General features: G+C 31.5%; 63 protein-coding genes, 6 tRNA genes and 1 pseudogene (1 of these 70 cut by a window edge). 22 read left to right on the forward strand and 48 right to left on the reverse strand.

The annotated features are described in order from the left end of the window. Nucleotides 1-423, forward strand: partial view of a tRNA (adenosine(37)-N6)-threonylcarbamoyltransferase complex transferase subunit TsaD gene (gene tsaD / locus DZ67_RS0105070; RefSeq protein ID WP_024791822.1) — the final stretch only. 558 nt of this gene lie to the left of the window's left edge; 423 of the gene's 981 nt are visible here — the last part of the coding sequence; its start codon lies beyond the left edge, outside the window; it ends in the stop codon at nt 421-423. Nucleotides 424-459: 36 nt separating this feature from the next. On the opposite strand, the gene rpsU is transcribed toward tsaD, so the two are convergent. Beyond that, the gene (gene rpsU, locus DZ67_RS0105075; RefSeq protein WP_024787592.1) at nt 460-672 is read right to left on the reverse strand and encodes a 30S ribosomal protein S21; all 213 of its coding nucleotides are present in this window, start codon (nt 670-672) and stop codon (nt 460-462) included. Nucleotides 673-713: 41 nt separating this feature from the next. Next, nucleotides 714-1,586, reverse strand: a complete 873-nt coding sequence (locus DZ67_RS0105080) for an AEC family transporter (protein ID WP_024791823.1) — start codon at nt 1,584-1,586, stop codon at nt 714-716. Nucleotides 1,587-1,866: 280 nt separating this feature from the next. Between DZ67_RS0105080 and pyrG the strand changes: the two genes are divergently transcribed. The 7 genes from pyrG to DZ67_RS10250 all read left to right on the forward strand — a co-directional run bounded on the left by pyrG (nt 1,867) and on the right by DZ67_RS10250 (nt 10,571). Continuing rightward, entirely contained in the window at nt 1,867-3,498 is a 1,632-nt protein-coding gene (pyrG, locus tag DZ67_RS0105085; protein WP_024791824.1) for a glutamine hydrolyzing CTP synthase, read from the forward strand. Nucleotides 3,499-3,621: 123 nt separating this feature from the next. Beyond that, entirely contained in the window at nt 3,622-5,115 is a 1,494-nt protein-coding gene (gene recJ / locus DZ67_RS09890) for a single-stranded-DNA-specific exonuclease RecJ (protein ID WP_236620021.1), read from the forward strand. After that, the gene (locus DZ67_RS0105095) at nt 5,112-5,576 is read left to right on the forward strand and encodes a cyclic nucleotide-binding domain-containing protein (protein ID WP_024791825.1); all 465 of its coding nucleotides are present in this window, start codon (nt 5,112-5,114) and stop codon (nt 5,574-5,576) included. The genes recJ and DZ67_RS0105095 overlap by 4 nt, the downstream gene beginning before the upstream one ends. Then, nucleotides 5,569-6,876, forward strand: a complete 1,308-nt coding sequence (locus DZ67_RS0105100; protein WP_024791826.1) for an APC family permease — start codon at nt 5,569-5,571, stop codon at nt 6,874-6,876. Before DZ67_RS0105095 ends, DZ67_RS0105100 begins: the two co-directional genes overlap by 8 nt. Further along, complete coding sequence (locus DZ67_RS0105105) at nt 6,854-7,558, forward strand: tRNA (5-methylaminomethyl-2-thiouridine)(34)-methyltransferase MnmD (protein ID WP_236620007.1); 705 nt, start codon at nt 6,854-6,856, stop codon at nt 7,556-7,558. Before DZ67_RS0105100 ends, DZ67_RS0105105 begins: the two co-directional genes overlap by 23 nt. Nucleotides 7,559-7,620: 62 nt before the next feature. Further along, a complete protein-coding gene (locus DZ67_RS0105110; RefSeq protein WP_024791828.1) occupies nt 7,621-8,541 on the forward strand; it encodes a cytochrome-c peroxidase in 921 nt (306 codons plus the stop codon). After that, entirely contained in the window at nt 8,538-10,571 is a 2,034-nt protein-coding gene (locus DZ67_RS10250) for an EAL domain-containing protein (protein WP_024791829.1), read from the forward strand. The genes DZ67_RS0105110 and DZ67_RS10250 overlap by 4 nt, the downstream gene beginning before the upstream one ends. A 131-nt stretch (nt 10,572-10,702) precedes the next feature. Here the strand turns inward: DZ67_RS10250 and DZ67_RS0105120 are convergent, their stop codons facing one another. Genes DZ67_RS0105120 through DZ67_RS0105160 form a run of 9 tightly spaced genes read right to left on the reverse strand, consistent with a single transcriptional unit; the run spans nt 10,703 to nt 16,057 of the window. After that, nucleotides 10,703-11,029 carry a YraN family protein gene (locus DZ67_RS0105120; protein ID WP_035003149.1) on the reverse strand — a complete coding sequence of 109 codons (327 nt, stop codon included), beginning with the start codon at nt 11,027-11,029 and terminating at the stop codon, nt 10,703-10,705. Then, nucleotides 11,013-11,390: an acyl-CoA thioesterase gene (locus DZ67_RS0105125; protein ID WP_024791310.1), complete on the reverse strand. Its 378-nt coding sequence runs from the start codon at nt 11,388-11,390 to the stop codon at nt 11,013-11,015. Before DZ67_RS0105125 ends, DZ67_RS0105120 begins: the two co-directional genes overlap by 17 nt. Further along, nucleotides 11,387-11,950, reverse strand: a complete 564-nt coding sequence (locus tag DZ67_RS0105130; RefSeq protein ID WP_024791830.1) for a hypothetical protein — start codon at nt 11,948-11,950, stop codon at nt 11,387-11,389. Before DZ67_RS0105130 ends, DZ67_RS0105125 begins: the two co-directional genes overlap by 4 nt. Then, entirely contained in the window at nt 11,947-12,453 is a 507-nt protein-coding gene (locus tag DZ67_RS0105135; RefSeq protein ID WP_024791831.1) for a hypothetical protein, read from the reverse strand. The genes DZ67_RS0105130 and DZ67_RS0105135 overlap by 4 nt, the downstream gene beginning before the upstream one ends. Further along, on the reverse strand, nt 12,446-13,300 hold the full coding sequence (locus DZ67_RS0105140) for a hypothetical protein (RefSeq protein WP_024791832.1): 855 nt from the start codon (nt 13,298-13,300) through the stop codon (nt 12,446-12,448). Before DZ67_RS0105140 ends, DZ67_RS0105135 begins: the two co-directional genes overlap by 8 nt. Beyond that, on the reverse strand, nt 13,291-14,100 hold the full coding sequence (locus DZ67_RS09900; protein WP_035907153.1) for a tyrosine-type recombinase/integrase: 810 nt from the start codon (nt 14,098-14,100) through the stop codon (nt 13,291-13,293). Before DZ67_RS09900 ends, DZ67_RS0105140 begins: the two co-directional genes overlap by 10 nt. Beyond that, entirely contained in the window at nt 14,069-14,470 is a 402-nt protein-coding gene (locus DZ67_RS0105150) for a hypothetical protein (protein WP_024791312.1), read from the reverse strand. Before DZ67_RS0105150 ends, DZ67_RS09900 begins: the two co-directional genes overlap by 32 nt. A gap of 53 nt (nt 14,471-14,523) precedes the next feature. Beyond that, nucleotides 14,524-15,792 (reverse strand): tRNA (N6-isopentenyl adenosine(37)-C2)-methylthiotransferase MiaB, encoded by a 1,269-nt coding sequence (miaB, locus tag DZ67_RS0105155; protein ID WP_024791833.1) that lies wholly within the window; start codon nt 15,790-15,792, stop codon nt 14,524-14,526. A gap of 34 nt (nt 15,793-15,826) precedes the next feature. Beyond that, a complete protein-coding gene (locus DZ67_RS0105160) occupies nt 15,827-16,057 on the reverse strand; it encodes an HP0268 family nuclease (RefSeq protein WP_024791834.1) in 231 nt (76 codons plus the stop codon). A gap of 107 nt (nt 16,058-16,164) precedes the next feature. Here DZ67_RS0105160 and nusA point away from each other — a divergent pair, with 107 nt between their 5' ends. Further along, the gene (nusA, locus tag DZ67_RS0105165; protein ID WP_024791835.1) at nt 16,165-17,235 is read left to right on the forward strand and encodes a transcription termination factor NusA; all 1,071 of its coding nucleotides are present in this window, start codon (nt 16,165-16,167) and stop codon (nt 17,233-17,235) included. A gap of 70 nt (nt 17,236-17,305) precedes the next feature. Continuing rightward, a complete protein-coding gene (locus DZ67_RS0105170; protein WP_024791836.1) occupies nt 17,306-18,274 on the forward strand; it encodes a DUF475 domain-containing protein in 969 nt (322 codons plus the stop codon). On the opposite strand, the gene DZ67_RS0105175 is transcribed toward DZ67_RS0105170, so the two are convergent. Genes DZ67_RS0105175 through DZ67_RS0105190 form a run of 4 tightly spaced genes read right to left on the reverse strand, consistent with a single transcriptional unit; the run spans nt 18,271 to nt 20,728 of the window. Beyond that, entirely contained in the window at nt 18,271-19,050 is a 780-nt protein-coding gene (locus tag DZ67_RS0105175; protein ID WP_051440286.1) for a UDP-N-acetylmuramate dehydrogenase, read from the reverse strand. The genes DZ67_RS0105170 and DZ67_RS0105175 overlap by 4 nt on opposite strands. A gap of 13 nt (nt 19,051-19,063) precedes the next feature. After that, the gene (fliQ, locus tag DZ67_RS0105180; protein WP_024787613.1) at nt 19,064-19,333 is read right to left on the reverse strand and encodes a flagellar biosynthesis protein FliQ; all 270 of its coding nucleotides are present in this window, start codon (nt 19,331-19,333) and stop codon (nt 19,064-19,066) included. Continuing rightward, nucleotides 19,320-19,802 (reverse strand): type II toxin-antitoxin system PemK/MazF family toxin, encoded by a 483-nt coding sequence (locus tag DZ67_RS0105185; protein WP_024791838.1) that lies wholly within the window; start codon nt 19,800-19,802, stop codon nt 19,320-19,322. Before DZ67_RS0105185 ends, fliQ begins: the two co-directional genes overlap by 14 nt. Then, entirely contained in the window at nt 19,799-20,728 is a 930-nt protein-coding gene (locus tag DZ67_RS0105190; protein ID WP_051440287.1) for an MqnA/MqnD/SBP family protein, read from the reverse strand. The genes DZ67_RS0105185 and DZ67_RS0105190 overlap by 4 nt, the downstream gene beginning before the upstream one ends. A 65-nt stretch (nt 20,729-20,793) precedes the next feature. Here DZ67_RS0105190 and recA point away from each other — a divergent pair, with 65 nt between their 5' ends. Genes recA through DZ67_RS0105225 form a run of 7 tightly spaced genes read left to right on the forward strand, consistent with a single transcriptional unit; the run spans nt 20,794 to nt 25,223 of the window. Then, nucleotides 20,794-21,837, forward strand: a complete 1,044-nt coding sequence (recA, locus tag DZ67_RS0105195) for a recombinase RecA (RefSeq protein ID WP_024791840.1) — start codon at nt 20,794-20,796, stop codon at nt 21,835-21,837. Nucleotide 21,838: 1 nt separating this feature from the next. Continuing rightward, nucleotides 21,839-23,110 (forward strand): phosphopyruvate hydratase, encoded by a 1,272-nt coding sequence (gene eno / locus DZ67_RS0105200; protein ID WP_024791841.1) that lies wholly within the window; start codon nt 21,839-21,841, stop codon nt 23,108-23,110. Further along, a complete protein-coding gene (locus DZ67_RS0105205) occupies nt 23,107-23,352 on the forward strand; it encodes an FtsB family cell division protein (RefSeq protein WP_024787618.1) in 246 nt (81 codons plus the stop codon). The genes eno and DZ67_RS0105205 overlap by 4 nt, the downstream gene beginning before the upstream one ends. A gap of 36 nt (nt 23,353-23,388) precedes the next feature. Continuing rightward, entirely contained in the window at nt 23,389-23,964 is a 576-nt protein-coding gene (locus DZ67_RS0105210; RefSeq protein WP_024791320.1) for an AMIN domain-containing protein, read from the forward strand. After that, entirely contained in the window at nt 23,951-24,463 is a 513-nt protein-coding gene (locus DZ67_RS0105215) for a shikimate kinase (RefSeq protein WP_024787620.1), read from the forward strand. Before DZ67_RS0105210 ends, DZ67_RS0105215 begins: the two co-directional genes overlap by 14 nt. Next, on the forward strand, nt 24,438-24,617 hold the full coding sequence (locus DZ67_RS0105220) for a hypothetical protein (protein ID WP_024787621.1): 180 nt from the start codon (nt 24,438-24,440) through the stop codon (nt 24,615-24,617). Before DZ67_RS0105215 ends, DZ67_RS0105220 begins: the two co-directional genes overlap by 26 nt. Nucleotides 24,618-24,635: 18 nt before the next feature. Then, on the forward strand, nt 24,636-25,223 hold the full coding sequence (locus DZ67_RS0105225; protein WP_024791321.1) for a uracil-DNA glycosylase family protein: 588 nt from the start codon (nt 24,636-24,638) through the stop codon (nt 25,221-25,223). Here DZ67_RS0105225 and DZ67_RS10715 read toward each other — a convergent pair. From DZ67_RS10715 to DZ67_RS0105255, 8 genes are all read right to left on the reverse strand, one after another. Further along, complete coding sequence (locus DZ67_RS10715) at nt 25,218-25,421, reverse strand: DUF1731 domain-containing protein (RefSeq protein WP_201767419.1); 204 nt, start codon at nt 25,419-25,421, stop codon at nt 25,218-25,220. The genes DZ67_RS0105225 and DZ67_RS10715 overlap by 6 nt on opposite strands. Beyond that, nucleotides 25,387-25,710 carry a hypothetical protein gene (locus DZ67_RS10720; RefSeq protein ID WP_201767420.1) on the reverse strand — a complete coding sequence of 108 codons (324 nt, stop codon included), beginning with the start codon at nt 25,708-25,710 and terminating at the stop codon, nt 25,387-25,389. Before DZ67_RS10720 ends, DZ67_RS10715 begins: the two co-directional genes overlap by 35 nt. A gap of 16 nt (nt 25,711-25,726) precedes the next feature. After that, on the reverse strand, nt 25,727-25,936 hold the full coding sequence (locus DZ67_RS10725; RefSeq protein ID WP_201767421.1) for a hypothetical protein: 210 nt from the start codon (nt 25,934-25,936) through the stop codon (nt 25,727-25,729). A 170-nt stretch (nt 25,937-26,106) separates the two neighbouring features. Further along, nucleotides 26,107-27,738 carry a chaperonin GroEL gene (gene groL, locus DZ67_RS0105235; protein WP_024791842.1) on the reverse strand — a complete coding sequence of 544 codons (1,632 nt, stop codon included), beginning with the start codon at nt 27,736-27,738 and terminating at the stop codon, nt 26,107-26,109. Nucleotides 27,739-27,748: 10 nt separating this feature from the next. Next, nucleotides 27,749-28,021 carry a co-chaperone GroES gene (gene groES / locus DZ67_RS0105240; protein ID WP_024787624.1) on the reverse strand — a complete coding sequence of 91 codons (273 nt, stop codon included), beginning with the start codon at nt 28,019-28,021 and terminating at the stop codon, nt 27,749-27,751. A 120-nt stretch (nt 28,022-28,141) separates the two neighbouring features. Beyond that, nucleotides 28,142-29,431 (reverse strand): TRAP transporter large permease, encoded by a 1,290-nt coding sequence (locus DZ67_RS0105245; protein WP_024791843.1) that lies wholly within the window; start codon nt 29,429-29,431, stop codon nt 28,142-28,144. Further along, nucleotides 29,428-29,994, reverse strand: a complete 567-nt coding sequence (locus tag DZ67_RS0105250; RefSeq protein ID WP_024787626.1) for a TRAP transporter small permease — start codon at nt 29,992-29,994, stop codon at nt 29,428-29,430. Before DZ67_RS0105250 ends, DZ67_RS0105245 begins: the two co-directional genes overlap by 4 nt. Then, nucleotides 29,991-30,980, reverse strand: coding sequence for a TRAP transporter substrate-binding protein (locus DZ67_RS0105255; protein WP_024791844.1), 990 nt, complete (start codon nt 30,978-30,980; stop codon nt 29,991-29,993). Before DZ67_RS0105255 ends, DZ67_RS0105250 begins: the two co-directional genes overlap by 4 nt. Before the next feature lie 149 nt (nt 30,981-31,129). On the opposite strand from DZ67_RS0105255, the gene DZ67_RS0105260 reads away from it, so the two are divergent. From DZ67_RS0105260 to DZ67_RS0105270, 3 genes are all read left to right on the forward strand, one after another. Continuing rightward, nucleotides 31,130-31,206, forward strand: a tRNA-Met gene (locus tag DZ67_RS0105260). Nucleotides 31,207-31,302: 96 nt separating this feature from the next. Further along, on the forward strand, nt 31,303-31,581 hold the full coding sequence (locus DZ67_RS0105265; RefSeq protein WP_024787628.1) for a hypothetical protein: 279 nt from the start codon (nt 31,303-31,305) through the stop codon (nt 31,579-31,581). Between the two features lie 24 nt (nt 31,582-31,605). After that, complete coding sequence (locus DZ67_RS0105270) at nt 31,606-33,069, forward strand: DNA polymerase III subunit gamma/tau (RefSeq protein ID WP_024791846.1); 1,464 nt, start codon at nt 31,606-31,608, stop codon at nt 33,067-33,069. Here DZ67_RS0105270 and rnz read toward each other — a convergent pair. The 11 genes and pseudogenes from rnz to yajC form a co-directional block, all read right to left on the reverse strand. Beyond that, entirely contained in the window at nt 33,056-33,994 is a 939-nt protein-coding gene (gene rnz / locus DZ67_RS0105275; protein WP_024791847.1) for a ribonuclease Z, read from the reverse strand. The genes DZ67_RS0105270 and rnz overlap by 14 nt on opposite strands. A 17-nt stretch (nt 33,995-34,011) precedes the next feature. Continuing rightward, a tRNA-Ser gene (locus DZ67_RS0105280) sits at nt 34,012-34,101 on the reverse strand. 28 nt (nt 34,102-34,129) lie between these two features. Then, nucleotides 34,130-37,078 (reverse strand): DEAD/DEAH box helicase, encoded by a 2,949-nt coding sequence (locus DZ67_RS0105285; protein WP_024791848.1) that lies wholly within the window; start codon nt 37,076-37,078, stop codon nt 34,130-34,132. Beyond that, entirely contained in the window at nt 37,059-38,228 is a 1,170-nt protein-coding gene (locus DZ67_RS0105290; protein ID WP_035907162.1) for a bifunctional folylpolyglutamate synthase/dihydrofolate synthase, read from the reverse strand. The genes DZ67_RS0105285 and DZ67_RS0105290 overlap by 20 nt, the downstream gene beginning before the upstream one ends. A 16-nt stretch (nt 38,229-38,244) precedes the next feature. Then, a complete protein-coding gene (locus tag DZ67_RS0105295; protein ID WP_024791850.1) occupies nt 38,245-39,783 on the reverse strand; it encodes a GGDEF domain-containing protein in 1,539 nt (512 codons plus the stop codon). Then, nucleotides 39,773-40,177, reverse strand: coding sequence for an LPS assembly lipoprotein LptE (gene lptE / locus DZ67_RS11175; RefSeq protein WP_330216782.1), 405 nt, complete (start codon nt 40,175-40,177; stop codon nt 39,773-39,775). Before lptE ends, DZ67_RS0105295 begins: the two co-directional genes overlap by 11 nt. Nucleotides 40,178-40,289: 112 nt before the next feature. Continuing rightward, nucleotides 40,290-42,743: pseudogene (gene leuS, locus DZ67_RS09910) on the reverse strand (leucine--tRNA ligase). 115 nt (nt 42,744-42,858) lie between these two features. Beyond that, nucleotides 42,859-43,185 carry a DUF6394 family protein gene (locus DZ67_RS0105305; protein ID WP_024791331.1) on the reverse strand — a complete coding sequence of 109 codons (327 nt, stop codon included), beginning with the start codon at nt 43,183-43,185 and terminating at the stop codon, nt 42,859-42,861. Nucleotides 43,186-43,296: 111 nt separating this feature from the next. Then, nucleotides 43,297-44,268 carry a protein translocase subunit SecF gene (gene secF / locus DZ67_RS0105310; protein WP_024791851.1) on the reverse strand — a complete coding sequence of 324 codons (972 nt, stop codon included), beginning with the start codon at nt 44,266-44,268 and terminating at the stop codon, nt 43,297-43,299. A gap of 1 nt (nt 44,269) precedes the next feature. Further along, nucleotides 44,270-45,826: a protein translocase subunit SecD gene (gene secD, locus DZ67_RS0105315; protein WP_024791852.1), complete on the reverse strand. Its 1,557-nt coding sequence runs from the start codon at nt 45,824-45,826 to the stop codon at nt 44,270-44,272. Further along, nucleotides 45,823-46,128, reverse strand: coding sequence for a preprotein translocase subunit YajC (yajC, locus tag DZ67_RS09915; RefSeq protein WP_024791853.1), 306 nt, complete (start codon nt 46,126-46,128; stop codon nt 45,823-45,825). Before yajC ends, secD begins: the two co-directional genes overlap by 4 nt. Between yajC and DZ67_RS0105325 the strand changes: the two genes are divergently transcribed. Then, nucleotides 46,074-47,372: an apolipoprotein N-acyltransferase gene (locus DZ67_RS0105325; protein WP_084021790.1), complete on the forward strand. Its 1,299-nt coding sequence runs from the start codon at nt 46,074-46,076 to the stop codon at nt 47,370-47,372. The two genes, yajC and DZ67_RS0105325, sit on opposite strands and share 55 nt — an antisense overlap. 237 nt (nt 47,373-47,609) lie before the next feature. Here DZ67_RS0105325 and DZ67_RS0105330 read toward each other — a convergent pair. From DZ67_RS0105330 to DZ67_RS0105380, 11 genes are all read right to left on the reverse strand, one after another. Continuing rightward, a tRNA-Asp gene (locus DZ67_RS0105330) sits at nt 47,610-47,686 on the reverse strand. A gap of 15 nt (nt 47,687-47,701) precedes the next feature. Next, nucleotides 47,702-47,777 (reverse strand) — tRNA-Val (locus DZ67_RS0105335). 18 nt (nt 47,778-47,795) lie between these two features. Beyond that, nucleotides 47,796-47,871: transfer RNA gene (locus tag DZ67_RS0105340), tRNA-Glu, on the reverse strand. A gap of 4 nt (nt 47,872-47,875) precedes the next feature. After that, nucleotides 47,876-47,951: transfer RNA gene (locus DZ67_RS0105345), tRNA-Lys, on the reverse strand. A gap of 260 nt (nt 47,952-48,211) precedes the next feature. After that, nucleotides 48,212-49,627 (reverse strand): BatD family protein, encoded by a 1,416-nt coding sequence (locus DZ67_RS0105350; protein WP_024787639.1) that lies wholly within the window; start codon nt 49,625-49,627, stop codon nt 48,212-48,214. Nucleotide 49,628: 1 nt separating this feature from the next. After that, nucleotides 49,629-50,351: a tetratricopeptide repeat protein gene (locus tag DZ67_RS0105355; protein WP_024790878.1), complete on the reverse strand. Its 723-nt coding sequence runs from the start codon at nt 50,349-50,351 to the stop codon at nt 49,629-49,631. After that, nucleotides 50,348-51,151 (reverse strand): VWA domain-containing protein, encoded by an 804-nt coding sequence (locus DZ67_RS0105360; RefSeq protein ID WP_024791854.1) that lies wholly within the window; start codon nt 51,149-51,151, stop codon nt 50,348-50,350. Before DZ67_RS0105360 ends, DZ67_RS0105355 begins: the two co-directional genes overlap by 4 nt. Next, complete coding sequence (locus DZ67_RS0105365; RefSeq protein ID WP_024791855.1) at nt 51,139-51,999, reverse strand: vWA domain-containing protein; 861 nt, start codon at nt 51,997-51,999, stop codon at nt 51,139-51,141. The genes DZ67_RS0105360 and DZ67_RS0105365 overlap by 13 nt, the downstream gene beginning before the upstream one ends. Next, on the reverse strand, nt 51,992-52,354 hold the full coding sequence (locus DZ67_RS0105370) for a hypothetical protein (RefSeq protein WP_024787643.1): 363 nt from the start codon (nt 52,352-52,354) through the stop codon (nt 51,992-51,994). The genes DZ67_RS0105365 and DZ67_RS0105370 overlap by 8 nt, the downstream gene beginning before the upstream one ends. Then, a complete protein-coding gene (locus tag DZ67_RS0105375; protein ID WP_024790879.1) occupies nt 52,351-53,136 on the reverse strand; it encodes a DUF58 domain-containing protein in 786 nt (261 codons plus the stop codon). Before DZ67_RS0105375 ends, DZ67_RS0105370 begins: the two co-directional genes overlap by 4 nt. Beyond that, nucleotides 53,133-54,068, reverse strand: a complete 936-nt coding sequence (locus DZ67_RS0105380) for an AAA family ATPase (RefSeq protein ID WP_024787645.1) — start codon at nt 54,066-54,068, stop codon at nt 53,133-53,135. Before DZ67_RS0105380 ends, DZ67_RS0105375 begins: the two co-directional genes overlap by 4 nt. A gap of 62 nt (nt 54,069-54,130) precedes the next feature. Here DZ67_RS0105380 and DZ67_RS0105385 point away from each other — a divergent pair, with 62 nt between their 5' ends. Then, a complete protein-coding gene (locus DZ67_RS0105385) occupies nt 54,131-54,565 on the forward strand; it encodes a glycine zipper 2TM domain-containing protein (RefSeq protein ID WP_024787646.1) in 435 nt (144 codons plus the stop codon). Between the two features lie 4 nt (nt 54,566-54,569). Here the strand turns inward: DZ67_RS0105385 and DZ67_RS0105390 are convergent, their stop codons facing one another. From DZ67_RS0105390 to DZ67_RS0105400, 3 genes are read right to left on the reverse strand one after another with little or no spacing between them, the layout of a single operon-like run. Beyond that, nucleotides 54,570-55,742 (reverse strand): methyl-accepting chemotaxis protein, encoded by a 1,173-nt coding sequence (locus tag DZ67_RS0105390; protein ID WP_024787647.1) that lies wholly within the window; start codon nt 55,740-55,742, stop codon nt 54,570-54,572. 1 nt (nt 55,743) lies between these two features. Beyond that, a complete protein-coding gene (locus tag DZ67_RS0105395) occupies nt 55,744-56,025 on the reverse strand; it encodes a hypothetical protein (protein ID WP_024787648.1) in 282 nt (93 codons plus the stop codon). Then, a complete protein-coding gene (locus DZ67_RS0105400; RefSeq protein WP_024790880.1) occupies nt 56,022-57,164 on the reverse strand; it encodes a SpoIIE family protein phosphatase in 1,143 nt (380 codons plus the stop codon). The genes DZ67_RS0105395 and DZ67_RS0105400 overlap by 4 nt, the downstream gene beginning before the upstream one ends. Nucleotides 57,165-57,310: the final 146 nt, after the last annotated feature.

Below are 57,310 nucleotides of genomic sequence, written 5' to 3' on the forward strand. Positions count from 1 at the left end.
GTTTGCATAGATTTACCGCTCCCACTTAAAAATTCTTCAAAAATAGAATTCAGTTATTCCGGTCTTAAAAATGCCGTAAGACTTGTAATTGAATCAAACAAATATAAAAAAGAAGATATTGCCGCCTCTTTTCAGGCAAAAGCAATAGAGCATCTGGTTTTTATGGCAAAAAGAGCAATTAAAAAACAGAGACCTAAAAATTTTGCAATTGTGGGAGGGGCTAGTGCCAATCAGTCTTTAAGGAAAGAATTTGAAAAACTCTCGCTTGTATATAATTTCAAACTTTTTTATCCGGATATGAAATATACTTCTGATAATGCGGCGATGATTGCAAGGGCTGCAGTTGAATTATATAAAAATAATAAATTCAGTGATTATAAAGATATTAAAATTTTGCCAAGGACAGGGTTTAAGGAATGCTAAATGCCGGATGTAAGAGATATAAAAAATGAATCAAGATTATAATCTTGATTCGTAACGTCTGAGCATCCATAGTTTTCTAAGAATTTTTTTACGAGTCGCAATTTTTTCTTTTTTGCGAGCTTCACTAGGAGGTTCGTAAAATCTTCTTTTTCTGAGCTCTACAACAATCAAGTTACGATCAACTTGTCTTTTGAATTTTCTGTAAGCAGATTCGAAATCTTCTCCTGGGTGTACTACGATTCCTGGCACTGCTCTCACCACCTTTCGTTTGTTTTTAGGACGCAATTATATCAAAATAATAAATATTTATAAAGAGGCAGTAAAACAAACGCCAGTAAAATTCCGAGCCCCACGGCGGAAATTGCCAAATCTTCCCTGAGTTTTGCCTCTATTGCCAAAACGGAAGCCATAACCATAGGAGGCATTGCACTTTCTGTAAAGGCTACCTGAAATGCGGGATTTTTGATATCAAAAAAGAAATAAACACTAAAATAGACACTGAGAGGAACCAAAAACATTTTTATAAAAAGAACCAATGAAGCCAGTTTTATATTTTTTTTAACATCCGAAAAGCTGAATCTCATTCCTATTGCCAATATTACCAAAAAGATTAAAGAATTTCCGACGGGTTTTAAAAATTCCAGATTTAAATGAAAGTTTCTTAAAAACAGAGCTGATAAAAGGGCCAAAAAAGGAGGAAATTTAAATGTGTCTATTACCATGCTTTTTATATCTATTTTTTTTTCGCTTCCATATGCCACAAACAGACTTCCAAAAACAATTAAACCGAAAAACATTATCTGATCAAAAAAAATAGCCCAGATTAGATTTTTTTCCCCAAACAGGCTTACCACCATCGGAAAGCCCAAAAAAGATGTGTTTCCGAGAGTCGTGGTTAAAAGGACGGCGGCAGATGTTTTTTGGTCAAATTTCATTATTTTTGAAATTATAAATCCGAATGTCATGCCAAATAAAAGACTGATAAATGAAATAAAAAAAATTTCTAAAATTTCATTCGAATATTTTAAATAATAAATTTTATAAATAACAAGTGCCGGAAAAGAGATAAAAATAACAATATCTATCAAAGGTTTGGAATAGTCGTTTTTAAATATTTTAAAAAGATATCCCGCAATAAATATAATTAATATTGATATTATCAATCATAACCTTTTTTAGTACTGATTAAATATGGATAATTAAAAAACTACAAAGATAAAAATATTACAGCTCAGTGCTTCATTTTACTAAAGTATCACTCAAATTTTGCTAAAAATTGCAAACAGCTACGCAGCCCTAACGGGTTAGATGCAATTTTTTAACGCAAAATTTTTGTTAAATTAAAGAGCGCTGTAATATTTTTACTTTTTCGTTATTTAGTCAGTATTTTTATGAAATTATATCTTATTTAAAAATGATATAATTTCATAAAAAAGGGACTTTATGGCTAAATTTATTTTTGTAACCGGAGGCGTGCTCAGTTCTCTCGGAAAAGGTATTACTTCAGCTTCCATTGCGACGCTTCTTCAACACAGCGGATTGAAAGTCACTATGGTAAAAATAGACCCTTATATTAATGTTGACCCGGGAACAATGAGCCCGTTTGAGCACGGAGAGGTTTTTGTAACCGAAGACGGAGCCGAAACGGATTTGGATGTGGGAAATTATGAAAGATTTTTAAATATAAATTTAGGCAAAAAAAACAATTTTACAACAGGGCAGGTTTATTTAGGCGTAATAAAAAAGGAAAGAAGAGGGGATTATCTGGGGAAAACTGTCCAGATTATTCCACATATTACGGATGAAATAAAAAAAAGAATAAAAGACGTCAGTAACGATGCCGACATTGTTGTGGTAGAACTCGGAGGGACAGTCGGGGATATTGAAGGGCTTCCTTTTTTAGAGGCGGTAAGGCAACTTAAACAGGAAGTCGGTAAAAATAATGCTATGTTTGTCCATGTTACTCTGATTCCCTATATGAAGGCTGCGGGCGAGCTTAAAACAAAACCGACCCAGCACAGTGTGCAGGAACTAAGACGTATAGGGATTACGCCTCATATGATAGTTTGCAGGACAGAAAAGCCTCTTCCTAAAAGTCTTAAAGACAAACTTGCCACTTCCACCGACATAGACAGGGAAGCCGTTATTGAAGCAGTGGATGCCCCTACCATTTATCAGGTTCCTCTGAATTTTTTTAATCAGGATATTTTAAAACCGATTTCAGAACAGCTTGATTTGGGAGAATTACATCCGGATATGAGTGAATGGAATTATTTGGTTAAAAAAATTATTTCTCCCCAAAAGTCGGTAAAAATAGCTTTTGTCGGAAAATACCTTAAATTAAAAGAGAGCTACAAATCGTTAATAGAAGCCTTGATTCACAGCGGCGCCCATCTTGATATGAGAGTTGAAATTGAATGGATAGACAGTGAAAATCTTGAAAAAATCAGTGATGAAGAACTTGGAAATATTTTTGCGGAAGTAAGTGGAATTTTAGTCCCGGGAGGTTTCGGGGAAAGAGGGGTTGAAGGCAAACTGATAGCCATAAAATACGCCAGGGTTAATAAAATTCCTTATCTCGGGATATGTTTAGGTATGCAGCTTGCTGTAATAGAATTTGCAAGAAATGTTTTAGGTTTAAAATACGCCAATTCTCAGGAATTCGAACCGGATACAAGCGAGCCGGTTGTGTATCTTATAGATGAATTTATAGATGCAAACGGACAAAAACAGATAAGAACACACAAATCCCCTTTGGGCGGCACTATGAGACTCGGGGGATATGAATGTCTTATAAAAAAAGATACAAAGCTTTATGAAGCCTACAAAGTGGATAAAGTGATTGAAAGACACCGTCACAGATATGAAGTAAACAATGCTTATGAAAAAGCATTGGAAGATAACGGAATGATTGTAAGCGGTAAAAGTAAAGAAGGGCTTATCGAAGCGGTTGAGCTTAAAAATCACCCCTGGTTTGTAGGAGTTCAGTTTCATCCGGAATTTACAAATAAATTAAAATCTCCGAATAAAGTAATTATGAGCTTTGTTGAGAATGCATACAAATGCAGGATATAAATGAAAAATTAAAAGTGAAAAATGAGTTTAGCCCATTTGGCTGCTTGAAAAGCGGCCATGATGAAAAATTATATAAACAAATTATAAAAGAAATTCTCTTCAAGAATTGAAGAGATAGAATCAATCAATATTCCCCATTTTTCCCTTTTATCAGATATCTATAAAGCAGCTGAAAGAATAGTAAAAGCAATTCAAACACAAGAAAAAATTGTAGTTGTAGGTGATTACGATGTTGACGGGACAAGCAGCTTGGCAATAATGAAACTTTTTTTTGAAAAAATTGGGGTTGATTTGGAAATCGTAATTCCAAACAGGTTTGTTCACGGATACGGTCTGAGCCCTAAAATTCTAAAAGAAATAAAAGCCGATTTGATAATTACAGTAGATAACGGAATAACCTCATTTGAAGCTGCCAAAATCTGTAAAGAAACAGGAGCTGATTTAATAATTACCGACCATCATACGCCAATTATTAATGGTGAAAGCGGTGATGGTGAAAGCGGTGAGTTTAAGATGCCGGATGCATATGTGATTATAAATCCGAAAATTTCACCCGAGTTTCCTTTTAAAGAAATTTGCGGGGCTGAGGTTGCATGGTATCTGTGTGCCTCTATAAAACAGAGAATGAATTTAAAAATAGATTTAAGGGAGTTTCTGGATATTTTGTCAATTGCCATTATTGCGGATGTTATGCCTCTTACGCATATGAACAGAACACTTGTGAATATGGGCTTAAAAAGGCTGAATATGGCATTAAGGCCGTTTAGCAGAATTTTGGTGCGTGAATTTAAAGAAATAAACTCTGAAACCATTGCCTTTCAGATAGCCCCGAGAATTAATGCGGCCGGCAGGATGGAGAGTGCATATGCGGCATATAATTTTTTGGTGAGTAAAAGCGAAGAGGAAGCTTTTAGATATTATCTTGAACTTGACAGGCTTAACAATTTAAGAAAAGAAACGGAAAAAGAAATTATTGAATCCATTGAAGTGGAAGATGAAGATTTTATCCTTTTCTACGGTGATTTTCATGAAGGTGTTGTGGGAATTATTGCAAGCAGGCTTGTTCAAAAGCATAAAAAACCGGCAATTGTTTTTTCAAAAAAAGGTGAATTTCTTAAAGGCAGCGGAAGAAGTCTTGGAAATATCGATATATTCGGGTTGGTAAGTGAATGTAAGGATTTGCTTGAGGGTTTTGGAGGTCATAAAATGGCCTGCGGGCTTACAATAAGAAAAGAAAATTTTGAAAAGTTAAAAAAAACCTTAAATGAAAAAATAAAAAAATACAGTGAAGATGATTTTTTTATAGAAGACTTTGTTTTGGGTGAACTTCCTTTTTGTGAAATAGATTTGGAACTGCTGGATATTATAAAAGGTTACGAGCCTTTCGGGGAAGCCAATCCAAAACCGAAATTTATAACCCATGCCAAAATAGAGCATATTCAAAATTTAAAAGACAACCATTATAAACTGATTTTAAATCAAAACGGTATTTATCTGCCTGCTGTTATTTTTAGGTTTGACGGAGAATTTGATGACAATATAACATTTAAATTCAATTTAAGTGAAAATAATTATTACGGCAGGGAAGTCCAGCTGATAATCGAGGAGATATTATGAAAAACCATCCGATATTTAAAACCCTGAATAACGAAGAATATGAAAAGATAAAAGATTTTTTTAAGGAAAAAAAATATAAAAAGGATGAAATTCTTGTAAAAGAGGGGGAATATTCGGGGAAAGCTTTTATTTTAAAAGAGGGCGAAGTCAGTGTAATAAAAGAGACAATATATAAAAATGATTATATTATTACGGATATAAAGGCAGGAGGGGAAGAATTTTTTGGAGAGGTTAATTTGATAGACAGAGGGCTTGTAACTTCAACTATAAAAGCAAAAACCGATATTCTGGTTTTTGAAATAGACCATAACGATTTTATAGAAATAATTGATACATATCCTACAATCGGGGTAAAAATGCTTTGGATAATTTCATATAATCTGACAAAACATTTAAGAAAGGCGGACAGGGACATTATAACGTTATACAACGCTTTTGTGGAAGTGGTGGAAAATGACTAAAAAAGCTCTGGGATTTAAAGAACTTTTAGCAATAGGTATAGGAGGAATGATAGGGGGCGGGATATTTACTATCCTTGGAATTTCTGTATCAATTGCAGGATTTTTAGCACCTTTTTCAATAGCTCTTGGAGGTGTTTTGGCTTTTTTTGCCGGATATGCATATGTAAAACTTGGAGTTTATTATAAGGACGAAGGTGCAACATACGCTTTTTTTAAAAGAACGTTTGCAAATTCGCATTTTGCGGCGGCAATAATAGGCTGGTATACGGTTTTTGGATATATTTCAACCATTGCTTTATATGCTTATACATTTTCATCTTATTCGATAAGTCTAATGAGTTTCGGAGAAAATGAAATAATCAGAAAAATAATTGCTATTTTAATAGTATGGACTTTTGCCGCAATTAATCTCTGGAGTGTCAGGGGAATGGGGGAGGTTGAAGATGTTATTGTGTATTTAAAGCTGTTTATTTTATTTATTATTTCATTAATTCTTTTTTATTTTTCAAAATATGATTTTCATTCGTTTATAAGAGTTTTAAGCAGTGATTTTAAAAACACCCCGTTTTTGAATATATTAATGGTCTCATCCGTAACATTTGTGGCATATGAAGGTTTTCAGCTTATAATCAACGGTGTAAAAGATATGGAAGAGCCGGACAAAAATATTCCAAGGGCAATATATTCGGCAATTTTTATAGTAAGTATGATTTATTTTATTATTGCACTTGCCAGTGTTTTATCAATTGATAAGAATGAATTGATAAGAAATAAAGAAGCGGCTCTGGCTGTGGGAATGAAATCGATTGTAGGTGAATGGGGAGGGGGTTTGGTTATTTTTAGCGCAATCTTGGCTACAACAAGTGCAATTAATTCCACTCTTTTCGGCTCTTCCCGTCAGCTTGCAAGAATTGCGGATGACGGATATATGCCAAAGATTTTAAGTTTCAGAAACGGCACAATTCCAAGTTATTCTATTGTTACTATGGCATTTGTTGCGAGTTTACTCATTGTTATAGGAAATTTAAGATTAATATTGGAATTTGGAAGTATTACATTTTTATTAGTCTCTTTTTTAATGTCTCTGGCTAATTTTAAAATAAAGGATAAGACAAATTCATCGCTCATTGTTACATTAATTTCGATGGCCGGTTTATTTATAGGCGGTGTTTTTATATTTTATTATGAATATAAAATAAATAAAATAGAGCTTGTTTTTGTATTTTCTTTATATGTAATTATAGGAATTTTGGCATTTTTTTATGCAAGGAAAAAAGTTGCAAAAGATAAAAACAGCTGACGGAACTTTTACATTAAAAAGCGATAAATTTAACGAATGCTATCATTCAAGCGAGGGGGCTGTTAAAGAAAGCCTTTATAAACATATATATCCGGCTTTTTCGGTAATTCAAAAAAAAGAAATTAATATATTAGATATCTGTTTCGGGCTTGGATATAACACATTTTTAAGTGTTTTAAACAGACCTCAAAATTCAAAATTAAATATTTTCTCTCCAGAAATGGATGAAAATTTAGTTAAAAGTTTAGTAAATTTCCCTTATCCAAAAGAATTTGAAAAAATAAAGCATATTATTGAAAAAATAAGTAAAGAATTTTTTTATGAAGACGAGTTTGTAAAAATTGAAGTGTTTATAGGAGATGCAAGGGAATATATTAAAAAATTAAGTAGTATTGATATTGTTTATCAGGATGCCTTTTCTCCAAAAGTAAATAAAGAGCTGTGGAGTATAGAATATTTTACACAGATTAAGAATATCTTAAATAAATTTGGTATAATAACTTCGTATAGCGTTGCAACACCTGTAAGATGTGCACTGTATAAACTCGGATTTAAACTATATACGCATAATACAGATGAAATAAGAAAAGGCACAATTGCATCATTTAAAGATTTGCCTTTTGAAAGAGTGGATTTTGAAGAGAAATTAAAAAGAGTAAATTGTTATTATTATACTGATTAAAAAAGCCTTGATTTTACAGGGGGGGGTGATATAATTGTATAAAAAACTCTTAAAGAGGATAAATGAGAAAAATTTTAGTATTTTTTATAATTGTTTTTGTTAATGCCCAGCTTCTAAAACCGATACCTGAGCATATTGAATATAATAAACAAAAAGCCTTGCTTGGTAAAAAACTTTTTTTTGATCCTCGCCTTTCAGCCGATAATAAAATTGCTTGTGTCAGCTGTCATAATGTTTTTAAAGGAGGGGATGATAACGAGCAGTTTAGCAAAGGTGTATTTGGACAGATAGATAAACCCATGAACTCTCCAACAGTTTTTAATGCAGTATTTAATATAGCATTTTTTTGGAATGGAAGAGCGCCTACTCTTAAAGACCAGGCCGAAGAGGCTAATCAAGATCTGTTAGAAATGGGAATGAACAGGGAACTTTTAGAAAAAAAATTAAATGCTGTGCCTGAATATAAAAAATTATTTAAACAAGTATACGGGGTTGATTATATAAAATATGATTTAGTTTTTGATGCAATAGCGGAATTTGAAAAAGCATTAATTACTCCTAACTCTAAATTTGATTTATATTTAAAAGGAAAAGCAAAACTTTCAAAAAAAGAAAAAGAAGGGTTTATGCTTTTTAAACGATACGGATGTATAACATGCCATAACGGAATTAATTTTGGAGGAAATTCTTATCAAAAAATAGGGGTGGTTGTGAAAGTTTATAAATTGTCAAGAGGTTTAGATAGATTTTATGTAACACATAATCCAGATGATAAATATGTTTATAAAGTCCCTACTCTTAGAAATATAGCCCTTACATATCCGTATTTTCACGACGGAAGCGTTAAAACCCTAAAAAAGGCGGTTAAATTGATGGCTTATTATAATTTGGGTATTAAACTTAATAATAATGAAACAGATAAAATTGTAGCTTTTTTAAAAACCCTAACAGGTAAAAAACCGGAAATACTGGATGAAAAATGAAATTTAAAAGATTTAAATTCACATCAGTGCAAGTATATGTGGGAATAATCGGTTTAGCTGTAATCTTAATAATATATGCTTTTAATAATTACGCAAAAAATTATTTATTAAAAATAAATAAAGTAAACAATATTTTGTTAAATATCGAGAAAGAAGAGTATAGATTAAATTATTATATACTTAAAAATTCTTTGTTTTTATATTCAAGTTTTGATGAAAATGTTTATTCTATAAAAAAAATAAAAAATAAAATAAATGTTTTAAAAGATAATTTAATAAAAATAAATGAACCTTTTGTATTAAAATATCTGTTTGATTATAAAAAAGCATTTAACGAAAAGGTATATTATATATATGAATTTCAAAAAGTTAACGCGCCTATTAAAAATTCAACTATTTTTTTGGCTACACTTCTTTCAAAGCTTCCCGAATTAAATGTTCCTGTAAATTATAGAAAAAAAGTGGTTTATGCTGTTTCATCTGTATATTTGGCTAAGTTTACAAATGATCTGTCTTTAATAAAAAATATTAATATAAATTATTTTAAAAAAATAAAATTTAACAATAAAGAAGCTAATCTTTTTAACCAATCTTTAATTTTACATATAAATGTAATTTTAAATAATTTGAGTAAATATAATATTTATTTAAATAAAATTCTGAATTCAGACAGCATTGAAAAACTGCATAAGTTAAAACAAAAGTTTTTAATAATTTCAAATATACAAATCAACAGTTTCACAATTATGGGATATTTTGGAATTTTTGTATTGTTTGCCTTATTTGTGGCATTGATAATCTTAATAGGAATGGTCGAAAAAGATAAAGACCTTTTATACGAACTTGCATATATTGATAATGTTACAAATATTTATAACAGAAACAAATATTTGGAAGACCAGAATAAATTTAATGCGATTCTTCTTTTAAATATAGACGGCTTTAAAAACATAAATGATTTATACGGAAGGGAGACAGGTGATAAAATATTAATGGAAGTTGCGGATTTTTTAAAAAATTTGGATAAAAATGTATATAGAATAGTTGCAGATAATTTTGCAATTCTCTCAAAAGATAAAAATTCAATTAAAACCTATGTTAAAACTATAATGGATACATTTGAGCATGTAAATTATTCTGTGGATGAAAAACTTGATTTTCAAATTTCACTCAGCGCTGCAATAAGTGAAAAAAAACCGCTTTTAAAAACAGCTGAAATTGCCCTTCATTATATTAAACAAAACAAAAGGTTAAAATTTATTGAATATAATGATAATTTAGATAATTCTGAAAAAATTAAAAGAAATATAAAAAAATCCACCATTTTGTCCAATGCCATTAACAATAACAGGATTATTCCGTATTTTCAGCCTATTGTGGATGTTAAAACTGGAGCTATATTAAAATACGAGGTATTGGCAAGAATAGATAATAACGGAAAAGTAGAATCAATTTTTCCTTATCTTGAAATAGCAAAAGAAAACAGAATGTACTGGGAAATAACCAAAATTATAATTTCCAAAGCCTTTGAAATGCTTTATAATAAAAATATATATTTTTCTGTCAATTTATCTATTGAGGATATTTTAGACGCCGAAATTATCTGGTTTTTAAGAAAAAAATTCAGAGAATTTAAAGGAATTGAAAAGTATCTGACTTTTGAAATTCTTGAAAGTGAGGCAGTCAAAGATTATAAACAAGTTGAGAAATTTATTAAATTAATGAAAATGAAAAACATCTCTTTTGCAATAGACGATTTTGGAAGCGGATACTCAAACTTTGCACATATTGTTAATTTAGATATAGACTTTATAAAAATAGACGGGAGTCTGATTAAAAATATCGATAAAGACAGTGTTTCTAAAACTGTGGTGGAATTGGTAGGTCTTTTTGCAAAGAGGGAAAACATAAAAACGATTGCGGAATTTGTTCATAATAAAGAAGTTTTTGAAATTGTCAAAAATTTGGGTATTGACTGTGTCCAGGGATTTTATTTGTATGAGCCGCTTTCAAAACCGACAGAAATTTGACATAAATTTTACAAATTTGACATAAATTTTACATATTTAACATTTTTTTAATCTTTTTTAATTATAATTCTAATCCCCCCTTTTTCATCCTTTCTCCTTTTTTAATTAAAAGGTTGCTCCCTTTCGGGAGCTTAAAATGTAATGTTTTGAATAAATTCAATATCGTTTTTTATAATAATTGCATCTATGCAAAAAGCGGAGTTTATATTGTGCTTTTTTAAATATACATATGCGGATTTTATAATTCTTTGAAGTTTGGCGGGCGTTATATTGTAAACAGGCTCAAAATTTTTACCGCTTTTTACTTCTATAAAATGAAAAACACTGTTTTTAAAAGCGATGATGTCTATTTCCCCGAATTTTGTATAAAAGTTTCTCTCAATTATTTTAAAATTGTTGTTTTTTAAAAATTGGGCGGCTTTTTGTTCGGCGATATTTCCTTTAGTTTTTGTATTCATACAGTATTTCCAGATGGTTTTGCGGAATGCGTGAGGGTTTTGAATTTTTAATATATGCGAGTGTAACGGACAGTTTAAAAATTTTTTTATTTTCTTTAAATATTGAATGCATAACTTTTAGTTTTACCTTTCCTATTTCTAAAATTTCAGTTTTAATTTCTATTATGTCTCCGAGTTTGGCGCTTGAGAGAAAAACGGCGTTTATATCCTTTACCACATAACCTTCTTCTTTTTCAAAGAAAATGCCTTTTTGGAAGAAAATTTCACTTCTTGCCTCTTCACAGAACGTTATATAATTTGTATGATATACAATTCCGCCTGCATCGGTATGGGAATAATAAATTCTTTTTTTATATTTCATTTTTGTTTTTTGATTTTATATTGCTCTATTTTAAAAGTAAGTGCAATACTTTCTTCTTTTTTTTCAAAATTTACAGGAAAATATGCCCTTATCACATATTTATAATCTTTCAGGGCGTCTAAAAAGTCATAAAAATTTTTGGGGCTTTTTATAACGGCGTCAACCATGTAAGATGTTTTCAAAAAAACGTTTTGGTAAGTGGAGGAGTTGATTTCTTTAATATTTAATATATTCATATATTTTGAAGCAAATGATTTAAAATTTTTTTTATTAAAATCTCTTTTCAGGGCTAAAATTACTTTTTTGTTTTCTTTTTGCAGTTTTTTAAGTGTCAATGATTTTTCTAAATACCGGTTTTTTAAATGTTCAAATTCGGTTTTTGTTTTATAATATTCGTTTTGGTTTTTTTTGAAAATTCTAATAGACGGGGCTATAATTATCCATATGCTAAAAAGTGTCAAAATTACAAAAAAAGTAAAAAAAAGAAAATTTTTTATAATATCTATTCCGTATATTTTTATTTTCGGTATTTTAAAAGAGTTTATTTTTGGTAATTTCATTGTTTACTCTTTAAATAATTTTCGGATTTGAATCTGTACCAGCCGTTTGGCATCTGGTAAAAGTAGGTTTTTGTTTCATTAAAAATAGATTCAAGAGGCGGAAGCATTAAAATATTATATATATCTTTACTCGGGGTTATTCCGTAAAGTACAAGCCTGTTTTTGTCAAATTCGCATGAACTAAGGGTAATCGGGTCGGGTATTAAATCAAGCAGGTTCTTAACGCTTTGTTTTAAAAGTGAGTTTTTAACCATAATGTCTTCATACAGTGTTTTTTCTTTTAAAATAAATGTTTTTTGTTTTTGAATATTTGTTAATTTAGCGTTTAAATTTATAATTTCTTTTTGAAATGTATCGGTGTCTTTTTTAAAAATATATGCTTTCAGGCTTAAAAACACTCCAAACAATATATAAAGACTCAGGGAAATAAAAATAAAAACAAGCCATAATTTTGTATCTTCCAACAAGAGCGGTTTTTGTTTCGGTTTTGTAAAACTATACATTTTTCCTGCTTATTTCGTTTATTGTTTTTAATATATCGAAATTTTCTTTTTTAGCTTCAATTAAAAGCATATCTTTTATTATTTGTGTAACATCATCGTTTAAAATACCGCTGTCTAATATAACAATGTTTTCAATAAAATCTTCAGAATAATTGTTATAATATTCTTCAAGCGATGATTTTATAAAATTGACAACATCCATTTCAATTCCTGTTTTAATTTCTTTTTCTTCAACTTCAGGAATGTCTTCTATTTTATCTAAATCTTCTACCATACCATCATCATCGTCTATTTCTTCTATTATTTCGTCGTCTGTATTTTCATTGTTTTCTTCGAACATCTCTTCTATTTTTTCGTAAATATCGGAATAAACAGGAATGTTTTTATAATAAATCAATACATAAAATTTTTCTTTTGTAATAATTACATATAAAGTGTTTGTTTTTTTTGCAGCTTTATAATCAATAAGTGAAAAAATTGAATAAATAAAATCGAGATTGAATCTTTTTAATTCCATTAAATCAAAAATAGAAGCATATACGGCAAATTTATTGTTTATACAGATATATTTAATGTTTTCGGTTTCTATTCCGAATTTGGAAAATTCTTTTTTTTCGCATGTGGGAATAACACCCTGGTTTATAGTCTGTATCACGGAAGAAAGATATGTTTGGGGAATATCCTGGGATAATTCTTTCATTTTATTTATTAAATCTTTTTTATTTTCGAATTCAAATCTGTTTTCTTCCAATAATTTATTGTTTTTATATATTTCATTTAACATTTTATAATTTTCATCAAAATAAAAAGAAATATACTGTTTTTTTATAAATCTTTTTAAGAACATAACGGATGCGCTTTTATGTAATTTTTTAATTTCAAATTTGAACTTAATTTTGTATAAATCTGGGTGGTTGAAATAAATTCATGCCCCAACAGTTCGCTTACATCGTTTATTCTGGCACCTTTATTTAGTAAATAAGTGGCAAATGAATGTCTTAGCTGATGAGGCGTTACATGAATACCTGTTTTTTTAAAAGCTTTTTGAACAATATATCGTAATTTGCTTTCTCCTAAGGGAATGGAATTTTTCTCAAAAAGATATTCTTTTTTCGGATTTATTTTTAAGAATTTATTGATAAAATCTTTAAGTTTTGGATGGAGCGGAAGTATTCTTGTTTTATTTCCCTTGCCTTTTATTTCTATCCATTCACCTTTTATATCGTTTAATTTTATATTCGCAGCTTCGCTTATCCTGAGCCCCAGGGAGAAAATTACGATAATTGCTAAATATTCTTCCATATCGGCTATTTTTAAAACCTCTTTTATTTTTTCGATGCTAACGGGTTTTGGAAGGGTTTTAGGTACTTTTATATGCTCATCCCCTATAAGTTTGTATTTAAACCCTTCACTTTGTAAAAATTCAAAAAAACTTCTGATGGCGGATATTTTTTTTGCTATGGTTTTTTTATTTAAAGAGGCAATATGCAATCTGTAAGGCGTTATATCGATTTCATTGTTAATTATTTCAATAAAATTAATTGCCTCTTTGAGTGTGCTTTCATAGGTTCTTAAAGTCTCTTTTGATTTTGTTTTTTCAATATATTTCAAATATTTACGGGATTCTTTTTGCAAAAACGTTTTCATACAGTTTTTTCCCCTTCCTATACATCTTTTGTGCCTTTTCTTTTAAACTTTCCGGTAAAAGAAGCGAGGGCGTCAATGTTTTATATTCGTCTATTATAATTTCAAGCATTATTTTTACTTTTTCCCTGTCCTGTTTTGTAATATTTTTTTTGTTTGCAATAATTTCAATTTTTTTAAAATATTTTTCTGCGTCATTTATATAATTTTGCCATTCGTTTGCAATTTTGGACTGTGTGTAAACTGTAAACGCCATTCTGTTATATGGCTCTAAAATATATGCTTTTTTTGCCAAAAGCTCGGCTTTTTTATAATCGCCTATTTCAAAAAAATATTTAGCTTCAAATGAAAGCCTGTATGAATCGTTTAACATATAATAAATAAAAACTCCTAAAATAATTATACCAAGAAAAACAAGAATTTTTTTTATATTACTTCTCCTATCAGATTATGATTAATTATTTCTTTTATTTTTACGTTTACAATTTTTCCCAGATTTTTGTTATCAGGGGCAATCTTAACGGTGAAATTATTATTGCTTCTGGCAAGTGTCTCTTCTTCAATCAAAGCTTTGTAAATTTTGCCGAGTTTATTTTGATATATTTCATCCTGGATGGCTTTGTGCATATTTTGAAGTTTATGCAGTCTTTTTTTTGCTGTCTGTTTGTCTATTTGATTGGCCATATTTGCAGCCTCTGTGAGAGGTCTTGGAGAATATACAAAACTGAACATCTGCTCGAATCTTACTTTTTCTACCACATCAAGCGTTTCATTAAAATCCTCTTCACTTTCTCCCGGAAAACCGACGATTATATCGGTGGTTATTGAAACCTCTGGGATTTGACGCAAAATTTCGCATCTGTTTAAAAACCATTCTTTAGAATATCCTCTTTTCATGGCTTTAAGTATTTTAGTGCTTCCGCTTTGAAGAGGAAAATGAATGTGTTTTGCTATTTTAGGATTGTTTGCAAATTCATCCAAAAATTTGTCGTCTGCATGAAGAGGGTGGGGGGAAGTGAATCTTATAATTTCAATTCCGTCAATTTTACTGACTTCTCTTAAAAGGTCTGTAAAATCTACTTTGGGATGGGCAACACTGAATCTTTTTCCGTAATTATTAACATTTTGTCCAAGAAGCGTTATTTCTTTTACGCCTTCATTTGCTAATTTTTCAACTTCTTTTAAAATTAAATCCATAGGAATGGATATTTCTTTTCCACGCGTTTTCGGCACTATGCAAAAAGTACATTTTTTGTCGCAGCCGACCATTATATTTACAAAATCTTTATATGGATTTTTTCTTGTGTTTTTAAACATATATGTTGTGTCATCATAATTTATATCGGTAAAAATATATTTTTCTTTGTTTACGGCCTCATTTATTTTACTTACATTTCTGGCTCCAAGCACAAAGCTGACAAAAGGAGCTTTTTTTATAATTTCCTCTCCCATATGGCTTGCAGTGCATCCGCAAACACCGAATTTTGCATTTGGATTTATTTTTTTCAGTTTCCCGAGTTCGGAGAAGAGTTTGTTAACCGGTTTTTCTCTTACTGAGCAGGTGTTGAGAATAATTAAATCCGCTTCATTCGGATTTTGTGTGGTTTGATATTCATTTGAAAGCTCTGCTACAATATGCTCGCTGTCTTTTACATTCATCTGACAGCCGAAAGTTTCAATATAGAGTTTTTTCATTTCACAACTCACCACTCACTATTTTCACCACTCACTATAATATATGCATTTCATACATATATGCCCCCTCGTCAAGCCCGTATTTTACATCTCTGAAATATACTGAAAATCCTATTTCGCTTAATTTATCTATCAAATCTTTAAGATTTTTATAACTTGTATCTTTGTGAAAATAATAAAATGAGTTGGATTTAACACTTTTAAGAAAATCTTCCATATTTACTTCTTTTGTTTTATGTTCATTTTCTATTAATTTTAATGTCATTTTTGTCCTTTTTACTATTATTTTATCAAAATTTTTTGTAAAATTATACCTAAGAAAACTCCCCGTTTCTTCTTAAATAAAAAAAATCATTGAAAAAAGGGTTATAAGTGGAAAAAATAGAAGATTTATTATCATTAGTGGCGCATGAAAAAGGACTTGATAAAGAAGAAGTAAAAGAAGCTTTTAAACGCTCAATTATTAAAATTGCCAAAAAATATATAGGTGACATTGATGTTGAAATTGATTTAGAAAATAAAATGGGAATTTATCAGATTTTTGAAGTTGTAAATGACGACAGAGCACTTGAAAACAGCGAAAAATATTTATACCTCGACGAAGCGAGGGATTTTGAGCCTGATATTCAGTTAGGGGATAAGTTAAAAGTGGAACTTGATTTGTCAAAACTCGGAAGAAGCGGCGCTAACAGCTTGCAAAGAGAATTTGAAAAGGAAGTTACAAGACTGCTTGAAAATGAAATTTACAGAAAACTTATTTCAAAATTAAATACTATTGTAACAGGTGAAGTTATAAAAGTTGACAGTGAAGAAAACACATGGGTTGATTTAAACGGCGTAAAAGGCGTTCTTCCTATGAGAAACAGAATAAAAGGTGAAAAATTTGAAGTGGGGGATGTGTTAAAAGCCCTTTTGAAGTTTGTCCATTTTGACGATAAAAGAGGAATTGTTATAGAACTTAGCCGGACAAGCCCGAAATTTTTGGAGAAATTAATTGAAAAAGCGGTTCCCGAGGTAAGAGATGGAATTATCAAAATTCATGCAAGTGCAAGAATACCAGGTATTAGAAGCAAGGTTGCCGTAAGCAGTATAAATCCGAGAATTGAGCCTATAGGAACAATAATAGGTAAAAACGGAGTCAGAATAAATGCCGTAAGCAATGAATTAAACGGTGAAAATATTGATGTAATCGAATATTCCAATAAACCTGAAATTTACATAGCAAGGGCTCTTTCGCCCGCAATTATAAAAAGCGTAAAAATAAATGAAAAAGACGGAGTTGCGATTGTGGAGGTGGACCCTGAGCAAAAAGCTAAAGCAATAGGAAAAAACGGAGTAAATATAACACTGGCCAGTATGCTTACAAAATATAAAATTGTGTTAGAAGATGCCAAAGAGAAAACAAAAGACACCTCAAAGCTTGAGAGTCTATTTAAGATATAGTGAAAATGGTGAAACTAGTGAGCAGTGAAAAGCGGTGAGTAGTGAAAATGGTTATAATAAGGAATAAATTGTGAAATATTTTTATTTTTCCTTTATTATTGCTGTTGTCGGTTTGGGGCTTGCTTTTTTTGTCGGGAGATTTGAAGCTGTTTATTTAACGGCAATTTTGGCTGTTTTGGAAATTTCCCTCTCCTTTGACAATGCAGTGGTAAATGCAAAAATTTTAAAAACAATGGATAAAATCTGGCAAAGAAGATTTTTAACCTGGGGACTTATAATAGCGGTTTTCGGAATGAGGCTTATAATCCCTATTTTGATAGTGGCTGTTGCCGCAGATATGGGAATAATGGAAACTGTTAATATTGCTTTGTTTGAGCCTGATAAATATGAAAGTATTTTATCAAACACCGAAAATCTCATATATGCGTTTGGAGGTGCTTTTTTATGGATGGTTTTTAGCGATTTTATGTTTGAAAAAAAAGAAATAAAATGGATAAAACCAATAGAAAAAACAGCCGAAAAATTTGGAAAGGTTAATAATATTTCTTTAATGATTGCGATTTTAATCGGAATTATAATTGTTTATGACGCCAAAAGTCATACAGTGGCAATAGCTTATTTTTTAGGTATTTTGTCTTATTCCCTTTTAAAAGCGCTGGATGAATATTTTTCCACCGAAAATGTAAAAAATGGACTTATGGGGCTTGTTTATCTTGAAATTTTAGATGCCTCTTTTTCTTTTGACGGGGTAATTGGTGCTTTTGCTATTACTCCTAATATTATTTTAATAATGCTTGGGCTTGGAATCGGCGCAATGTTTGTCAGAAGTCTTACCATTTGGATGGTTGAGAAGGAATTGCTTGATGAATACAAATATCTTGAACACGGTGCCCATTATGCAATTGGAATTTTAGCTTTTATTATGTTTTTAAAAATTTTTATAGAAATTCCGGAAACTGTTACAGGGACTCTTGGGCTTATTTTACTGATAGCGGCGTTTGTTCATTCAAAAATGGAACTTAAAAAAGTGAAAAATTAAATGATTTTTATTTCTTCAATTAGTTTTATTCCGAAATTTTCATAAACCCTTTTTTTTGCCAGATTGATTAAATAAATCATATCTTTAAATTTACCTTCTCCTAAATTTACAAAAAAATTGGCATGAATCCTTGAAATTTGAATATCCCCTTTTTTCATTCCTTTAAGGCCTGCTTTTTCAATCACTCTTCCGGCGAAATCACCTTTTGGGTTTTTAAACACACTTCCGAGGCTTGGTTTTTTTGGCTGGTTTTTTCGAAGATTTTTTAAATATTTATCTAAAAAAGGGTCATAATTTCTTTTTATTTCAAAAAGGGCTTCAAAAACCGGAGCATTTATGTTTGAATACCTGTAATTAAATAAAATATCTTTTTTTTCTATCCAGCCGTTAAGTGTTTTTATGGCAATTAAATTATTTGAAATTTCTTCATTTTTCACTCCGGCATTCATTTTAATGCTTCCGCCTATTGTGCCCGGCAGGTGGGAGAGAAATTCAAACCCTCCGATATTTTTTCTTTTGCAAAAATTATAAAGAACCCTGTTTTTAACTTTGCCTCCAACTTTCAGGTAACCGTTTTTATATTCGATAAATTTGTATTTATCAGATAGAATTCCCAAATTTTTAGCATTTGGAGAAATCAAGGTATTTGTGGCACGTCCTATTAAAAATTCATTATTGTAATTACTTTCGTCAATTATTTTAACTTTAATTTTTGGCCCTATTTTTATTGAAGAAAATTTACTAAAATCTATTATTTTAAATTTTTCACTACCCACAACTCACTACTCACTATCTTAAAAACGTTGGTATCAGTTTAAAAACATATGTTGTAAAATCTATCATTTCATTCATCATCCACGGCATTGTAAGAATTAAAATCACCGCAATAGCTATAATTTTCGGAACAAAACTCAGCGTCATTTCATTAATCTGGGTTGTTGCCTGAAAAATGGAAATTATAAGTCCCACCACCATACCTACTAACAGTGCTGGAAGTGAGAGTAAAAGAGCGAGTTTGAGTGTTTGTACCGCTAAAGCGATAACTTCAGACTGATTCATTTTCCATTCCTGTGGCTTTTTTTACGGCAATGTCAACTTTTTTCATTTCTTCATCGCTTAATTTTGTAACAATTCCTTTTGAAAATATTATTTTTCCTGTTGAAATTATTCCTATTGCGTTTGCAACTATTTCACTGTCCTTACTCATTAAATCTCTTTTTTTTATAAATATTCTGTAATCTCCCCCGAGAATCTGTCCGGAAAGGGGTAAGACTATTACCGTATGGTAAAGCCCCTTGAAGCAGGCTTCGTTTAAAAAATTATTTTGATAAATTAAAAATGGTCTAACTTTTGCAGAATCGGTCAGTTTTGCAAAATATATTTCACCTCTTTTAAAATTAACAGGGGGTTCACCTTTAAATTCCCCTTCCAAAAACTCTATAAAACTTGCCCTTTGAGTTCTCGGTTTACATTTTAGCGCTAATTCATTTCTTTCATACCACTTTTGAAATTCATTTTCACTACTCACCACCCCGCCTTTTGCAAGCGGCCGGGCAGGTTTTCACCGCTTTCACATCTTAAGTTTTTATACTCTTTTGGAATTAAATAATTTCTTACATCTTCCATATGCGGGATTAAATTGTTTTTATATCCAAGCTCAAAGAGTTTATTGAGTGCGTTTAACTGTTCTTCGTCCATTTCAACCGATTTATTGTTGGCGTAAAGGTCTAAATATTTATCCAGTGTTTTATTATCAACCCTTACCAAATTTCTTTCAAGAAGCATTTTTGAGAGTATGTTTTTATGCCTGTTTGCAATATCAACGGCTTTTGTCAATATATTTTCTATATTTATGGCATCAAGTAATGGAATTGAACGCCTCAAAGCCATTCCCCCGAGAGGCAGCGGAATATCTCCGGCAAGTTCTTTCCATATATCCCACAGTTCTTTTTCCACTTCGAGTTTTTCATTAAAATTTAAAATACTTTCATGTATTAAAACCCCGGCATCAACCTCACCTCTTAAAACAGCATCTTCAATTTCAAGGAAATTTTTATATACGATTCTTGCTTTTGGATAGTAAATTTTAAAAAGCAGGGCATTAGTTGTATATTTTCCGCTTAAAGCCGCTTTGAAATTCGGTTTTAACTTTTTGCCTTTTAATTTAACAAGTTTTGGCCCGTATCCGTATCCGAAACTAACCGCACATCTCAAAAGGGCGTATTCATTTTTTAAAAAAGGATAAGCACCGAAACTTATGGCACTTATGTCATAAATATTTTGCATTGTTTTTTGATTGAGAGTCTCAATATCTTCCGCTTCGCTGTCAAAAATATAACCGTTGTTTCCATTTCCCGTTTTCCATTTAGTAGAGATCCATCCAAATTTAATGGCGTAATACATAAAAATATCGTCTGCATCCGGAGAATGCGCCAAATTATATGTTTTCAAGATAGTCCTTTAAAAATTAAATTTTTAATAACCTTTTTTGTTATAATTGTAACAAAAAAAGGTCTTTAATGAATGATAAAAAACAAAAAGCTTTGGATCTTGCAATTAAACAGATTGACAAGCAGTTTGGAAAAGGAGCTTTGGTAAAGCTGAGCGATCGGGATATAGAACCTATTGAGGCGATTCCCACTGGAAGTTTCGGCCTTGATATGGCCCTTGGAATTGGCGGTATTCCAAAAGGAAGAATTACCGAAATATACGGACCTGAAAGCAGCGGTAAAACAACGTTAGCGCTTTCAATTATAGCCGAGGCTCAAAAACAGGGCGGTGTGGCCGCATTTATAGACGCGGAGCATGCCCTTGATGTAATTTATGCGAAACATATAGGCGTGGATGTGGATAATTTATTGGTGTCACAGCCCGATTACGGGGAGCAGGCTCTTGAAATAGTTGAAACACTCGCCAGAAGCGGTGCGGTTGACATTATTGTAATTGATTCAGTGGCCGCCCTCACCCCAAAAGCGGAGATAGAAGGAAATATGGGGGATACACAGGTGGGTGTGCAGGCAAGACTTATGTCTCAGGCCCTTAGAAAGCTGACCGCCGCAATTCACAAGATGAATACAACAGTTGTATTTATCAACCAAATCAGAATGAAAATAGGAATGATGGGATACGGTAACCCTGAAACAACAACCGGCGGTAACGCTTTAAAATTCTATTCTTCCGTAAGGCTTGATGTCAGAAGAATAGCAACGCTGAAACAGGCGGATAAAGAAGTAGGTAACAGAACAAAAGTAAAAGTAGTAAAAAACAAAGTGGCTCCCCCTTTCAGGATAGCGGAATTTGACATAATGTTTGGAAAAGGAATAAGCAGGGAAGGTGAAATTCTTGATTACGGTGTAAAACTGGATATTGTTGATAAAAGCGGAGCGTGGTTTAGCTACGGCGCCACAAGGCTCGGCCAGGGTAAGGAAAATGCAAAAGAATATTTAAAAACACATTCTGAAATAGCAGAGGAAATTGAGCAAAAAATTAAAGAAGCCATGGGTGTTGAACTTTCAAATATGATTGAGGCATTAGAAAAAGAAACTGAAGAAAAAGGAGAATAAAATGACTTACATTGAAAATATATTTGCAGATGAAATTTTGGATTCCAGAGGTAATCCGACTGTCAGAGTAACGGTTGAATTAAGCGACGGTGTTGTAGCAAGTGCGAATGTTCCAAGCGGTGCGAGCACAGGTGAAAGGGAAGCGCTTGAGCTTAGAGACGGAGATGAAAACAGATACGGCGGAAAAGGCGTGTTAAAAGCGTGTGAAAATATAAATTCAATCATTGCAAATGAATTAATCGGTATGAGTCCGTTTGATCAGGCTGAAATTGATAACACAATGATAGAACTTGACGGAACAGAAAATAAAAGCAGATTAGGTGCTAATGCAATTCTCGGTGTAAGTATGGCTGTGGCAAGGGCTGCTGCTTCATCTTTGTCTCTTCCGCTTTACAGATATTTGGGGGGAAGCAATGCACTTGTAATGCCTGCGCCTATGTTAAATGTTATCAACGGCGGTGTTCATGCTGACAATGATGTCGATTTTCAGGAATATATGATTATGCCAGTCGGTTTTAATTCTTTTGAAAGGGCGTTAAGGGCGGCAGCAGAAACATATCATACTCTTAAAAATCTTCTTAAAAAAGACGGACATCCTACTGCTCTTGGTGATGAAGGGGGATTTGCGCCTAATTTTAAAAATAATGAAGAGCCTTTAGAATATTTGGTAAAAGCGATAAAAGAAGCTGGTTATAAACCAGGAGAAGAAATTGCACTCGCAATGGACCCTGCAAGCAGTGAATTTTATAAAAACGGAAAATATGTTTTAGCCGGTGAAGGAAAAGAATTAAGTGCCGAAGAAATGGTAAATTATTATGCGGCTTTGGTTGAAAAATACCCTATTGTTTCCATAGAAGACGGTATGGCTGAAAACGATTATGAAGGATGGAAGCTGTTAACCCAAAAACTTGGAAATAAAATTCAGTTGGTGGGTGACGATGTTTTCGTAACAAACAAAAAACTGTTAAAAAAAGGAATTGAAGAAGGTATTGCAAATTCAATCCTTATTAAATTAAATCAAATAGGAACAGTTACAGAAACAATGCAGACTATGAGACTTGCATACAGAAACAATTATACCTGTGTGGTAAGTCACAGAAGCGGTGAAACCGAAGATGCGTTTATTGCGGATTTTGCTGTGGCGATGAACTGTGGCCAAATTAAAACAGGAGCGCCTGCAAGAGGTGAAAGAACCGCTAAATACAACAGACTTCTTGAAATTGAAAGAAGTGTGGAGGGAACTGAATTTATAGGGGCTGAAATTTTTAAATGATAGAATTTGACGACATAAGAGCTAAAAGAAAAGTGGATTTAAAAATAATTTTAGTTATTTTGCTTTCTTTTCTTTTTGGCATTTATATTTTTAATTTGCTTTTTGGTGAAAAATCTTTCAGCAGAATGTTGGATTTACAAAAAGAATATAAAATTTTAAATAAAAAAGTAAAAGATTTGAAAAAAGAAAATACAACGCTTCAAAAAGAGTATTTTGAACTTAAAGAGCTTGAAGGAAAATAATCTAATGAAAAATGTAAAATGTAAAATGGAAAATTAATGAGAATATTAATACTGATTATAATGAATGTTTTGTTATTTGCAAGGATAAATCCGTTTGAACCTGTAATTAACCCTCAAAATAAAATAATTATTAAACCCGAATTTTTTAAAGAAAAAAAAGTTTATTTTCCAAATGACGCAAGAATTTTAAAAAAAATTATTTTTGTTTATCAAAATTCCAGCGGAGATATTAAAAATAAAGAAATTTTAATAAACAAAAATATTGATTTTCACTCTCCCGTAGTTATTATCCATAAACCTAAAACTTTCGGAATTAAAGAATATAAATTTGATTCTCTTTTTACTCTTTTTATCAAAAATAAAAAACTTTTTATAAAAACAAAAGATAAACTGATAAGAAATATGTTTTTAATCAGACCGTTCAGGCTTGTTCTGGATTTTCAAAAAAACGCAGATTTTTTAACGATGAAAAGAATTATAAAACAATATTTTGTAAAAAAAATTGTTGTTGGAAACCACAAAGGTTTTTATCGGATTGTTATATATTTTGATACGAATTATTCATATAAACTCACAAAAACTGAAGAGGGGATTAAAATTGAGCTCAAATAACCTGCTTTTAACAGGTTTTATGGGCAGCGGGAAGTCTACAATAGGCAGAATTTTAGCTAAAGAGATGAAAACTTTTTTTCTTGACACGGATTTACTGATTGAAAATTTTGAAAATAAAACTATCAGTGAAATTTTTAAAACCCATGGAGAAAAAATATTTCGCCAAAAGGAGAAATACTGCTTCGAATGGATTAAAAAAAATGTTTTTAATACTGTTATTTCAGTAGGGGGAGGGTTTCCGGTATTTATTCCTGAGATTAAAGAAGCAGGGATTGTGGTTTATCTAAAAGTGGATTTCGAAGATATCTTAAAAAGAATGGATAAAAAAGAAATTGAAAAAAGGCCTCTTTTTAAAGAGAGATCAAAAGCTGAGGAACTTTATTATTCAAGGACTAAAATATATGAAAAACTGGCCGATTTAACTGTTGAAAACCAAGATTTACAAAACAGCGTGAATATAATAAAGGAATATTATGAAAATTTCAAATCAAAACATTAATGCCATTTTGCGAATTGATGCTCAGAAAAAAGCACAGGATGTTGTAAAAAATGTTTTGGGAAATTTGCTTGAGAAAACTTTTGAAAATACAAAGGCCATAGAAGAAGCTGCAAAAGCCACCGGAAAAGGAAATAACTTAAATATTAAAGTGTGAAAAAGTGAGATGTGAGTTGTGAGTTGCAAAAAAGAATTAATTGATTTTTATCAAAAAAGAAAAAAATATATTCAAAAATATTTAAATGAAAATATTGATTTTACAGAGGTAACTGACCCTTGTATTGATAAAAAAAGGGATAATCCCATAATGATTATAGGTGAGGCTCCTGGTAAAAAAGAGGTTGAAATGCATTCGCCTTTTGTAGGAAAGGCAGGGGAAAATCTGAATTATCTTATAAATTTAAGCGGACTTGATAGGTGCGGGGATTTTTTAATAACCAACGCCTTTCCGTTTAGAACATTTGAAGATAATAAAAACAGAACTCCAAAAGCAAATGAACTTAAAATTGGTGCTGATCTACTTGAAAAAGAAATAAATATTGTAAAACCTTCTATTATTTTGCTTCTTGGAAATTCTGCAATTAAAGCATTTTCTTATATAAATAAATTTAAAAAAGTTAAAAATTTAAAAAAATGCGGTGTTTATGAAATAAACGGATTTAAAATCGGGGTTTGTTTTCATCCTTCGCCTCTTGCATTTAACAGAATTGATATAAGAAACGATTTAGAAAAATTTTTTAAAAATTTAAAAAATTATTTATAATTTTAAAATATGTTTTAAAGATTTTTCAATTGTAGGATATTTGAATTTAAATCCATTTTCTAATAATCTTTTTGGATAGACTTCTTTAGAACTTGTTAAAACGCCGGCCCCTTCACCGTATTGTAAATGAAGAATAAATTTTGGAATTCTAAAAATTGTAGGTCTATGTAAAACTTTTCCAAAAATCCTCGATATCAATCCAGGACATTTTCATTTCGCCATTTCCAATAATTCCTCCAAGACCTATTTTAAACGGTAAAAGCATTTCTTTAAGAGCACCGCCTTTTCCTAAAACAACACTGAGTCTTATTGTAGTTGTAGGTTTGTTGCATTTATTTGCTTCGTTTTCCCATTCTTTTGCCAAATTTCCCAAAAAATCATCTGCAGTAATGTTACAGTATTCATCACACGGAGTATTTTCCGGATAGATTCCGATTGCAGAAGTTGAAATAAAGTGTTTTATATTGCTTTTATTAATAGACTTCACCAGTTTTTTTGTAGTTTCAATTCTGCTTGAATAAAGTATTTTTGTAATTTTCAGACCATCTTTTTAATATACTAGCCCCCGCTAAATTAAAAGCTATATCAACATCTTTTAATTTTTCAACAATTTCTTTTTCGTTGTCATTTCTATTTATTTCAATGAAATCAGGAAAATAATTTTTTAGATTTGAGCCAATAAATCCACCGGCTCCTGTAATTGCTATTTTCATATTTCTCCTTAAAATAATGAAGGAATAAATTATACTTTATTTTTTAAGAATTTTTTAACCCTAATTTAGAAATTTGTATATAATTTGATTAATAAAACCAATATGTTAAATATATAAATAAGTATAGTGACAGACACTTATAATTGTTATAAAAAAAGAAAAAAGAGGAATTACATCATTCCTCCCATTCCTCCCATATCCGGCATTGCCGGAGCTGCTTTTTCTTCTTTTGGTTCTTCAGTTACAGCAGCTTCAGTTGTTAATAAAAGTCCTCCAACACTTGTTGCGTTTTGAAGAGCTATTCTCTCAACTTTGGCCGGGTCGATAATTCCGGTTTCAAACATATTTACATATTCTCCACTGCTTGCATTAAATCCAGTTTCATCATCTGCCTCTTCAACTGTCAGAGCAACTACACCAGCTTCAAATCCGGCATTTAAAGCGATTTGTTTAATTGGAGCTTTTACCGCTTTTTTAATTATGTCTATTCCTATTTGTTCATCAGGGTCTACACTTTCAACTTCGGCTTTTTTGGCTGCTTTAAGTATGGCAGCGCCGCCACCGATTACCGTTCCTTCTTCTACAGCAGCTTTTGTTGCGCTTAATGCATCATCAACTCTGTCTTTTTTCTCTTTCATTTCAGTTTCAGTTGCGGCACCGACTTTAATTACTGCAACTCCGCCGCTGAGTTTTGCAAGTCTTTCTTGTAATTTTTCTCTGTCATAATCACTTGTTGTTTCTTCAATTTCTTTTTTAATTTGGTTAATTCTTGCTTCGATTGAAGCTTTATCGCCTTTTCCATCCACAATTGTGGTATTTTCTTTATCTACTACCACTCTTCCAGCCTGTCCTAAGTCTTGAAGGGTTGCACCTTCAAGTGTTCTACCAAGCTCTTCGCTGATTACCTGTCCGCCTGTTAGAATTGCAATATCTTGAAGCATAGCTTTTCTTCTATCACCAAATCCAGGAGCTTTGACAGCAACTACGTTTAACACTCCTCTTAATTTGTTAACAACGAGTGTTGCCAATGCTTCACCTTCAATATCTTCGGCAATAATTAATAATGGTTTATTTCCAGCCTGAACCATTTTTTCAAGTAATGGCAATAAATCTTTCATATTGGAAATTTTTTTGTCATATAATAAAATATACGCATCTTCATATTCAGCCACCATTTTATCGGCATTTGTTACAAAATAAGGGCTTAAATAACCTCTGTCAAACTGCATACCTTCAACCACTTCAAGTTCATCTTGAAGTGATTTTCCTTCTTCAACGGTGATAACACCGTCTTTTCCGACTTTATCCATTGCTTCTGCAATAAGTTCACCAATTTTTTTATCATTGTTTGCTGAAATTGTTGCGACTTGAGCGATTTGTTCTTTATTTTCTACAGGTTTGCTCATTTTTTTAAGTTCGGCGATAATAGCTTCAACAGCTTTATCCATACCTCTTTTAACTGCTATCGGGTTAGCGCCGGCAGTTATGTATTTTAAACCTTCTTTAAAGATTGCATGCGCTAAAACTGTTGCTGTTGTTGTTCCATCACCCGCTTCATCGGCAGTTTTGCTTGCAACTTCTTTTACAAGCTGAGCTCCCATGTTTTCCACTGGATCTTTTAGTTCTACTTCTTTAGCTACACTTACACCGTCTTTTGTGATATGAGGTGCTCCGAAACTTCTTTGAAGCAAAACATTTCTTCCTTTTGGACCCATTGTAACTCTAACTGCATCTGCAAGTTTTTCAACACCTTTTAATAATTCGTTTCTTGCCGCGTCTGAATATATTATATTTTTTGCCATGTTCCCCTCCTTATTCTATTTTTCCAAGAATATCGTCGGTATTTAATACCAAATATTCTTTTGAGTCAATTGTAATTTCTGTACCTGCATATTTTGCAAACACTACTGTATCACCTACGTTTATTGGCAGGTTTTCATCTTCTTCCACTTCTTTGGAAATAGCAACCACTTTTCCTTCAAGCGGTTTTTCTTTTGCATTGTCCGGAATAATAATTCCGCTTGCTGTTTTTGATTCTTCTTCAACTCTTTCAATTAGAACTCTTAAGCCTATAGGTCTAAACATTTCCGCCTCCTTTTAGCAGTTATTTTGTTTAACTGACGAAATTATATAAAAAAAGAAAGAAAAAGTCAAGAAAATTATTTAAATTTTTAAGAAATGTTTAGTTAATTAGACTAAGGTATTTTATGAAGAAATCATTAAATTAGGTAAAAACAGTGAAATTTGAGGAATATATGTAATTAATATCAGTCCAATTAATATAACTATAAACCAAGGAATTACAGACTTAACCACTTCTTTTATCGGAAGCCCAGTAATCCCGCTTGCTACAAACAGATTAAGCCCTACAGGAGGTGTCAGCATTCCAAGTTCCATATTTATGGTAATTATTACACCAAAATGAATAGGGTTTATTCCAAGCAGTTTTGCAACCGGTAAAAGCAGGGGAACCATTATCATAATAATAGAACTCGGTTCCATGAAATTGCCCGCTATAAGCAATAATATATTTACGGCAATTAAAAATCCTATTTTTCCAAGATGCATACTTACTACCCAGTTGCTTAACATTTGCGGAATATTCTCGAGAGTCAGAAAATATGCAAATACAGAGGCATTTGCAATAATAAACATTATCATAGCACTTGTTGCGGCGCTGTCTAAAAACACTGTTTTTAATTCTTTAATATTAATGTCTTTATAAATAAAAATCGCTATAAAAAGTGCCCAGACAGCCGAAACGGCAGCGGCTTCTGTAGGAGTAAATATTCCGCCGTAAATCCCTCCTATAATAATGACAATAGTCATTAAAGCCCAAAAAGCTTCTTTAAATTTAATCCATCTTTCCCGCCAGCTTGCAGGGGCGGTTTTTTTAAATCCAAGCCTTTTTGCTCCGAAATATGTAACGGCTATTAACATAAAACCTATTAAAAGACCCGGAATTATTCCGGCAATAAAGAGTTTTCCAATGCTTTGTTCCGCAGTTACCCCGTAAATAATCATAACGATACTCGGCGGTATTAAAATTCCAAGGGACCCGCTTGCCGTAATTGTCCCCACGGCGTAAGATTTGGGATAACCGGCGGCTGTTATCGCACCGAACATTATAGAACCGATTGCTGCGACAGTGGCAGGGGATGAGCCTGAAACAGCTGCAAAAATAATGCTTGAAAAAATTGCTGCAATAGGAAGTCCGCCCGGAAGATGGCCTACAAAAGCTTTTGCAAAATCCACTATTCTTTTTGCGCTCCCACCTTTACTTAATATATTCCCGGCCAAAATAAACATGGGAATAGCCATAAGGGCGTATTTATCCAGCTTTGAAAACAGTGCACTGGCAAGGTCTATTAAAGATTCTTTTCCTTCAAAAATATATGAAGTTATAAAAGTGGAGGCTCCGAGTGCCACTGCGACAGGGGTGCTTAAAATAAGAAATGTAAAAAATATTCCAAAAAGAGTCAACGCCACACTCATATATTTTCTCCAAGATTTAATTTTGTCTCTTCTATAATCATTTCATGCTCGCTAACCTGTTTAATATCATCAAAAGGGGTTTTAATAAGTTCAATTATTTTTTGTGAAACTCTTATTGATGCGCTTAAAAAAGCAAGAGGCAGGGCAATATAAGGTATCCACATAGGGATATTTAAATCAATGCTGATTTCGCCGCTGGCTTTTAATCCGAAGTCCGGGTCAAAAATAAACAAATAGCCAAAATAAGCCACAGCCAGTAAATAAATAAGAGTAATTAATTTTGCCAAAATAATTGTATATTTTGCTAAGATGGAAGGCAGAACGTCTACCAATAATGTAACTTTAATATGAATTTCTTTTCTAAAACCGTATGCCGCCCCAAAAAGGGCAGACCATATAAAAAGATAGTTGGTCAGTTCAAACGCCCAGTCTATTCCCTGATGAAACATAAACCTTGCAATTACATTTATAAAAGCTAAAAAAACACCTGCCGAAATTCCAAACGAAGCAATAAATTCATTTGTTAATCCTACAGTAATATCAATCCATTTTAAGAATTTCATTCACCCGCTTTAATCGCTTTTTCAATTAAATCTTTTCCGATAGTGCCGTAAAATTTTGGATAAATGGCTCTTAATTTTTCCTCCCAGAGTTTTCTCTGCCCAGGCGTTAATGTATCGATTTCAAGTTTTCCTGTTTTTTTTGCATATTCTTGAATCTTTGCAAGCTGTGAATCATTAAGCTGTTTTGCCCAGATTCTTTCTTTTGCAGTGGCTTCTTTGAAGGCTTCTTTTACAACAGCTTTTAAATTATCAGGCAGTTTTTTCCAGAATGCTTTGCTCATTACTACCATATATCCCAAATATCCGTGATTAGATAAAGTCATATATCTTTGAACCTCATAAAATTTTTTTGTATAAATATTTGAAATTGTATTTTCCTGTCCGTCAACAACTCCCTGTTGAAGAGCTGAATATACTTCACTGAAAGGAAGTACTACCGGAATCGCTCCAAGAGCCTTAAATTGTTCAATTAACACTTTTGAACTCATAACCCTGAATTTTAACCCTTTGCAATCATCAGGTTTTATTAAAGGCCTTTTTGAATCACTTATCTGTTTGAATCCGTTATCCCAGTAACCAAGGGCTACATATCCTTTTTTTGTGACCATATTCAAAAGTTTTTGCCCTACTTCTCCGTCAAGAACTTTATGTAAATGGTTGTCATTTTTAAACAGAAACGGTAAATCAAATAAAGCAAGCTGAGGAACAAGCCCTGTAAATTTTGAAAAGCTCGGAGCCGCCATTTGTACGGCATTAAATTTCATTTTTCTAAGAACAACTTTATCCCCACATAACTGAGCATTGGGATAAACTTCAACTTTTATTTTTCCGTGACTTAACGCTTCAACCCTTTTTGCAAAATAATTGGCCGCTTTTCCTTTAGGTGTATCCGGTGATACAACATGTGAAAACTTAATAACATAATCCGCCGCAAATGAAAAACTTGCTATTAACGCTGCACTTAATAATCCTTTTAGTAAGTTCATTTTTTCTCCTTTTTTTAGTATTATATCACTTATAAGTTTATTAAATGTTTTTATTAAAATAAAATTAATGTATTGTTACTATGTGTAACAAGATTTATTTTTATATTGACAAACTTTATTTATTTTTTTATAATTTCACTCCTGCAGAAGGTGAGGTAGCTCAGCTGGTCAGAGCGCCGGTCTCATAAGCCGGAGGTCGAGAGTTCAAGTCTCTCCCTCACTACCATTAAAATCCCCGAAAATACGATGTTTGATAAAAAATATAAAAAATCAATTGACATATGTTAAATTTAGTATTATAATTATTAAAAAAAGAGGTGTTGTGTTTAATATCAAAAAAATGCCTTTTATTAATAAAATAAAAAATAAAGAAACAAATTATACCCTGAAATTATTGGACAGGTATGATTATCCGGATGATATAAAAAAACTGGTTTATGATTTTATTAAAACTTCATCTCATTCCGAACTTCAAAGGTTTGTAAATTCCCAAAACACATTTAAATTTTCCCCCAATATCGATATAACCGAAGATTTTAATAAATTAAAAGAAAGATTAGCTTACGAATTAAACGAACAACTCATTAAACTTGCTTTTTGATATAATTTTAAAAAAAGGCGATTTGTGGTTTTAGCTTTAAAATACAGGCCCAAAAGATTTGAAGAAGTGGTGGGTCAGGATGCTATAATAAAAACTCTTGTAAATTCTCTCGATAAAAAAAGATTAGCCCACGCATATCTGTTTTCTGGACTGAGAGGAACAGGAAAAACATCAACCGCAAGAATATTTGCAAAAGCGCTTGAATGCGATAAAGGTCCTACGTCTAACCCTTGCGAAATATGCGAAAACTGTGTAATGGCCAATGAAAACAGACATATCGACATTATTGAAATGGATGCAGCAAGCAACAGAAAAATAGAAGATATCAGGGAACTTATTGAACATACAAAATATAAACCGACTTACGGAAAATATAAAATTTTTATAATTGATGAAATTCATATGCTTACAAACGAAGCTTTTAACGCACTTCTTAAAACCCTTGAGGAACCGCCTGAATATGTAAAATTTATTATGGCCACAACAGACCCTTTAAAACTTCCAGCTACAATTTTAAGCAGGGTTCAGCATTTCAGATTTAATAAAATAAACGAAAAACTTATAGAAAATTATTTGATTAAAATTTTGAGCATTGAAAATATAGAATTTGAAAATGAAGCTTTGAGGCTGCTTATTAAATCTGCAAAGGGTTCCATTAGGGATTCATTAACTCTTTTGGATCAGGCGATAGCATATTCAAGAGGTAATATAGATATCCAAAGCGTTGTGGAAATGCTTGGGGTTATAAATCCGGAAGTTATTTCAAAAATATTTGAAAGCGTATTAAAAGAAGACAAACAGGAAGTAAAAAAACTGGTTGATGTTGTAAAAGATTATGATATAGAAGCCATTTTAGATGAGGTTATTTTATATGTAAAAGATGCGGTGTTTAATTCAACACTTCCTCTTGTAACGGCAGGTAGATTTTTAAATATAATTTCCGATGCGAGGGAACTTATAAAATACAATATCGATAATGAATTTGTATTGCTTTTAATGTTTTTTAGAATGATAGAAGCAATTAAACCGCATAAAATAGATGATTTAATACAAAATTTAGAGCAAAAAATAGATGTTAACGCATATGAGCCGAAAATCGAGCAAAAAGAAGATTTATTTAAAACTTTAATTAAAAAAATAAAAGAAAGAGATATCGATTTAGGGGTCTGTTTTGAAACAAGCGTGAAATTTATCTCTTTTGAAAACGGTGTAATTACCTGGGAGAGCTGTCCAGATGAAAACTGTAAAAATATGTTTAAAAGATTTTTTTCACCTGTTATCAGGCCTTTGATTAACGAAATTTTTGGTATTGGGGTAAAAATAGAGCCTATCAGGTGTCAAAAAAAAAATGAAATAAAAAATGAAATAAATCATGTAAAAAAGCCAAAAGAAGTTAAAAATATTTTTTCAAAAACAGATGATGTTATAAATAAAGTCAGGGAAATTTTTGGAAGCGATGTCGAAATAACGAAAATCAATCATCAATAAGTTTTAATTTACCTTCTTTTAATTCAAATTCATTAAAATCGTTTGCTACAAAGGCGTTAACATTGTAATATTTTTTAAGTTCATTTAAAATCGGTTCATTTGTCTGATATCGTGGAGATATATGCGTAGCTATAAGGTTTTTTACATTATATTTTTGAGCTGTTTTGGCTAAATTTTCAGCGGTTGTGTGCATATATTGTGTTTGCATATTATCAAAAACTGCCTGTGTATATGTGCTTTCATGAATCAGTAAATCAAGATTTTCAAGATAAGGGCAGAGTATTTCGGGCTCGGCGTTATCTCCGGCTATAATTATTTTTTGTCCTAAAACAGGTTCAAGCAGATAATCTTTTGCTCTATATTTTTTACCTTCAAATTCTACATCTTTTCCTTTTTTTATTTCGCCGTATAATGCACACGGTTTAAGCCCCTCATTTATGAGTTTTTCTTGATTGATTTTATTTGATTTGTCATTTTCTTTTATGTAATAAGCAAAACATTCAACCGAATGCATTAAAGGTAAAACTTTTATCTTGAATTTATCAAAGTTTATTTCAGCTCCGGCATAAGTCTCATTAATTGTTAGTTCGTATCCTAAATGTTTATAACTTATATCGACCACTGATGAAATTAACTCTTTAAGTCCTTTAGGTCCGTAAATTATAAGCGGTTTAGTGATTTTATCAAGCATCCTTGATGTAATAAGCCCAAAAAGTCCGTAAACATGATCACCATGAAGATGTGTTATAAAAATCGTATCAAGCTTTGCACTGCTGAGCCTTGATTTTAAAATCTGATGCTGCGTGGCTTCTCCACAGTCAAACAGATACCATTTATTATCATTTTCAAATTCCATTGCAAGCCCTGAGACATTTCTTTGTTTTGTAGGCCTTCCAGCACTTGTACCAAAAAATAAAAATTTCAATTTTAACCTTTATTATATGGCGGAGAGTGTGGGATTCGAACCCACGGTGGGCGTTAACCCACACACGCGTTCCAGGCGTGCGCCTTCAACCACTCGGCCAACTCTCCAAGGAATAAAATTATATCAAATTTTTCATTATTCATTTTTTAATTTATTTAAAATGCTTTCCAAAATAATTTCATCATCTTTTGAAGGCGCTTTAATGATTTCTTTTTTTTCGTTATTATAAATAATTGATATATTTTCATTATAGTTAGAAATAGATTTTATGTTTTTTTCGCTGGCCATTATTTTTATTTTAATTTTTTCTAAAAAGTTTTGTGTTGGTTTGTCTGTTTTTCCGAATCTGTCGATTATTTCTTTTTCTATTTCATACACTTTTTTTGTTGTTTTTGCAAGAGAAAGTCTTCTGTATAATTCAAGTCTTAGTCTGTCTTCTTTAATAATTTCCGGGCTTAGATACGCATTGATACTCAGTTTTATTTCTGTTTCATTTTGTTCTTTTGTTTCCCCGCTTAATTCTTTTAAAGTATTTTCCAGCATTTTAATATACATAGCATATCCGATGCCTTTTATCTGTCCGGACTGTTCAGCTCCTAAAATATTTCCTCCTCCTCTTATTTCTAAGTCTCTCAAAGCTAAAATACTTCCGCTTCCGAGAAATGAATTCTCTTCAAGGGCAATGAGTCTTTTTTTGGCATCTTCACTTAATTCCTCTTTGTTTTTTACAAGAAAATATGCGTATCCTTCATGCTTTCCTCTGCCGACCCTTCCTCTTATCTGGTGCAAATCCGCTATTCCGAATCTGTCTGCATTTTCTACAATTACTGTATTTACATTGGGAATGTGAATTCCACTTTCTACTATTGTAGTAGTTAAGGCTAAATCATATTTTTTGTTTATAAAATCAATGAGTCCTTTTTCTATCTGGTTTGGGGTCAGTTTGGCATGTAGTGTTAAAATTCTTAAATTTGGCAGAATATTTTGAATTTCTTCTTTTTTGTGTTCAATATAGGCAATGTTATTATATATATAAAAAATCTGCCCTCCACGTCTTATTTCTCTTAGAATCGCTTCTTTTATAACATTTTCATCCCACTCTTTTACAAATGTTTTTGTGTTTTGTTTTCCCTTTGGGGCGGTTTCTAATGTGCTTAAATCTTTTACTTTACTCAGTGCCATATTAAGGCTTCTGGGAATTGGGGTTGCTGACATATAAAGCGTATGAATATTTTCGGCAAAAGTTTTTAATTTTTCTTTTTGTTTTACGCCGAATTTATGTTCTTCGTCAATAATTACAAGGCCCAGGTTTTTATATTCCACATTTAACCCTGCATGGGTTGAAATTAAAATATTAATTTTGCCTTTTTTGACACTCTCTAAAATTTCTTTTTTTTCTTTTGCTGAAGTAAATCTGTCGAGTTTTGCTATTTTTATTTCCGGATAGTCAACAAATCTTTCTTTAAAGCTTTGATAATGCTGGTTTGTAAGAATTGTGGTAGGGGATATTACAGCAACCTGATAATTATTTTTTGCAATAATAAAACTTGCAACCATTGCGACTTCCGTTTTACCAAATCCCACATCGCCGCTTAATAATCTATCCATTATTTTTGTTTTAAAATCATTAATAATTTCTTCAATAGCTTTTTTCTGGTCAGGTGTATGGATAAAAGGCGCTTTTTTTATAAATTCATAAACTCCTTTGAAATCAAGCGGCATAGGGCTTAAGAGATGCCTTTTGGCAGAAATTTTAATAATATCGGCAGCCATTGAAAATATTTTTTCTTTAATTTTCTCTCTTTTTTTAGAAAAAGAGCTTTTTCCAAGTTTATCGAGCTGAGGCATCACCCCTCCAGGGGCGATATATTTTTCTAATAAATTCAAGTTTTCCACAGGCAAAAGCAGTTTATCATCATTTGCATATAAAATTTCGGCAAATTCACTGACTTTTCCTAAAACTTCCATTTTTCTAAGTCCCATAAATTTGCCGATACCGTGGTTTTCGTGAACGACAAAATCGCCTTTTTTAAGTTCATCCAAAGCAAGGGTGATTCTTTTTTTCTTTTCAAATTCGGGCGGGTTTAAAGAGATTATGGTTTTATCAGGGCATTTTATATTGATTAGGCAATCGCTTTTTATCCATCTTACAACAGGCGCTTTTAATTTTACGAAATCATATAAATTGTATTCTTTTAAGAAAACTTCATTTTTAGCAATTATTTCCAATGGAGTTTTTTCATTATATAACTGTATTCTTAATTTTCTATTTTTCACTTTTAATTTTTCATTTATATCAATGCATTTTCCGTTTGGGATAATTTTTGCATTAAAGAAAGCCTGGTTAAATTCTTTGTAAAACTCTTTATATTCTTCAATCTCCTGGGTCAAATCTTTTAATAAAACAAAATCATCTAAAAATTCTCTATCTAAATACCAAAATCCGAGGGAGGAAAAATCTTTATAAAATGTTGAAAACTCGCTATTTTGACACTTTTGCAAAATTTCATTATATTCTTTTTCATCAAGTGCGGCGATTGCTGGGATAATTGAAAACTTTTCAATCTCTTCAATGCTTTTTTGGGTAATTTCATCAAATGTTCGTATACTTTCTATTTGGGTGTCAAAAAGGGAAATTCTTACCGGCTTTTCACTGTTTATCGGCCAAATGTCAAAAATATCACCCCTAAAACTGGCTTCTCCTTTTTCGCTTACTATATCGACCCTCTCATAACCCCAATAAATGATTTTTTCTTTTAACTTTTCAAATTCTATTTCATCCCCAAATTCAAGGGTTATTGACTTATAATATTTTTTTAGAGGGAGTTTTTTTAAAATAGTGGAATAGGGTGAGATAAAATAGGCCTTTTCATTATAATATTTAAACAATGCATTATTAAGTTCAAATATTTCATTTCTGAAACTTCTTAAATCGTCCCCAAAACCGGCTCTGAAATCCGGAAAAACAGAATAGGGGATATTCAAATATTTAAAAACTTCACCTATTAAGAGCGCTTCTTTTAAATTTCCTGTGATTATATTTTTTTTATTTTTTTGTAAAAATTCATAAACTTTTGCCTGCAAAATATCTCCTTAAAAACTCTTCCACTACCGAAAAACTCCCGAATACCAGCATGGGTTTTTGTATCTGTTTAAAATCTTCTATTTCAATGCCCAGATTATTTGCAACTTTTTTTATTTTCTCTTTATCCTCAATTCTTTCGTTTTTTACATCAATTAAATAAAGTTTATTTATTTTGGGTTTTAAAATTGTTAAAATCTTTTTATAATCTTTGTCTTTATATGTGTTATAAACCAAATTTACTTTTTTAGGCAGAGTATTTACAATAGCTTTTGCTGCAAGAGGATTGTGACCTACATCAATAAAAAGGTCTTTTTCAATTTCCTGCATTCTGCCAGGAAGTATTAAATCATTTATATCATTGATGCTAAAAGGTAAGTTTTCTTTTTTTAAAAAACTCATAGCAAGCAGATAATTATCAAAAAGAAATTCAGCAAATTTAAAATCTTTTTTTATTTTCTCTATTTCATTTTTTTCAAAAAACTCCAGATAATCATATATTTTGACATTTGGTTTTAACTCTTTTGCAAACTCCAAAATACTTTTCACTTTACACTTTCCATTTTCAATTTTATTAATTTGTTTCCCGATTATCGCCTCTTTTTCAATCGCATTCAGTTTTGTGGTTGCTATTTCTTTAATTGAATTTCCCAAAAAATTTTGATGGTCATAATCAATAGGAGTTACAAGGGTTGTCTTTTTATCAAATACATTGGTGGCGTCAAATTCCCCCCCAAGTCCTGCTTCCATTATTACAAAATCAAGTCTTTCAAAGGCTATGGCTGCAAGCAGGGTAGTATATTCAAAATAACTTAGAGATTCGCTGATCTCAGGCAACAGTTTTTGAAGGCGTGAGTGGGCGGTTTCGAGATCTTCATCAGTTATATTTTTTCCGTTTATCCATATTCTTTCGTTAAATTTAAGAATATGCGGGGATGTATAATGTCCTACATTGTAACCTTTTTTTAAAAGGGTATGGGCCAAAAATCTGCCAGTGGAGCCTTTTCCGTTTGTCCCTATTATATGAATAATCGTGTTTATATTGATTTTGTCCTTTATTAAATTAAAAGCTTTTGGCATTCTTTTTATATCTATTTCTTTATAAAAAAGAGGTTTTTTATTTAAGAATTCATTTAACTTTTCTTTGCTCACCACTCACCACTCACTATTATTTGCATTTATCCTCTGCACAAACTCTGTTTCTTCCGCTGTTTTTTGCCAAGTAAAGTCTTTCATCTGCTTTTTTTAACACTTCTTCTTTTGAATTAACCTCTTTTCTTTCGGCAACTCCTCCTGATATTGTTACAGGAATTCTTGTGTTTTTATACATAAATTTTGTTTTTTGTACAATTTCTCTTAACTTTTGGGCAAATTTATAAGCCCCGTTTTTATCCGTGTTAGGCAGTATTGCAACAAATTCTTCCCCTCCGAATCTTCCTATCATATCTATATCTCTCGCATATCTTTTAAACAGCAGTCCGAGCGATTTTAAAATAACATCTCCGGCATCATGGCCGTATGTATCGTTTACATTTTTAAAATGGTCTATATCAAAAAAAACAACAGAATAATTGGTGTTATATCTGTTGTAGGCCGATTCATTTTTTTTAAGCTCGTCTTCTATGGCTTTTTTGTTGGCGATGTTTGTCAGATAATCGGTTTTTACTTCGGTGGCGAGTTTTTTAAGTTTTCCTTCAAGAAAGTGAATTTTTTCTTTTAATTTTTTAATTTCTTCATCCTCTTTTTTAATTTCACAGTGAAAATTATTAAGTTCACCGTCAATGGATTTTGCTATATTTATCAGTTTTTGTTTAATGCTCTCAAAATTTTCTGCATCATGTCTCCAGTTTTGAATTTCCACTGTAATATTTTTTATTTCATTTGAAGAATCATCTGTTTTTTTAAGTATTTTTAATATTTTAATGGACAGTCTTTCAGCAATTTTATCCAAATCTTTAATTTTTCTTTTTAACTCTTCTTTGTCAAGTTTTATTCTTTTATTCGTAAGAATTTTTAAATCTTCGGCAAACGCTTTTGTATAAATAAAAGACGAATCGTTTTTTAACTGTCTTTTAATCATTGCAATTTCATCATTCATGAAAGGGGCATAACTTGGTGAGAGTGTATAAATTATGGAATCAACCAAAAAATCAAGTTTTGGCATTTCTTCAAGCTTTTCTAACAGAGCCTCTGTAATTTCTATACAGTCTTCACTTTCAACGCCTGTTATATGTTTGGCTTTTTGAATAACCCTGTTATCAAATTTATCCAAAAAATCAATCCATTCTTCCCGTAGTTTTGAAAACTCTTTTTTTGTTAAGTTAGGATTTAAAAAATCGAGATGTTTTATGGCAATATGTCTGCTTTTGGCAAACGGTAAAACAACAATAACATCAAGAACCCTTTTGGTATATAAAAAAAGCTCTTCAAGGCTCTTTTTTTCTTTTTGGGGATTTATTCTGTTGAGATAATTTATTAAAAATAAAATAAGTTCATCCAAATTTCTGATATTGTAATTTTTGGCTATAACCTGATATTTTTTATCCAGTTTTGCTATATATTTTGAAATTTTATTACAATCTTCAATAATAACCTTGTGCTTTTTGGCCGCTTTGCAGAACTCATCTTCATATTCGTTTGGGGTAAAAACATAACCTTTTGATTTAAATTTTAAAAGGGCTTCTTTTGCTATTTCGTTAATGTTCATTGATTGCGTCCTTTGTTATCAGGGCAATCAGTTTATTTAATGCATTAATAGAGGCTTTTTTAAAAGCGTTTAATTTAATCTGGTCGTTTATAACGCTGTTGGGCGATGTGGCAAAGTCATAAGTCCCGTTTACGCTGTAAGTTCTTTTTTTATTTTTTTTGTCGATTATATTTGCCTGAAGCGTTACCGAACTTCTGTAAAGAATCGGATAACCGTTTTTGTCATAATCCAGAGGGTCAAGAGAAGACGAAACAATTGAAAGAGTAATTGTCGTATTTGAATTTTGATTGGTTATGTTTGAGCCAAAAAGTGTATAAACGGCTTCATTCAGGGCGTCTTTTAAAAATACATTTTCCTGCGGCTGCTTAACGTCAATATCTACAACAGCATTAATGTTTTTTTCCTATAATATTTTTTTGATAAACGCTGCTCGGTTTGTATCCGCAACCTATTAAAAAAATGAAAAATGTAAAATAAAAAATGTAAAATAAATGTTTTTTGATTGCCTATCCTTTTATTACAAAATTTATCATTCTTTTTGGCACAAAAATTTCTTTAATAATTTCTTTTCTTTCAATATATTTTTTAACCGCATTTTTGGTCTGTGTTTAGAATTTCTTCTTTGTTTGCATCTGTATTTACGGTAATTTCGGCTCTTTTCTTACCGTTTACACTTATCGGATAATGTATTTCATCTTTAATTAAAGCATTTTCGTCAATTTTAATTTCTTTAAAATTGTTTCTGTTGAATAAATTTTGGCTGATTTCACTGGCTATGTGAGGGACAATAGGTTCCAATACATTCATTAAAATCCAGTAACCTTCTGTATAGATATCTTTGTTTTCTATTTTATTTAATGCGTTTAAACTTTCCATACAGTTTGCGATTAATGTATTAAAAGCAAAAGTTTTTTCATAAGTTTCTTTTGCTTTTTTTAATGTTTCATAAACTTTTCTTCTTGCCTCTTTTTCCTCTTTGTTAATTTAGAAGTGTCAATTTTAGGGATTGTGTCGGTTTTTTTGCATTTTGTAGAATTTAAATAAACCCTGTTTAAAAATCTGTATGCGCCCTCAACCCCGCTGTCGCTCCATTCCAGCTCCTGCTCAGGCGGAGCGGCAAAAAGAATAAAAAGCCTTGCAGTGTCGGCTCCGTATTTTTTAATAATATCATCAGGGTCTACCACATTGCCTTTTGATTTAGACATTTTAGAACCGTCTTTTAATACCATTCCCTGAGTTAATAGTCTTGCAAAAGGCTCGTCTACACTTACGTATCCTAAATCCCTGAGAGCTTTTGTAAAAAACCTTGCATAAAGTAAGTGTAAAATGGCATGTTCTATTCCCCCGATATACTGGTCTACCGGCATCCAGTAGTTTTCGTCTTCTTTCCTGAAAGGAACATCTTTGAATTTTCTAAAATCACTTACATATCTAAACTGATACCAGCTGCTCTCAACAAATGTATCCATTGTGTCTGTTTCACGTATTGCCTCGCCTCCGCATTTAGGACACTTTGTATATTTCCAGGTAGGATGTGTTTCAAGAGGATTGCCGCTTCCTGTGATTTCCACATCCTCAGGAAGTGTAATCGGAAGGTTTTCTATTTTTTCAGGAACTATCCCGCATTTTGGACATTTTACAAACGGAAGAGGGGCACCCCAGTATCTTTGACGGCTTATTCCCCAGTCTCTAAGACGGTAATTTGTAACTTTTTTACCGATTCCAAGCTCTTCGAATTTTTTAATAATAGCTTCTTTTGCCTCAGTGTTTAACACTCCGCTAAATTCGCCGCTGTTTATTAAAATTCCCTCACCTGTATAGGCTTTGCTTTTATCAAGTTCCCCGTTTAGAGGTTTAATAACCCATTTAATCGGAAGGTTAAATTTTGTGGCAAATTCAAAATCTCTTTCATCATGGGCAGGAACCGCCATTACAGCACCGCTTCCGTATTCAACCAAAACAAAATTCGCCACCCATACCGGTATTTTTTCGCCGGTTAGCGGATGAAGTACATCAATTCCGAGATAACATCCGTCTTTTTGCATAGACTGTCTCTCTTTAGGTAGAATGCTTCTTATTTCCCTTACCTTTTTTTCTGTTTTTTCATCCAACAATCCGTTTTCGAGCATATAATCAATTATAGGATGTTCAGGGGCTAGGGCAGAGTAGGTTATTCCGTAAATTGTATCGGGTCTTGTTGTAAAAACTTCGTATCCGTCAAATTTATTGTTAAGTTTTTCTTTGCTGTTTTGCGTCAGGTTAAATTTAAATTCAAGCCCTGTGGATTTTCCAATCCAGTTTTTCTGCATGGTGAGAACTCTTTCAGGCCAGCCGTCTTTTATTTTTTCCATATCGTTTAGCAGTTCTTCGGCATATTTTGTAATTTTGATATACCATCCCGGAAGTTCTTTTATTTCTATTGGGTTGTCGCATCTCCAGCAGCATCCGTCAATCACCTGCTCATTTGCCAATACTGTATGGCACGTTTCGCACCAGTTTACCTTTTGTGTACGTCTTTCAAGCAGGCCGTTTTCATAAAATTTAATAATAAATTCCTGCTCCCACCTTGTATATTCCGGGTCACTTGTGGCAAATTCCCTTGTTTTTGAAAAAGAAAGACCTAAAGAAGCTAATTCTTTTCTCATATAATCAATATTTTCATATGTCCATTTTTTAGGATGGACTTTATGTTTAATGGCCGCATTTTCAGCCGGCATTCCAAAACTGTCCCATCCTATCGGATGAAGTACGTTAAATCCGGATTTTCTGTAGTATCTGGCCAGTGCGTCGCCTATGGTGTAGTTTCTTACATGTCCCATATGTATTCTTCCGCTCGGGTACGGGAACATACTTAAAATATATTTTTTTGGCAGATTTTTATTTTCTTTCGGCTCGAATGCTTTTTCATCATCCCAGATTTTTTGCCATTTTTTTTCTATAACAGCTGGATTATATTGCATCAATTCTCCTTTTAATACTTTTTTACTATTCACAATTTACCACTCACTATCCACAACTCACAACTCACTATATATAACTCATAACTCACAACTCACCATATATTACTCCAATCTATTATGTTTTGGCTATTTCTATAAAACTTAGAATTATCGTTACAATATTGGCTATTAATGCACCTATCGCCATTGCGTAAGCGGCATCCAAATCATTTTTTATTTCAAGATAAATAAAAGCCGGAATCAAATGTAAATCCGCTACTAAACTTGCCGCAAACAGTTCTGCTGCAACTATGTTTTTTACACCTATTTTCAAAATAGTCGATATCAGGTTTAAACTCAGAGCTATAAAAAGGGCCACTTTATTATGGTCATATAAAAAACCGGCAACACTTGTAAGACTCATTAATTGAAAAAACACATATATTACTTTTCCCCAGTCCATTATTGCCCTTTATATTAATTATCAATTATCAATCATGGCCGTTTTTTAAACAGCCAGATGAGTAAGCTCATTTTATATTTCTCACTACTCACCATTCACCACTCACTTTTTTTATACAACTCCGCCCTGATACATCTGGCGCATTTTTTCTTTTTCTCTTTTTCTTTTTTCAATTTCGGCAAGTCTTTTTCTGTAATCGTCAATTTTAAATCCGAGCCAGATAAGAAGCGGAGAGGCTATAAAAATAGAACTGTATGTACCTACTATAATTCCCACTAAAAGAGTGAAACTAAAAGGTCTTATAATTTCTCCTCCGAATAAGAAGAGTGTAAGTACAACAAAGAAAGTTGTTAGTGAAGTTAAAACAGTTCTTGAGAGCGTTTTAGATACCGCTTCATTAATAAGCGCCGCCAAATCATTTACTTTTGAATCTCTGACCTGCTCTCTGATTCTGTCGAATACCACTATCGTATCGTTAAGAGAATATCCCATAAGCGTTAAAATGGCCGCCAATACGTCAAGATTTGTTTCTATATGAAAAAAACTTACAGCCCCGAGTGAAATTATTGTGTCATGAAAAAGTGCCAATACACTGGCCAGGGCAAAACGCCATTCAAACCTGAACGCTACATATATTAATATTCCTATTATGGAAAAAATAAATGCACTTATTCCCTTTTCTTTTAATTCATTTCCGACCTTGGCACCTACTATATCCACTCTTCTTATATCAACATTGCCAAGAGGTTTTAAAAGAGTTTTTATTTCTTTTCCCAGGGATTTTCTAACATCTCCCGAAACATCGTTAACACTGAGTCTTATTAAAATTTCTTTATTGCTTCCAAATGTTGTAATGCTAGGAGAAGGGAATTTTTTAGAGACTATTTTTCTAATTTCTCCTAAATCGGCAGGTTTATCAAATTTTACCTGAATTTCAATTCCGCCTTTAAAGTCTATCCCCCAGTTAAACCCTTTTGTAAAAATAGAAAACAGACTAAGTACAATCAATATAAGAGAAATGGAAACAAACAGGTTTCTTTTGCTCATAAAATTATATGTTTTATCACTTTTAAAAAGTTCCATTTTAAGCCTTCATTCCAAAGTGTTTTGGAGTAATTTTTTTACCGCCGGCAAGTATGTATCCCCAAATGCCGTGTGTTCCGAGAATAGCTGTGAGCATACTGGCCATTATCCCTAAAGCCATGGTAATTGCAAAACCTTTAATTGTTCCGGTTCCGTATGCAAAAAGGGCAATCGCCGCAATCAAAGTTGTGATATTTGCATCAATAATGGCGCTCATTGCATTTTTATATCCTCCTTCAACTGCAGTTTTTTTGTTTTTACCTTCGCGAATTAGCTCTCTTATTCTCTCATTTATAATTACATTTGCATCCACCGACATACCGACGGTTAATACAATACCGGCCATTCCAGGAAGTGTAAGCGTTGCGCCAAAAAGCGCCATTACGGCAATAATTAAAAACAGATTTACAATAAGCGCGATGTCTGCAATAATACCTGCAAGGTTATAATACCACGCCATAAATATAACAACTATTACAAATCCGCTTATCAGTGCAATCATCGATTTTTTAATACTGTCAGCCCCAAGACTTGCACCTACGCTTCTTTGCTCAAGCAGTACCACCGGTGCCGGAAGAGAGCCGCTTCTTAAAGCTATGGCAAGAACATGGGCTTCTTCAGGAGTACCTACGGTTATCTGACCGCTTCCTCCTCCTATTCTTTCCTGTATGACAGGTGCTGAATAGACTTTGTTATCCACTACAATTGCAAGCCTTTTTCCTACATTTTTGCCTGTAAAATCTCCAAAAATCTGGGCGCCCTGTGAATTTAGGGTAAAGAAAATGGCGGGCTGGTTTGTTTTTTGTGTAAATCCAACGGTTGCGTCCGTAATCATACTTCCGTCAAGTACCGGTGGGGTTTTTAAAAGATATTTTCTATCAGGGTTATCTTTGCTTGGAAGCAGTATATCTCCGTATTTTGCAGCGTCTTTTTTAGTTATGGCTTTATGCTCGTCATCAACGGCATACAGCTCCAAATGGGCCGAAGTGGAAATCAGTTTTCTGACAGAATCTTTTTCTTTTTCAGTTTTTATTCCCGGAAGTTCCACCACAATTTTATCAATTCCCTGTTTTGTAACACTCGGTTCGGTTAAACCGAATGCATCAAGTCTGCTTCTTATTGTCTGAATTGCTTGATTTACGGCATCTTCTTTTGTTTTTTGAATTTCAGCCGGAGTTAGTTTAATAGTATATAAAACACTCTCTTTTTGAGGCTTTTTAATTATTTGAACACCTTTTAACTTTTTTAAAATTTTATCCATTTTAGCTTCGTCATCTTTGTCTATAAGTTCAAAACTTAAAGTGTCTTTTTTAACTTTCAAACTGTCTATAAATATTTCTTTTTTATTTGTTATATATTTGATTGTGGATGCAAATGTTTTAATTTTGTTTTTAACAGCTTCATCACCCTTTACACCCAAAACCAAATACATTCCTCCTTGTAAATCGAGTCCCAGATTGACTTTAGGATTTTTCCCTATAAATGAGGGAATGGTAAATGCCACTCCAAAAAAGGCGGCTAATATAAATATAACCAGTCTGTAATTAAGTTTTTTCATTTTTCAACTTCTAGTTTTCTAGCAACTGCTGCTTTATCTATTTTTACTTCAACACCATCGGCTATTTTGGCTTTGATAAAGCCTTCTTCGTTTTTTACCACTTCTGCGATAATACCGCCTGTTGTGACAATTTTGTCACCTTTTTTCAGTTCCGCCACCATTGCCTTATGCTTTTTTGCCTGTCTTTGTTGTGGTAAAATTACAAGCAAATAAAAAATTGCAAATAATATAATAAGGGGTAATAGCGATGCGACTAAACTCGGTTGGCCTGCTGCCGGTGCTGCTGCGTATAGAAAATTCATGTGTATCCTTTTTTAAGCGATATTTTAACACAAATTCTTTGATTGTGGCAACTCTAATATCTTTACCTGTTTATTTAAACTTTTTTATGCTTAAATTTGGAATTAATGATAATTTTTTTACAAAATTTATTTTTACATTTATTTTGCTTTTGGCTTTTATTTCTTTTTTTTATATCAAACATTCTTTTTTCCAAACAGGATTTTTTATAGGAATTTTTTGGTTTTATTGGATTAGTCTTAGTTTCAGGTATTATAATTTAAGTTTTTTAATCCCTTTGGTAATTTTTGCAATAGGTGTTTTTTACGGGGTTGTTTTTTGGATTATAAAAAAAACAGAAAATTTTATAAAAAACAGTTATATGAAAAAAATTTACTATATTTTAGTATTTACTTTTGCCTTTGATTATTTAGCACCTTTTACATTTGACTGGCTGAAACCAGAAATATTATTTGTTAATTCTTTTTTCGGGATAGATAAAATTACGCTTTTAATTTTTTTTGGCGCAATTTTGTTTTATGAAATAGATAAAAAATTTTTACTTTTACTTATTATTCCGCTTTTTTTTATAAATTATGATGTTCCGAAAATGCCAAAAATTAAAATTTATCTGGCCAGTACTTATGTACCCCAGAATTTAAAATGGAAAAAGTTTTATATTCCTGTTGAAATAAAAAATAACTTTAATTTAATTAATAAAGCCATTACAAATAATTATGAAGCGGTTGTTTTACCAGAGAGCGCATTCCCTCTGTTTTTGAATCTACATCAGGATTTAATGCAGAAATTAAAAAATTTGTCTCAAAAAATTGTAATCATTACAGGGGCGCTTCATTATGAAAACCGTAAGTTTTTCAATTCAACATATATTTTTGAAAACGGTAAAGTTACTATTCTTGATAAGCATCTTCTGGTCCCTTTTGGAGAATATATCCCTCTTCCTTTTTTTCAAAAAGAAATCAACCATCTGTTTTTTGCTGACAGCAGCGATTTTTCCGTAAGTAAGAAATTTGGAGAATTTAAAATAAAAAAATTTAAATTTATTAATGCCATATGTTATGAGTTAACAAGCGAAAATTTATACAAATTAAAACCGAATTATGTGATTGGTATGAGCAATTTGGCATGGTTTAACCCTTCAATTATGCCGAGTATCCAGGAAATGCTTATAAAAATTTATGCAAAAAAATATAAAAAGGTGGTTTTTCATTCCATAAACGGGTTTAGAAGTCAAATAATTCAATGAATGGAAAATGAAGTGAATAGTAGCTAAGAAAGCAAGTTATATACCAATTGAAAATGGAAAATAATTAAAATGTTGAAATAATGAAAGTTTTATATTTTTTAAAGTAACTAATTGAGAATTGATATAACTAATTGAAAAGAAATATTAAGATAATAGACTAATATATAGTGACAGACACTCATAATAAAATTAATTATTAAAAATTTTACATTTTTCATTGTCCATTTTCAATTGTTATGGCGGAGCCGACGGGACTCGAACCCGCGACCTCCGGCGTGACAGGCCGGCATTCTAACCAGCTAAACTACGGCTCCGTATGATAAAATATATGGTGGTCGCTGCAGGGCTCGAACCTGCGACCCCCAGCTTGTAAGGCTGGTGCTCTCCCAACTGAGCTAAGCGACCGTAAAGTTTTTTGGAGATTGGCGTCCCCAACGAGATTTGAACTCGTGTCGCCGCCGTGAAAGGGCGGTGTCCTAGACCTCTAGACGATGGGGACCAAGTGGTGACCCGTGTTGGATTCGAACCAACGGCCCTCTGCTTAAAAGGCAGATGCTCTACCGACTGAGCTAACGGGTCAGTCATTTGTGGAGTGAAATTATAAGAAAAAAATATTTGCTTGTCAAGAAAAAAGGAAATAGGCACTGACTAAATAATGGAAAAGTAAAAATATGACAGCGTAGCGGAATTTAGCGAAAATTTTGCGTTTAAAAAATTGCACCGAGCCCTTAGGGCTGCTGTTTGCAATTTTTAGCAAAATTTGAGCGGTGCATTAGCAAAATGAAGCTCTGAAGCTGCCATATTTTTATCTTTGTAGTTATTTTTGGGGTAAAATAAAATTAAAGAGATTTGATTATTTCTATAATCTCTTTTTTGTCTATTTTATTTTTTTCACCTTTATAAATATTGGCTTCAAGTTTTTTTAATATTTCATCTATTTTTTTGTTCCCGGCAAAAGGAAGCAATAATTGAAAAAGCTCTTTATTGTCTGCTTTTTTGATTTGTTCATAAATATCTTTTTTTGGAAATTTTATTTTATATAAACTTAAACTTAACAGCAGTGTAATTAAAACCCCTAAAACAAAAGCGATTAATATTAAAATATAATTTGTTTTATATACAATTTTTGTTTTAATTTTTACCGGATGGGTGAAATTTTCTGTTTTTGGCAGATTTATCATAGAATTTTCTATTTTTATATATAAAGGGTTGCTTTTTACTTCTTTGAATTTTCGGTTAAATTCCAATAATGAAACGGGTGAGAGATTAATATCTTTTGGGCTTAACACGGTAAATTCTTTTTGATAAACGCCGCAAAGTCTGTTATTTATAATTTTTGTTTTCAATACAGGTTTTTTTTCATATATTGTGGCGTTTTTTATATTTAATTTGAAATTTTTCATATCATAAAAATCTCCGCATCCGCTTATTTTCAATGTTATATGAACGGGCGTGTTTGCAAGCGCTTCTTTTTTGTCAGCACTTAATGTTATGTTAAAATCGCCCCAGATACTGTTTTGGGGAATCGGTTTTACTTTTAATTTTACTTCATTTGATACTATTCTTTTATATCTGATAAAAGCGGCTGAAAAGAAAGGGTCATCAAACGGGTTTTCTTTTTGCAAAATTCCGATATTGGCCAGAATAGGCCCTATTTCAAAAATTCCGCTTTTTTGAGGTATTATCAAAAATTTATATTCGGTTATTTTATAATTGTTTTTAATAAAAGTTTTGCTGGAAATTTGATTTATTAAAAAATCCTGAAGTGTAGGCCTTTGAATCTGAATACTCTGCGGATTTGCATCAATATTTTGGGAAAATTTAATGGTTAATATCCTTCCTTCCCCTAAGAAACTTTCATTTTTGTCTAAACTGAGAGTCAAATCATAGTTTTTATCATTTGTTTTTTCCAATTTATGAACGGTAATTTTTATCGGCTTTGTATAAAAGGTTTTGCCGTCTACAATAACTTTAAAAGAAGGTATTGTTATATTTTTTAAAGGATAAAAAATATAACTTCTGGAAATTTGTGTGTTCATTTTTCCGTTTATAATAGTCACATTTTCACTCTTTGCGCTTCCCTGCACTTTATATGGTCCTATTTGCGCAATATCTGGCATTTTTACATTTTTACCTTCCGCCGTGATTGTGAAAATTACTTCATCGCCTTCGGATATGTCAGTTTTGTTTACGTTTACGTTTACGTTTACATTTGCAAAAAGTAAAACCGCTATTAATAAAATAAATTTTTTCATTTTAATCCTTTAGAGGTATTATTAAAGAATTGAAATTTAAATTTTTTAATGTTTTTTCATAAAATTTCATTCTTAAATCTGTTGTATTGTTTTCTTTTTTTTGTGTTTTCATTTTAGCATTTTTTAATGAATTTTTTTCTAAATCAGATTTTTGCTGCTTTTTTTGCAACGGATTTTTGTTTTTTGATTTATTTGATTTATTTTTTGTTTGTTTATGTTCGGGTTTGTTTTGTTTTTTACCGGTAGCGTTTTTTTTGTTTTTATTAAGGTCTTTATTTTGGGAACTGTGTTTTTTTTGAGAATTTTTATTGTTTGAATTATTGTTTTTTGATTTATTTTTTCTTTTTTTAAGCAGTTTTTCAATCAGTTTCAGATTATATTCGGCATCTTTGTCTTTTTTTAAATTAATGGCTTTTTTATACATTTCAACAGCTTTATTAAATTCTTTTAATCTGACATATGCGTTTCCTGAATTGTAATATTTCTCAAAAAGTAAATTTTTATCTTTTATTTTTGAATAGAGTGTCAATGCTTTTTTATAATTTTTCGCTTTGTAATAACTGTTTGCCGCATCTAAAAGGGCTTTATCGGAATGGATTTTTTCATATTCTTTAGCCGCTTTTATATATTCTTTGTTTTTAAAATAATTATTTGCCTTAAGAATATGAAAAAAATCAAATGCAAATAAAAATTTAAACATAATTAAAAATATAATTATTCTCATCTTCTGCCTTTAAAAAGAGCTAAAAATATGAATAAAATCCCCAAAAACAGAGGATAATAAAACAGCTCTTTTTTGTCTTTTATTTTTATCACTCTTTTTTTATTTATTGAATTTATCATACTAGAGAGATTTTTAATATCAGTGTTCAGATAACTTGCATAAACTATTCCTCCGTTTGTAATCATGGCAAAATTTTCCATTGCTTTGTTTTGCTGTTTGCCTATAAAATATATAAAAACCTTAAGGTTTTTATTTTTTGCTTCCTCCAAAGCTTTTTTCGAAGCCGTGCTGTTAGTAAAAATCACCAAAACTTTAGGATTTTTAAATTCGTCTACCGTTTTTATCAGATTATAAAAGTCTGGGTAAAAAGAGGTTTGTATTTTAGGAATGTGTTTTAAAAGATAAACAATCGAATTATAATCACTGCTTAAAGGAGAGAGTAGATAAACATCTTTATCGAATAAAAGAAGCGAGACTGGCTCATAATTTAAATATTTTACAAATTTTGAGAATTTGTTTTTTGCAAATTCCAAATTGTTGGGGTAAAAATCATTTTTTTGCATATGTTTGCTTATGTCCAGCCCTATTATTACATTTGTTTTCGGAAGTTTGACATTTATATAGCCGTTGTTTATCACGGGTCGGCAAAGTGCTGTAACCAACAGTAAAAAGGCAATTAAAAAGAAATAATTTTTTTGGGAATAAACGGTTATTTTTTTAAGTGTGTTTAATTTTCTGTGTTTAAAAAAAAGAGGAATAAAAATTAACAGTATTAATGCCCACGGGTTTAAAATTTCCATTTAAGCTGCCTTTTGTAAACCGTTATTAATAAAAATAAAATTCCCAAAAAGAGAGGGTATTCGAAATAATAAATTTTATTTATTATCGTTTTTGAGCTTATTTTGCTTTTTTCAAGCCTGTTTATCGTTTTATAAACCTGTTTCAGTTCATCTTTTGAAAATACGTCAAAAAATTTCCCTCCGGTTTTATTGGCTATCAACCTTAATGTTACAGGATCTATTTCGTTTCCTATACCTACAGTGTAAACCCTGATTTTCTCTTTTTTAAGTTTTTTTATCGTTACGTCTATAGGTGTTATTGAGGCGTTGTCCATCCCGTCTGTTACAAGTATTGTTATCTTGTTTTTTGCATGTGAATGTTTAAAAAGATTGTTTGAGAGAAACAGGGCGTCGTAAATAGCCGTTTTTTCTCCTGCGATTTTGGGATATATTCTTTTTAATATTTCATTTAATGCTTTTTTGTCCGGGGTCAGGGGTGAAGCAATATATGCAATATTTCCAAAAATAACAAGACCGACTCTGTCGTTTTTTCTTTTTTTTATAAAAGCTCTTATTACATTTTTTGCAATGTTTATTTTGTTAAACTGAGCCATCGACCCGCTTGTATCCAAATCAATTACAATATCGTAGCCTTTCTTTTGAATGTTGGTGATTATTTTTGTTTTTACGGGGCTGGCAAGTGCAATGCTTAAAAAAAGTATGCTCAAAAATTCCCATATATTGATAAATTTTCTGTTTTTTAAAACAAAAGCATTTGGAAAAATTATTTTATCGCTTCTCAAAGGGCATTTTAAACGGCAGAATATATAAATCAGAGGAATTATTAAAAACAAAGGATATTCAAACATGAATTTCCTTTATAAAATTTTTTAAATTTTGTTTATCTTCATTGCTTAAAGGCGGGACTTCTTTTTTGTATTTGTATTTTTCAAGCGAATTTACGATTTGCTGATATTTTTCTTTATTTTCTTCATTTATAAAAAACCTTGCAAGTGCGCTGAATTCATAAGCGGCTTTTTTTGAATCATTAAAATCGATGTTTTGAAGTTTTTTTAATATTTCTTTTTTAGGATTTTTCTTTTTCAGCTTTTTAAACAAAAAAAGAGTTATAAAAATTAAAATAAGTAAAATAACAGCTGCAAAAGCGCTAAATTCCCAATCTATTATTGTAACATTCGGTTTTATATCACGAATCGGAATCATTTAAAAAGCCTTATCAGTTTAGGAATGGGATTCTCATCTGTATAAATTTTGACAAATGGAATTTTCAGTTTTTTAAAATGCAGAAAATTCTGTTTATCAACTTTTTGAATATACATATTTATTTTTTTTGCATCACTGTTTGTAAAATTGACATTGACATCTTCTTTTTTTACAGGGTCAAACAGTGTTATATCTCCTCTGAAAGGGGGGTTTTCTTCCGCAATATCTCTTAATACGATGACGAATGTTTCATGCTTTAAATAACTTAAATCAATTTTTTCAAAAAAATCTCCTATTAAAATAAGAAGCGATTTTCTAAATTTGTTTAAAATTTTCAAATCTCCGGGGCAGGTGTTTAAAAAGTCGATATTTTTTATTTTTTGAGTATATGCAATATGGGTTTTTATATTTTTTGTAGGTTTGAAGATAACGGGGGTTTTTTCTAAAATAACCATCTCAACCCTGTTATCCTCTTTTATTGCCTCTATGCCCAAAAATTCAATTAAGCCCTGGAGATATTCGCTTTTTAATGTTTTTATTCCAAAATGCAGACTCGGTGTGGGAAGAATGGCGATTATAATTCTAAGTTCCCTTTCTTCGTCATATTCTTTTACAAGCGGCTTATTTATTTTGGCGGAAATTTTCCAGTCTATTTTTTTTGCATCTTCATTGAATCCGTATTCCCTGAATTCCCTGAAATCAAGTCCTTCACCTTTAAAACGGCTTAAATTGCGGCCCTGAAGGATGGAAAAAATTCTTTTTTTTGTTTTAAATTTAATCATGGCAAAGGAATACTCTTTAGTATTTTTCCTATGATTTTATCTTCGTTTATTTCATCGATTTCTGCTTTATAGCTTAAAACAAGCCTGTGTCTTAAAATATCGGGTGCTAATTTTGCAATATCGAGCGGTGTTACATAATCTTTGTTCTGTATCATGGCATAAGCCCTTGCGGCATTAAAAAGTGAAATAGTTGCTCTCGGAGACGCTCCGTAATCAATGTATTCTTCGATATTTATATTATATTTTTCAGGGCTTCTTGTAGCTTCAACAATTTTAACAATATATTTTAAAACTTCTTCATCCATATGAATTTCTTTTATTTTATCCCTGAGGGCTAAAATGTCTTCTTTGTCCGCCACTTTTTTAACTTCTTTTTTTAAATCGAGTCTTTTAATAATTTCCATTTCTTCTTCGAAACTGTTGTATCCTATAACTATTTTCATTAAAAACCTATCAAGCTGTGCCGCCGGAAGAGGGTAGGTACCTTCTTCTTCGATCGGGTTTTGAGTGGCAATTACCAAAAAAGGCTCATCTATTTTATATGTATTGTTCCCTATTGTTACCTGGCGTTCCTGCATAACCTCCAAAAGGGCGCTTTGAACTTTGGCGGGTGCACGGTTTATTTCGTCTGCTAAAAGTAAATTTGTAAATGCCGGTCCTTTTTTTGTTTCAAATTCATCTGTTTTGGGATTAAAAATTTCTATTCCTGTAATGTCACTTGGGAGTAAATCCGGGGTAAACTGTACCCTTTTAAAATCCAGATTCACTGTTTTTGAGAGTGTGTTTACACTTGTCGTTTTTGCAATACCGGGTACGCCTTCTATTAAAAGGTGGGAGTCTGTGATTAACGCCAAAAGCATTGAGTCTATAAGTTTTTCATGGCCTACAACAATTTTTTGGATTTCTTCTTTTATTTTTTGTATAATCTCCATTAGCGGCCTTTTTTTATTATAATTTTAAATCAAATTAATTAAAAACAAATTAAGGAGTGGAAATGAAAAAATTAATCTTTGCGGTAATTGCACTGTTTATGTTTAGCGGATGTACACAAATGTATAATTCAAACGAAGTCGATTTAGAACAGACAAACGGGATTTATACTTATCAAAAAGGGCGCGTAACAGATGTCAGACTGGTTACAATAAGAGACAATGGAAGCGGTACAATGATTGGAGCACTGGTCGGAACAGTATTAGGCAGTATGTTTGGACACGGCAAAGGAAATGCCCTTACAACCCTTGCGGGAGGACTCAGCGGTGCGTATGTGGGAACTCAGGCGGATAAGGCAAACGGTGAAGAGCTTTATATCCATTTGAACGACGGAAGGGATATAGTGACAATAGTAAAAGGTGTTGCTTTTGGTAAAGGGGAATGCGTAAGGGTTGTATTTAACGGGAACAGAATTTTAAGGGTAGAGCGCTGTTATTAACGCTCTATATTTTAAATTTTGATAGTTCTTTTAATAATTTCTGAAGAGCGGATTTTAATGAATTTGTTACACTTGAAATTGTTTGGGATATTTTAAGGTTTGTATCGGAAATTTTTGTTAATGTGTCGGTGTTGTTTAGAAGCTGTTTTGAATAATGGGACATTATTGTTACGTTTTTGGTGGCTTCTTTTGCATAGTTTATATTTTCTTTGTTTATATCCAATATTTGAGTCAATTCTTCTTTTATTTTTGTTGTTTCATCTGCAACTTTGTTCATTTTTTTAGAATTGTTATTAATCTCGCTGGATGTTTTTTCTATTGTGGAAGTAATCGTTTTTACAATATTTTCTATATCCCTTAAACTTTCTGTGCTTTTTTCCGCAAGTTTTCTTACCTCATCTGCAACAACTGCGAATCCTCTCCCGTGCTCACCCGCTCTTGCCGCTTCTATTGCCGCGTTAAGGGCAAGTAATTCTGTCTGTTCTGTTATTTCGTTTATTATTTTTAATACATTTTTTATTTCATCCGTTTGGGCATTCAGATTGGTTAATAAATCATTTAATTCTATTTCTTTTGTGTTTATTTCCAATATTTCGTTTATTTCACCTTCAAGCGAAATTGCGAAATTTTCCAGAAAATCCGCTGTTTTTATCAATGTTTCCGTTGTAAAAGAGACAGACTCTTCCGTTTTATCCAGATGTTCCCCGAGTTTATTTGAAATGTCTGCTATGTCTTTGGCCTCTTTGTCCGTCTGGGCAATTGTTTCTTTTAATTCGAAGGTAACTTTTTCGAGCTGATTTGTATTGGTTCTTATTGTAGAACTTATTGTTTTAATATCTGTTATAACATTTTTTACATTATTAATAAATTTATTTATATAATCAGCCGCAAGTTTTATTTCATTTTGCTGTTTTATAATGATCTGTTTTGTTAAATCGCCTTCCCCTTCACTCAGTTCTTTTGATACGCTGATATATTCCCTTACAGGTTTTACAACATATATTTCCAATAAATAATAAGCCGCTATCTGGATAACAACGGCTATTATCAAATGTTCCCCGGCTGTTTCCCAAAAATGGGCATAATCAACCATATATGTGTATATTAAAAGAACGGCGCTTGTCAGTATATTGATAATAAGAAGCTTTATATTAAAATCTTTAATAATGGAATGCATTTTATATCCTTTTGACATTAAAAGTTTTTGTAAGATTTAAATCATCAAGCATTTCGTAAAGAACAGGGTCTTTTACTTCAAGAATAACTTTTTTTTCCATATCTGTGAGTTTTAAAAGTTCTCCTATAATACTCGAAGGCAGAGAAAAGCTGTCTTTTATTTTAACAATAATACTGTCTTTATCGCTCAAAGAATAAAGAGCGTTAATTATTTTTTCCGCATCTTCGATGGTTGTGATATTCCCTTCTATTGTTAAAATATTGTTGTTTATACTCAAATTCATTTTGTTTCCTTTAAAAAAATTTTTATTTTATTGCCTTTTTCATTTATAAAAATTCCGTCGCTTAAATTTCTGATAATTTTAAAACCTTTTCCGTGATGTTTCAAATGCAAGGCGTTTGAAAGATTTTTTCTTTCAAATCCTTCTGTGTTGTCTTCGTAAAGTAATTTTAACATAAATTTATTTTTATAAAGTTTTATTTTGATTTTATTGTTTATATTTTTGAATTTGGGGAAATTTTTTATTAGGGCGTTTTCTTTTTGTTTTTTTGTATTTATTTTTAAAACGGAATGTTCTATAACATTCATAAAAATTTCATGTAAAATAAAAATTATTTTTTCTTTTTGGGGTAAAGAACTAAGCTCTATTTCTTTTAGTGTATCATCTAAATTTTGCTGTGATATTAAAATCTCTTTTTCAAAAATTTTATCCATTATAAAATCATCTTTTCTCATCATAAAAATACTGATATCATCTGTCTGGGCAGCTTTTTCATTAAAATCTCTGATTATGTCTTTTAAAAAAACGGCATTATCAAAACTTTTTAAAAATTCGGAATAATAAACACCGCTTTTGTTTTTCAATATTGATTCAATCAGTCCGTCGCTTGTTGAAACCATTTTTTCAGGGTATTTAAAAACATCAATATTAAAATTTTTTGTTTCCTCCCTGATAGGTAAATTATTTGCTTTTATTTTTCCTTTTTCTGTAAAAATAGGCGGCTGTCCGAAATTGGCATATAATACTTTGTTGTTTTTTATATAAATAAATTTTGCACATAAGATTTCATTGTCTATTAAAATTGATTTTACATAATTTATAAAATCTCTTAAAAGTTTTTCAAAATTAAAATCATTGTATTCCAATGCTTTCTTTAAAGAATGTCTGACAAAACTTATTGAGTTAATTGCACTCAATGCTGCTGAAATTCCTTTTCCCATTGCATCAACCATAACACATAAATATTCATTTTCTTTTATAATCTTAGAATATATCATATCTCCGTTTAATGTGTCTTTCGGTTTAAAATATACATCAAAAAGTATATCTTTTTCAAAAAACATTTCAAGTTCGTTTTCTGTGAGTTTCAGTTGTTTTTTTAATGCGTTTTCTTCCTGTTTTTTTCTATAATCAAGCAGCATAAAATCCCTTTTGGTTTTAAGATATAAAATAATAACAAATTATGTTATACTTTCATTAGTGACAGACACAATATTAAGTGAGTAGTGAGTAGTAAAAATTAAAGTGCAATTTATAACTCAACATTCATAATTAACAATATTAACAA

This window comes from Lebetimonas sp. JS138, from assembly GCF_000523335.1.
Classification (GTDB): Bacteria; Campylobacterota; Campylobacteria; order Campylobacterales; family Nautiliaceae; genus Lebetimonas.

Coding starts and splice junctions, on each gene's coding strand:
- DZ67_RS0105295 (WP_024791850.1), bottom strand. CDS start 39,783: ATGAACATTAACGAAATAGCAAAAGAAGCCCTTTTAAAATTTAAATCA.
- DZ67_RS0105375 (WP_024790879.1), bottom strand. CDS start 53,136: ATGATTAAATTTAAAACAAAAAAAAGAATTTTTTCCATCCTTCAGGGC.
- yajC (WP_024791853.1), bottom strand. CDS start 46,128: ATGAATTTTCTATACGCAGCAGCACCGGCAGCAGGCCAACCGAGTTTA.
- DZ67_RS0105385 (WP_024787646.1), top strand. CDS start 54,131: ATGAAAAAATTAATCTTTGCGGTAATTGCACTGTTTATGTTTAGCGGA.
- recA (WP_024791840.1), top strand. CDS start 20,794: ATGAATGATAAAAAACAAAAAGCTTTGGATCTTGCAATTAAACAGATT.
- DZ67_RS0105135 (WP_024791831.1), bottom strand. CDS start 12,453: ATGTATAGTTTTACAAAACCGAAACAAAAACCGCTCTTGTTGGAAGAT.
- secD (WP_024791852.1), bottom strand. CDS start 45,826: ATGAAAAAACTTAATTACAGACTGGTTATATTTATATTAGCCGCCTTT.
- DZ67_RS0105255 (WP_024791844.1), bottom strand. CDS start 30,980: ATGAACTTACTAAAAGGATTATTAAGTGCAGCGTTAATAGCAAGTTTT.
- fliQ (WP_024787613.1), bottom strand. CDS start 19,333: ATGAATCAGTCTGAAGTTATCGCTTTAGCGGTACAAACACTCAAACTC.
- DZ67_RS0105370 (WP_024787643.1), bottom strand. CDS start 52,354: ATGATTCCGATTCGTGATATAAAACCGAATGTTACAATAATAGATTGG.
- DZ67_RS0105210 (WP_024791320.1), top strand. CDS start 23,389: ATGAGAATATTAATACTGATTATAATGAATGTTTTGTTATTTGCAAGG.
- miaB (WP_024791833.1), bottom strand. CDS start 15,792: ATGAAAAAACTCTATATTGAAACTTTCGGCTGTCAGATGAATGTAAAA.
- groL (WP_024791842.1), bottom strand. CDS start 27,738: ATGGCAAAAAATATAATATATTCAGACGCGGCAAGAAACGAATTATTA.
- DZ67_RS0105400 (WP_024790880.1), bottom strand. CDS start 57,164: ATGCTGCTTGATTATAGAAAAAAACAGGAAGAAAACGCATTAAAAAAA.
- secF (WP_024791851.1), bottom strand. CDS start 44,268: ATGGAACTTTTTAAAAGTGATAAAACATATAATTTTATGAGCAAAAGA.
- DZ67_RS09900 (WP_035907153.1), bottom strand. CDS start 14,100: ATGAAAACGTTTTTGCAAAAAGAATCCCGTAAATATTTGAAATATATT.
- DZ67_RS0105250 (WP_024787626.1), bottom strand. CDS start 29,994: ATGAAATTCTTAAAATGGATTGATATTACTGTAGGATTAACAAATGAA.
- DZ67_RS0105140 (WP_024791832.1), bottom strand. CDS start 13,300: ATGTTCTTAAAAAGATTTATAAAAAAACAGTATATTTCTTTTTATTTT.
- DZ67_RS0105360 (WP_024791854.1), bottom strand. CDS start 51,151: ATGGAAATTTTAAACCCGTGGGCATTAATACTGTTAATTTTTATTCCT.
- pyrG (WP_024791824.1), top strand. CDS start 1,867: ATGGCTAAATTTATTTTTGTAACCGGAGGCGTGCTCAGTTCTCTCGGA.
- groES (WP_024787624.1), bottom strand. CDS start 28,021: ATGTTTAGACCTATAGGCTTAAGAGTTCTAATTGAAAGAGTTGAAGAA.
- DZ67_RS0105160 (WP_024791834.1), bottom strand. CDS start 16,057: ATGACATTAAAATTAATAGAAAATGAACATAAAACAAAAGAAGTAAAT.
- DZ67_RS0105245 (WP_024791843.1), bottom strand. CDS start 29,431: ATGAGTGTGGCGTTGACTCTTTTTGGAATATTTTTTACATTTCTTATT.
- DZ67_RS0105095 (WP_024791825.1), top strand. CDS start 5,112: ATGAAAAACCATCCGATATTTAAAACCCTGAATAACGAAGAATATGAA.
- DZ67_RS0105365 (WP_024791855.1), bottom strand. CDS start 51,999: ATGTTTGAATATCCTTTGTTTTTAATAATTCCTCTGATTTATATATTC.
- DZ67_RS0105305 (WP_024791331.1), bottom strand. CDS start 43,185: ATGGACTGGGGAAAAGTAATATATGTGTTTTTTCAATTAATGAGTCTT.
- DZ67_RS0105125 (WP_024791310.1), bottom strand. CDS start 11,390: ATGAAATATAAAAAAAGAATTTATTATTCCCATACCGATGCAGGCGGA.
- DZ67_RS0105395 (WP_024787648.1), bottom strand. CDS start 56,025: ATGAATTTGAGTATAAACAACAATATTTTAACAATAGAAGGGAATATC.
- DZ67_RS0105390 (WP_024787647.1), bottom strand. CDS start 55,742: ATGCATTCCATTATTAAAGATTTTAATATAAAGCTTCTTATTATCAAT.
- DZ67_RS0105120 (WP_035003149.1), bottom strand. CDS start 11,029: ATGAATACAAAAACTAAAGGAAATATCGCCGAACAAAAAGCCGCCCAA.
- DZ67_RS0105355 (WP_024790878.1), bottom strand. CDS start 50,351: ATGAGAATAATTATATTTTTAATTATGTTTAAATTTTTATTTGCATTT.
- DZ67_RS0105205 (WP_024787618.1), top strand. CDS start 23,107: ATGATAGAATTTGACGACATAAGAGCTAAAAGAAAAGTGGATTTAAAA.
- DZ67_RS0105100 (WP_024791826.1), top strand. CDS start 5,569: ATGACTAAAAAAGCTCTGGGATTTAAAGAACTTTTAGCAATAGGTATA.
- DZ67_RS0105110 (WP_024791828.1), top strand. CDS start 7,621: ATGAGAAAAATTTTAGTATTTTTTATAATTGTTTTTGTTAATGCCCAG.
- DZ67_RS10725 (WP_201767421.1), bottom strand. CDS start 25,936: ATGAAAATAGCAATTACAGGAGCCGGTGGATTTATTGGCTCAAATCTA.
- DZ67_RS0105130 (WP_024791830.1), bottom strand. CDS start 11,950: ATGAAATTACCAAAAATAAACTCTTTTAAAATACCGAAAATAAAAATA.
- DZ67_RS0105380 (WP_024787645.1), bottom strand. CDS start 54,068: ATGGAGATTATACAAAAAATAAAAGAAGAAATCCAAAAAATTGTTGTA.
- DZ67_RS0105150 (WP_024791312.1), bottom strand. CDS start 14,470: ATGTTAAACGATTCATACAGGCTTTCATTTGAAGCTAAATATTTTTTT.
- DZ67_RS0105325 (WP_084021790.1), top strand. CDS start 46,074: ATGCGACTAAACTCGGTTGGCCTGCTGCCGGTGCTGCTGCGTATAGAA.
- eno (WP_024791841.1), top strand. CDS start 21,839: ATGACTTACATTGAAAATATATTTGCAGATGAAATTTTGGATTCCAGA.
- DZ67_RS0105220 (WP_024787621.1), top strand. CDS start 24,438: ATGAAAATTTCAAATCAAAACATTAATGCCATTTTGCGAATTGATGCT.
- DZ67_RS0105350 (WP_024787639.1), bottom strand. CDS start 49,627: ATGAAAAAATTTATTTTATTAATAGCGGTTTTACTTTTTGCAAATGTA.
- DZ67_RS10250 (WP_024791829.1), top strand. CDS start 8,538: ATGAAATTTAAAAGATTTAAATTCACATCAGTGCAAGTATATGTGGGA.